The organism is Methylomonas sp. BG-2, assembly GCF_057766305.1.
Map to the genome: position 1 here is coordinate 1 of NZ_JBYMAP010000002.1, position 49,341 is coordinate 49,341.

Here is a 49,341-nt window from a genome sequence, read left to right on the forward strand (position 1 = left end):
TGGCCAGACGCAACGGCTTGTTCGAGCAGGTTGCGGCGCTAACCGATGCGGCAATGAACGGCGAATTGCCGTTGGAAGATGTGTACGCCAAGCGCTTGGAATTAATTCGGCCGGACCGGGCCGCGATTCGCTGGTTAGCGCAACTGTACATCGACGAAATCGTCGAAGGCGTCAAGGAAACCGTGGAAACTTTGCTGGCGAATGGCAAGGAAGTACACATTATCAGCGGTGGTTTGCGCCAAGCTATTTTGCCGTTGTCGGACTATTTGGGGATACCCGAGGCCAACGTCCACGCGGTCGACGTTGAATTCGACGCGGTCGGTCAATACCAGGGGTTCGCGGCTCACTCGCCGTTGGCGGTTAGCGGCGGGAAAGCCAGAATTTGTCGCAGATTACGCATGCGCCACGCCGCGTTGGCGATGGTCGGCGATGGAAAAACCGATCTGGAAGCAAAGCAGGCCGGCGCTTACATGCTGGGGTTCGGTGGGGTCGTGCGGCGCCCATTGGTCGAAGCCGAGGCGGACTGTTATGTCGCCGAACCCTCGTTGACGGCCGTTCTGCCCTATTTGCTGTAAGGCTAGGGTCGATAAGCGGGCGCTAGGGTGATAGAATTCGCAATTTTTTAGAGGTTTCAGAGGGATAGCATGGCCGGGCACAGTAAGTGGGCAAATATCAAGCATCGCAAAGGCGCTCAAGACGCCAAGCGCGGTAAGATTTTTACCAAACTCATCAGGGAAATCACCGTCGCGGCCAAGGGTTCCGGCGGTGGCGATCCGGCCAACAACCCAAGCTTGCGCACCGCGATCGACAAGGCTTTGGGTGCCAATATGAAGCGCGATACCATCGACAACACCATCAAAAAAGCCACCGGGGCCATGGATGGCGTGGTTTACGAAGAAGTGCGCTACGAAGGTTACGGTCCGGGCGGCACGGCCGTCATGGTCAACTGCCTGACCGACAACCGTAATCGCACCGTTGCCGACGTGCGGCACGCCTTCTCCAAGCATGGCGGCAATCTGGGTACCGATGGGTCCGTGGCGTATCTGTTCCGCAAGGTCGGCATCATCGGTTTTTCGAGCGAGGTGGATGAGGACGCGGTCATGGAAGCGGCGATGGAAGCCGGTGCCGAAGACGTGGTGACCAACGACGACGGTTCGATTGATGTCTTTACCGCGCCCGACGAATACTTGAACGTCAAGGAAGCGATGGTGGCGGCGGGCTTGATGCCGGAAAATTCGGAAGTGACGATGCACGCCGATGTCAAAACCGATCTGGACAGCGAGGCGGCCGAGAAAATGCTTAAGTTAATCGATCGCCTTGAGGATCTGGACGACGTGCAAGACGTCTATACCAATGCCGACATCAGCGACGATATCATGGCGGCGCTTGGCAATGAGTGAATTTCCCGTAATCCTTCCCCCGGCCTGCTATTGATCAGAATACTCGGCATAGACCCCGGCTCCCGTCTCACTGGTTACGGCGTGATCGAAACGACGCCGCGCGGGGTTCGCTACATTGCCAGCGGTTGCATCCGCGTGCTTCCCAACGACTTTCCAAGCCGGTTGAAACAGATTTTCGACGGCGTCAGCGAAATCGTCGCGCTTTATCAGCCCCAGCAAATGAGCATAGAGCAAGTCTTCATGCATAAGAACGCCGACTCCGCCTTGAAGCTTGGACAGGCGCGCGGCGCGGCGATCTGTGCCGCGATGAACCTGAATCTGCCGGTTCACGAATACGCCGCTCGCCAAGTCAAGCAAGCCTTGGTCGGCAAGGGCAACGCCGACAAAATCCAGGTTCAGCATATGGTTAAAATTCTGCTGGGAATCCAGGGCGAGATGCAAATCGACGCCAGCGACGCGCTCGCGATTGCGCTGTGTCACAGTCACTATCGGGAAACGGCATTGCGTTTGGCGAGGGCCGGCGCATGATTGGGTTTCTGCGCGGCAATTTAATCCACAAGGCACCGCCGCAATTGGTCCTGGACGTGCAAGGCGTCGGTTACGAGCTGGAAGCGCCGATGACCACGTTTTACGACTTGCCGGGCTTGGGCGAGGAAGTGCGCCTGCATACCCATCTGGTGGTGCGCGAAGACGCGCATATTCTGTTTGGTTTCGCGACCGAAAACGAGCGCTTGCTGTTTAGGGCCTTGATCAAGGTCAACGGTGTCGGCCCCAAGCTGGCGTTGACGATTTTGTCCGGCCAGAGCATTGAGGCGTTTTATCGTTGCGTCGAGGATAACGATGCCAAGAGTTTGGTGCGCTTGCCCGGCGTCGGCCAAAAAACGGCGGAGCGACTGATTATTGAAATGCGTGGCCGATTGCCCGAAATCGGTGGAAACGCGCCGCGGATGCCGGCGCAAGCGGCTGCGCGGCAGCCGGCGGGCGCCAAGCAAGAGGCTGTCAGCGCTTTATGCGCGCTCGGCTATAAGCCGGCGGAAGCCGAGAAAATGGTGCGCGCGGTGGCCGACGAGGGCAAAAGCTGCGAGGACATCATTCGGCAGGCCTTGCGCGGAGCCGTTAAATGATAGAAAGCGATCGGCTGATCAGCGCCAGTGGCAGTGGCGACGAAGAGCGCCAGGATCGCGCCATCCGTCCGCGCCGGTTGAAGGATTACGTTGGGCAAACCGAATTGCGGCAGCAAATGGAAATTTTTATCCAGGCGGCGGTCAGCCGCTCGGAAGCGCTGGACCATGTTCTGATATTCGGGCCGCCGGGCTTGGGCAAGACCACGTTGGCCAATATCGTCGCGGCCGAAATGAATGTCAGCATCCGCCAGACCTCCGGGCCGGTGCTCGACAAGGCCGGCGATCTGGCGGCCTTGCTGACCAACCTGCAAGCCCACGATGTATTGTTCATAGACGAGATCCATCGCTTGAGTCCTGCGGTCGAAGAGGTGCTGTATCCGGCTATGGAAGACTACCAAATTGATATTATAATAGGCGAAGGTCCGGCCGCCCGGTCGATTAAGCTGGACTTGCCGCCGTTCACGCTGATTGGCGCGACGACGCGGGCCGGATTGCTGACCTCACCGCTCAGAGACCGTTTCGGTATCGTGCAGCGCTTGGAGTTTTACAGTATTGAAGAACTGTCCAGCATCGTGACGCGTTCCGCCGGGATGCTCGGCATCGGCATGGACAGCGGCGGCGCCGACGAGATCGCTTGCCGCTCGCGCGGAACGCCCAGGATCGCCAATCGTCTGTTAAGGCGGGTGCGCGACTTTGCGGAGGTGATGGGAAACGGCGTTGTCAATCGGGATATTGCTCAGCGGGCCTTGGCGATGTTGAAAATCGACCAACACGGTTTCGATATGTTGGATCGTAAATTGCTGTTGGCGATGATCGAGCACTTTCAGGGCGGGCCGGTCGGATTGGATACCTTGGCGGCGGCCATCAGCGAGGAACGCGGCACCGTCGAAGATGTATTGGAACCTTATTTGTTACAGCAGGGATTTATCATGCGGACGCCCCGAGGGCGGGTCGTCACGCACAAAGCTTATAGCCACTTCGGTTTGCCGGCGCCCAATAAAGAACCGGGCAGCGACGACATCTTTAGTTTATGACCTTGTCAAATAGCGCATTCAGTTGGCCGGTCCGCGTTTACTACGAGGATACCGATGCCGGCGGTGTCGTGTTCTACGCCAATTACCTGAAGTTTTTCGAGCGAGCCCGCACCGAAATGTTGCGTGATCGTGGCTTCGAGCAGGATCAACTGTTACGCGAACAAAATCTGATTTTCGTGGTCCGTTCGGTCAGGGTCGATTATCTGAAGCCGGCCCGCTTTAACGATTTGCTGCGGGCCACCGCCTCGGTTGTCGAGCATCAAAAAACCAACCTGACATTCGCTCAAACCCTGATGCGCGGCCAAGATCAATTAGCCAGCGGCGAGATTCGCATTGCCTGTCTCGACGCGCAAACGATGAAACCTAAACCGATTCCCCTTGCCATTTTGGAAACCCTAAACTGATGAATACCGATTTATCCATCCTGACGCTGGTCAAAGAGGCCAGTTTTGTCGTTCAGTTCGTTATGTTCATCTTGCTGTCGGCGTCGGTTGCTTCTTGGACTTTTATCTTCTCCAAGCGCAAGGAATTGAAGCAGGCGATTGAGATTACCGACGATTTCGAGGACGAGTTTTGGTCCGGCGTCGGTCTGGCCGAACTCTATAAAAAAATGTCCAGCGATCGCTTCGAGCCGGAGGGCATCGAAAAAATCTTTTTAGCAGGCTATCGCGAATTTGCCAGGATGCGCCAAAAAGGCGATGTCGAGCCGTCTGTGCAAGTGGAAAGCGCGCAGCGAGCGATGCGCATCGAGCTTTCGCGCGAACTGGACCGGCTGGACGAGACCCTGCCTTTCCTCGCCACTGTCGGTTCCACCAGTCCCTACATCGGCCTGTTCGGTACGGTTTGGGGCATCATGAATTCGTTTCGCGCGCTGGGTGAAATCAAAAATGCCACGCTGTCCAATGTCGCTCCGGGTATTTCCGAGGCTTTGATTGCCACGGCGATCGGCTTATTCGCGGCAATTCCGGCGGTGATTGCCTACAACCGTTTTTCTACCCGGCTGGATCGCTTGGCCGGCCGTTATGAGCTGTTCGTTGACGAGTTCGTGGTCCTTTTGCAAAGACAGGCGCACAGCAAATGAATGTCGGCGGCAGCAATCGCAGATCGCGAAAAAAACGCGGCGTCATGGCCGAAATCAACGTCGTTCCCTACATCGACGTCACCTTCGTGCTGCTGATGATTTTCATGATTACCGCGCCGTTGGTCCAGACCGGCGTGGACGTCGAACTACCGCAAGCCGAAGCCGAGTCGGTCGATCTGCAGGATCAGGTGCCGGTCATCGTCTCGATCAAAAAGGATGGCAGTCTTTACGTCGATATCGGCAACGGTGACGAAGAGGCCGATACGCCGGTGGACGTCGATACGGTCAAGACTCGAGTCGCGGCGGTATTCAAAAACAATCCAAAAGCCCAGCTTTACGTGCGCGGCGACCACGAAGTGGATTACGGCAGTATCGTTAAAGTGATGGTGGAGTTGAAAAAGACCGGCGCCCCCAAAGTCGGTTTAATGACCTCGCCTCCGCCCGAGAGTAAATAACGATAACGCATGAGAAATTTCAAACCCTCGTTTGTCCTGGCGGTCGCGTTACACATATTGATCGTGTTGCTGTTCAGTATCAGCTTCCTGACCGACAGCGATACCGCTCAGACCGCGCCGCCGGCTGAAATTATTGATGCCACCATCCTCGACGGCGCCGAAATCGATGCCGAAGCCGAGCGCTTGAAACAAAACGAAGCCAATAAGCATCAGGCCGAGGTCGAGCATCAGCAGCAATTGGAAAATGCCCGGAAGGCCGAAGAACAGGCCTTGCAGCAAGCCAAAAAACAGCGGGTGCTGGAAGAGCAGAAAATCCAGGAAGCGGCGGAACGCCGCAAGCAAGAGGCTTTGGAGGAGCAAAAGCGGCAGGAACAGCTAGCCGCCAAGCGCAAGGAAGAGGAAAAAAAGCTAGAGGAGGCCAAGGAACGGCGAGCTCTGGAAGAGAAAAAAGCCAAGGAAGCCGCCGACAAACAGAAGCAGGCCGAGTTGGAGAAGCAAAGGGAAATCGCGGAAAAGCAAAAGCAAACGGAGTTGGAAAGGCAACGGGAAGCCGAAAAACTGAAACAGTTGGAAAGGCAAAAGCAGCAGGAAGCGGAGCGCGAAGCCAAGGTCCGGGAGCAAAAGCTCGCCGAGGAGGCTCGGATCAAGCAGCAGGAAGCCGAGATCAAAAAGGCGGAGCAAGAAAAGAAGCTGCAGGAGCAAAAAGCACTGGAGCAACAAAAACGCTTACAGGAACAAAAAGCCGAGGAAACGAAACGGCAGGAACAGTTAAAACAGGCGGAAGCCAAGGCCAGGGCCGAACGAGAGCAACAACTGGCGGCGGAAAAGGCCAGGGCTGAGAAAGAGCGGCAGGCCGCGCTGAACGCGGAAAAAGCCAAGCAAGCCGCCGACGCCGAAGCGCGGGCCAAGGCCGAGAAGGAAAAACAACTGGCCGCCGAGAAAGCCGAAAAAGACCGGCAAGCCAAACTCGCCGCCGAAAAAGCCGAGAAGGAGCGCTTGGCGGCGGAAGCCGAGGCGAAAGCCAAGGCCGAAAAGGAACGTCAGGCCAAGCTGGCGGCCGAAAAGGCGGAAAAGGCTGAGAAAGAACGCCTGGCCGCCGAGGCAGCCGCCAAGGCCAAGGCCGAACAAGAGCGGCAAGCGGCGATAGCGGCCGCCGAAAAAGCCGAGCAGGAGCGCAAGGCGGCGGAAGCCGCCGCGGCCGCCGCCGCGAAAGCCGAGTCGGATAAACAAGCCAGTTTGGCCGCCAAGGACGCGATCGCTCGCAAGGTCGAGGGCGCCTGGACCCGGCCGATCAGCGCGACGCAAGGCTTGAAATGTACAATTCAGGTAAAATTGCTGGCTAGCGGCGATGTCATGGATGCCGTGGTCGTCAGCAGTAGCGGCGATCCGATATTCGATCGCTCGGCCGAAAATGCGGTCAGAAAAGCGTCGCCGTTGCCGGTGCCGCAGGACAGGAATCTGTTCAATCAGGAATTTAGAGTATTTACCTTTGTGTTTAAGCCGGAATAAACCGTAACGGAAACCAAAAATGATGTTAATCCCCCGAATACTAGTCGCCGGCCTGCTGGCTTCGCTACTCTCGGCCGCCCAGGCAGCCGGTTTGACGATAGAAATCACCAAGGGCTCGCAAACCGCGGTACCGATTGCCATCGTGCCGTTCGGTCAGCAGGGTGCCGTTGGAAATGTGAAGTTGTCGGATGTGGTCAGTGCCGACCTGGGCGGCAGCGGTTTTTTCAAGGCCTTGTCCGAGGACGATATGCTGACCAAGCCGACCGAACCTGAGCGCGTCAATTTCAAGGATTGGCAAGTGCTGGGCCAGGATTACGTCGTCATCGGCCAAGTAGTTGGCAACGGCGGCAGCTTCAACATTCAGTTTCATCTGTTCAACGTCCATAACGGCCAGTTGTTGATGGGTTACCGGCTGACCGCCGGCGCCAACGAATTACGCCGCGCCGCCCACCATATCAGCGATTTGATTTACGAAAAATTGACCGGCCGCAAGGGTGCGTTCAATACCCGGATCGCTTACGTGACCAGCGTGGCGCGCGGTAACGGCAAGCAGTACATGCTGCAAGTGGCCGACGCCGACGGTTACAACCCGCGGACGATAGCCGAATCGCCGGAGCCTATCATGGCGCCGGCTTGGTCGCCGGATGGTAGCAAGATCGCTTACGTGTCTTTTCACACCAAGCGTTCGGAAATTTTCGTGCAAACCCTGGCCACCGGTCAGCGCGAGAGCGTGTCGGCCTATCCCGGCATCAACGGTGCCCCGGCCTTTTCGCCGGATGGCAGCCGCTTGGCGGTTACGTTGTCCAAGGACGGCAGTCCGGACATCTATGTACTGAATTTATCGGGCCGTGGTTTGACTCGGATGACGTCCGGTTTGTCGATCGATACCGAGCCGACCTGGTCGCCGGACGGCAGCTCGATCGTGTTTACCTCCGACCAGGGCGGTAAACCTCAGCTTTACATCATGCCGGCATCCGGCGGCAAGGCCAGTCGCCTGACTTTCCAGGGCGATTACAACGCTCGCGGCCGCTTTTCGGCCGATGGTCGTAGTCTGGCAATGGTGACAGGCAACGGCGGCGATTACCGGATCGCGGTGATGGACATGGCCTCGCGGACCGTCAACGTACTGACCGAAGGTCGGCTGGACGAGTCGCCGAGTTTCGCGCCCAACGGCAGCATGGTCTTGTTCGCGGCGACGCGCGGCGGTAAGTCGGCGTTGTCGGTGGTATCCACCGATGGCGCGATGCAGCAAAAATTGGCCTTTGAGAACGGCGGCGTTCGCGAGCCGGCCTGGGCACCTTGATCGCCCGAGCGATAGCCTGCAAACTATCGATTATCGACTTTGATTTTTTATTTGGAGAACAGCATGACACTTAGCAAAAAAACTCTGGCTTTGGCGATGATCGCCGTTTTAGCAAGCGGCTGTAGCTCGACCGACGAAAGCGAAAACGGTTTGGGCGACGCGACCCAAGGCACCGATGCCTCCACCAGCGGCTACAACGACGGCTCGATGTCCGGCAGCCAATTCGGTTCCGGGAACGGTTTCAACTCCGGTTCGAATCTGGGCCCGGAATTCAGCGATCCGAACAACCCGCTGTCCAAGCAAGTGATCTATTTCGAGCTGGATAGCGCGCAAGTCAAACAAGATTATGTGCCGGTCGTCGCCGCTCACGCCCGCTATCTGGCGTCGCATCCGAATCAACACGTGATTCTGGCCGGCCATGCCGACGAACGCGGTTCCAGCGAATACAACATCGCATTGGGCGAACAGCGCGCCAAATCGGTCGAACGGATGATGCGTAGCCAAGGCGTCGGTTCCGGCCAGTTGGAAGTCGTTAGCTACGGCGAGGAAAAACCGGCGGTTTCCGGCCATGACGAATCCGCATGGCAACAAAATCGCCGCGTTGAAGTAGGCTATCAATGAGTCGGCGAGCACTTCTGACGCTGGGCATCGGTTTGGGCTTAACCGCCCAGGTCCTTGCCGCTCCGGTGAATGGTAGCGATACTGTCGGGCAACAGGGCGGTTATGCCGCTCAGGCCCCGGCCGACAACGCTATCTTCGAGGTGTTGAGCCGACTGGAGCAATTGCAATCGGAAGTGCAACAGCTGCGCGGCATGGTCGAGGAGCAATCGCAAACGATCGCCGACTTGCAGCGCAAGCAAAGCAATATGTATTCGGATCTGGACGATAGAATGCAGGCGCTGCAAGCTGCCGGGCAACCGGGTGGCGCAGCGGCGGCTGTCGCGGCGCAAACCGGAGCGGCGAGCGCGGCGGCAGCGCCCGCGCCGCCACCGGTCGCGGCATCACCCGCGCCGACGCCGACCAGTCAGGCCGCTCCGGTGTCGGTTGCCGCGCCGGCTCCGCCCGCCGAGGTCAAGCCCGCGGTCAGCGCGGTCGCGAGCGTCAGTCCAACGTCCGCCACGGGCGGGAGCGAACAGGAACGCTACCAGCAAGCCTACGAAACCTTGAGAAACGGCCATAACAGCCAAGCCATCAAGATGTTTCAGGAATTGTTGGCGGCCAATCCGGCCGGCGAATTTTCCGACAACGCGCAGTATTGGCTGGCGGAAGCTTACAAGATCAACCGCGAATTCGATGCCGCCAAGGCGGCGTTCAACAAAGTGGTCAGCCAGTACCCGAATAGTTCCAAGGTGCCGGATGCCTTGCTGAAGCTCGGCTATATCGAGTTCGATCTGCAAAACGCCGCGAAAGCCAAGGACTATCTGACCCGGGTGACGACCAGCTACCCCGGTACCACCGCCGCGCATCTAGCCGCTAAAAAGCTGGCGCAAATGCCGCAATGACCGACGAGCTAGCGGAACCGTCGTTACGCATTACCGAAATCTTTTATTCGCTGCAGGGCGAGGCGGACAGCGTCGGTTGGCCGACCGTGTTCGTCCGCCTGACCGGTTGCCCGCTACGTTGCGGCTATTGCGACACCGCCTACGCGTTCAGCGGCGGCGAGAAAATGCCGATGTCGGCGATTTTAGAGACGGTTCGCCAATATTCAACGCGTTACGTCACGGTGACCGGCGGCGAGCCGCTGGCGCAACCCGGCTGCCTGAGTTTAATGAGCGCGTTGGCCGATTTGGGCTATCGGGTTTCGTTGGAAACCAGCGGAGCGTTGGATGTTTCCGGGGTCGATGGTCGAATCGTCAAGGTGATGGATCTGAAGACGCCGTCTTCCGGCGAAATGGCCCGCAACCGCTACGAAAACCTGAATTGCCTGACGCCGCGCGATCAAATCAAATTTGTCATCGCCGACGCGGACGATTACCAATGGTCCAAGCAACAAGTACACGAACATCGTCTGGCCGAACGTTGCCAAGTGCTGTTTTCGCCGGTGATGGGGCGGATGCGGCCAGCCGAACTGGCGGACCGGATATTGGCCGATCAATTGCCGGTACGCTTTCAAATTCAACTGCATAAATTTCTTTGGGATGACGCGAGAGGAAAATGATCCGGCGGGCAAAGCCGCCATTGTGTTGTTATCGGGCGGATTGGACTCGATGACGGTTTTAGCGTTGGCTAGCCGGCAGGGCTATGTCTGCCATGCGTTGAGTTTTGACTACGGTCAGCGCCACAATGCCGAATTAGCGGCCGCGCGGCGCATCGCCGAACGGTATAGAGTCGCCGACCATAAGATCTTCAATCTCGGTTTGAACGCGATGGGCGGATCCGCGCTGACCGACAGCGCGATCGCGGTGCCGACCTCGCCGCAAGCCGGCATACCGGTCACCTATGTGCCGGCTCGCAATACGATTTTCTTGGCGTATGCGCTGGGGTGGGCTGAAGTCTTGCACGCCAGTGATGTCTTCATCGGTGTCAACGCCGTCGATTACTCCGGCTATCCGGATTGCCGGCCGGAATTTATCCAAGCCTTTCAGACCATGGCGAATTTGGCCACCAAGGCCGGCGTCGAAGGTCAGCAAATTCGAGTGCATACGCCTTTGATTGCGATGAGCAAGGCCGACATTATTCGGCAAGGTTTGGCGTTGGGTGTCGATTACGCCGACACGGTATCCTGTTACGCCGCCGACGCCGAAGGCCGCGCTTGCGGCGTCTGCGACGCCTGCAGATTGCGGGCGGCCGGGTTCGCGACTGCCGGCGCGGCCGATCCAACCCGCTACCGCAGCGATTAGATGATGCTTCGGCGATCCTGGGCTATGCTATGCCCAGGTTGCATCTAGGACGTGGAGCGTCATCATGCCGAATTCAGCGAGTTCACAATTTGTTGCGGTTGCTTCGATTGCGGCGGAATTAAGCGCGGTCTTGCAAGTCGCCAAGGAGATTTCGTTGGCGGCGGCCAATGCCAAGGCGATTGCGTTTCGGGCCGGCGAAAAGGCCAAGGGTTTCAAGCCGATCACCGACTTCATCAACGAGTTGGCCAAGGATACGATGGCCGTGGTCAACCGAATCAACGCCGATACCTTGAACTTATACCGTTTGACGGTTGCCGAGCAGCGCATGCGGGAGGCCAGTCGACGCTTTGATATGGCGGTGACGGCGGCGGCTGGCGCCCGTCACGTGGATTCGTTGTTACGGGTGCGGGAAACCGCTCGGCGACAGGCTGAAATTTGTCACGGGGAATTTTCGATCCACGTTGACGATTTACTAAGCCAGTTAAGCGGCATCCTCTATCCCGCCAGAGCGGCCAGGGTGATCGCCGCCAACTCGCGCATCGAAGCCTCTCAAGCCGGTGAATACCTGCAGAGCCTGCAGGCCGTCGCCGAGAGTGTCGATCATGCCGCCCAAATCATCAATGAAAAAGTCAACAAGTGCCGAGGCGCGTTAGTCGCGATCAGTGCCGATTATGCTCAGAGCAATGAAGGTCAGCCATGAAGACCACGAAAATTTATGAAGGGGCTCACCAGTGGCTGATGTTCGGCCGCGATGCCGACAAGCCGAGCAATATCATTGATACCAATCAGTACATGGTGCGTACCGCGAATCGTTGCCTGTTGATGGATCCCGGCGGCATCGAGTTGTTCGCGCCCATGTTGGCGGCGGTGGTTCACCATGCGCCGGTCGAGGAAATCACCGATTTATTCGCATCGCATCAAGATCCCGACATCATTTCATCGCTGGGCTTGTGGGATCGGGCCTTGCCCCATGCGCGATTGCACGCGCCGCTACTTTGGGAAGGCTTTCTACGGCACTTTGGTTGCGAGGCGATTGAGTACGTCGCCATTCCCGATCAAGGCGGCATTATCGATCTGGGTGGCTTGCAATTACAGATGGTGCCGGCGCATTACTTGCATTCTTCGGCTAACTTTCATATTTACGATCCGGTCGCGAAGATTTTGATGTCCGGTGATGTCGGTGCCGCGCTGGAGGAAGGCGACACGCCGGTCTTCGTCGAGCATTTCGACAGCCATGTCGAAAAAATGCGTTATTTCCACCAACGATGGATGCCTTCCAATCAGGCAAAGCGGGACTGGATAGACCGAGTCCGCAAGCTGGACATCGAGATTTTGGCGCCCCAGCACGGGCGCATGTTCCAGGGCGACGACGTCAAGCGTTTTCTGGACTGGTTCGAGGCCTTGCCGGTGGGGATTGCCGTATAAAACAAGCATTTGCCGAAAATTGGGTTTATAATCCGCGCCAATCTAGCCCCTGTCGAGAGACGGGGGTTTTTTGTTAGTGAGAAAGGCTGGAGTATCTCATCAAGCATGGCGCAAAAACTTTATATACAGACTAACGGTTGCCAAATGAACGAGTACGATTCCGACAAGATGCGGGACGTACTGATGGCCTCGCACGGCATGGAATTGACCGATATTCCCGAGCAGGCCGACGTGTTGTTATTAAACACCTGTTCGATACGCGAAAAAGCCCAGGAAAAGGTGTTTTCGGCGGTCGGGCGCTGGAAAAAAATCAAGGACAAGCGGCCGGACGTGATTATCGGCGTTGGCGGCTGCGTGGCCAGTCAGGAAGGCGCCGCGCTGCAAAAGCGCGCGCCTTACGTCGATATCGTGTTCGGGCCGCAAACCCTGCACCGCCTGCCGGAATTGCTGAATAAGGCTCGCAACGGCGATAAGCACGTTGTCGATATTTCTTTTCCGGAAATCGAAAAATTCGACAATTTGCCCGAACCCAGAGCCGAAGGCCCGAAAGCCTTTGTATCGGTGATGGAGGGTTGCAGCAAATATTGCACCTATTGCGTGGTGCCCTATACCCGCGGCGAGGAAGTCAGCCGGCCGCTCAACGACGTGATTGCCGAAATTGAAACACTGGCCCGGCAGGGCGTGCGGGAAGTGAACCTGCTCGGCCAAAACGTCAACGCCTATCGCGGCGAGACCGAAGACGGCGACATTGCCGGCTTTGCGCTGTTGCTGCACTACGTTGCCGCGGTCGACGGCATTGAGCGGATTCGTTTTACCACCTCGCATCCGTTGGAATTTACCGACGACATCATCGAGGCCTACTCCGAGATTCCGCAACTGGTCAATCATTTGCACTTGCCGGTGCAGAGCGGCAGCAACCGAATACTGGCGGAAATGAAGCGCGGCCACCGCCGCGAGGACTATCTGGACATCATCCGCAAGATCAAGGCAGCGCGTCCGGGCATCAGTTTGTCGTCCGATTTCATCGTCGGGTTTCCCGGCGAAACCGATCAGGATTTTGAAGACACGATGGCCTTGATCGAAGAAGTCCGATTCGATTTTTCCTACAGCTTCATCTTTAGCGCCCGGCCCGGCACGCCAGCGGCCGGCTTTGCCGACGATGTCGGCATGGATGTCAAGGAAGCGCGTTTACAGCGGCTGAAGGAACGCTTGAACCAGATGTTTATGGCGATTTCCGAAAGCATGGTCGGGTCGGTGCAGAGTGTGTTGGTGGAAGGCATTTCCAAGAAAAATCCGCTGCATTTGACGGGGCGGACCGAAAACAACCGGGTGGTTAATTTCGCCGGCCACCCGCGCTTGACCGGGCAATTCGTCGATGTGCTGATTACCGAAGCCTTACCCAATTCGTTGCGCGGCCGGTTGGCGCCGTCCAGCGTCGAAAAAATCCAACAGACCGCCTCGTGTTGAACAGCTCTCATTATTCCGAAGAATTCACGCTGCAACCCGCCGACGCTCAGCGCCTATCGAACTTCTGCGGCCAACTGGACAGCCATATCCGTCAGATCGAACAGCGTTTGCAGGTCGAGATCGCCAACCGCGGCAACCACTTTCGGGTGACCGGGGTGGATGCGGCGGTGAAGGCGGCTTGCGCGGTGATGTTGAAATTGTTCGAACTGACCGAGCGCGAGGAAGTCACTCCCGAACAAGTCCATCTGAGCCTGCAAGACGCCAATATCGACCAGTTGTTGAAGGCCTTGCCGGCATCGCCGCTGGAGCCGGTGGCGATTCGCACCAAACGCGGCGTCATCAAGGGGCGCGGTCACAATCAGCAGGATTATCTGCGCAAGATTCTGAGCTTTGACATCAATTTCGGCGTCGGCCCGGCCGGCACCGGCAAGACCTATCTGGCGGTGGCTTGCGCGGTCGAGGCACTGCAAACCGAACGGGTAAGGCGCATCGTGCTGGTTAGGCCGGCGGTCGAAGCCGGCGAAAAATTGGGCTTTCTGCCCGGCGACATGGCGCAAAAGGTTGATCCCTACTTGCGGCCGCTCTACGATGCGCTCTACGACATGCTGGGTTTCGAGCGGGTCGAAAAGCTACTGGAAAAGAACGTCATTGAAGTCGCGCCGCTGGCTTTCATGCGCGGGCGGACCCTGAACGACTCGTTCATCATCCTGGACGAGGCGCAAAATACCACGGTCGAACAGATCAAGATGTTTCTGACCCGGGTTGGTTTCGGATCGACGGCGGTGGTGACCGGCGACGTGACCCAGATCGATTTGCCCAATGAAAAAATGTCCGGATTGAAACACGTCTTGAAAGTCTTGAAAGACGTCGAAGGCATCAGTTTTACCTTCTTTGGCGTGCGCGACGTGGTCCGCCATCCGCTGGTTCAACGCATCGTCGCGGCTTACGACCGTTACGAACAAGAACACGGGAAGGAGGGGCGATGAACCTGATCGAGTTGCAGGTCGCGACCGAAGCCCAACATCCCGAGCCTGCACGGTTTCAGCTTTGGGTCGACGCGGCATTGGCCGGACGCGACGCCGATAGCGAAATCGTGATCCGTTTGGTCGATGAAACCGAAAGCGCCGAACTCAACGACCAATACCGACACAAGGTTGGTCCGACCAACATCCTGAGTTTTCCATTCGAAGCGCCACCCGGCGTGGTGTTGGATTTGCTCGGCGATCTGGTGATTTGCGCGCCGCTGATTGCCCGCGAGGCCGGCGAGCAAGGCAAGCCGGTTGAGCATCACTGGGCGCACATCACTGTACACGGCGTATTGCATTTGTTAGGGTATGATCACGTCGACGAGTTGGAGGCCGAGCAAATGGAAGCCTTGGAGATCGAAATTTTGGAAAAATTGGATATTGCCAATCCCTATATGGAGGAACACGAACGATGAGCGATGGTAACCCCCCGAGTAGTCAGCCCCACCAGAAAAGCCTGATCGAGCGCATCGGCCATTTTCTGAGTGGGGAGCCGCAGGATCAGGAAGATCTGCTGGAAATTCTCCGCGAGTCGCAGGAAAAGCACCTGCTGGACTCCGATGCGCTGGCGATGATGGAAGGCGTGATGCATGTCGCCGAGATGCGGGTCCGAGACATCATGATTCCCCGCTCGCAAATGGTGGTGGTCCCGAGGGACGCGGAACTGGAAACCATTTTTCCGTTGGTCGTCGAATTTGCCCATTCCCGTTTTCCGGTCATCGAAGAAGATCGCAGCAAGGTGGTCGGCATTCTGCTTGCCAAGGATTTACTAGGGTGCGTATTGCGCGACAAGAATTTGAAAGTCGAGGACGTGATGCGGCCGGCCAACGTCGTGCCGGAAAGCAAGCGCTTGAATGTGTTGTTGAAGGAGTTTCGTACCGAGCGCAATCACATGGCCATCGTCGTTGACGAATACGGTAACGCCGCCGGCTTGGTCACCATTGAGGATGTGTTGGAGCAAATTGTCGGCAAGATCGAGGACGAACACGACGACGACGAGTCCGAGGAATATATTTCGCAGCGTAACGAGAAAGAATTCATACTCAACGCGTTGACGCCGATCGAAGAATTCAACGATTATTTTTCGGCGGATCTGGAAGACGACGAATGCGACACCATCGGCGGCTTGATTGTCCAGCGCCTGGAGCACTTTCCGAAGAAGGGGGAAAAAGTCGAAATCGACGACTTTTGTTTCGAAGTCTTGCGCGCGGATAACCGCCGCGTGCATTTGATTAAACTGAAGTTGAAATAAAATCGGCGGAGTCGGCCAAGCGGGCTTCGAACGCTTCGGCCGGCAATGCCGGCGAGAACAAAAAGCCCTGGCCGAAGTCGCAGCCGGAATCCAAGAGTATCCGGTATTGCTCTTCGCTCTCTATCCCTTCCGCGACAACCTTCATCCCCAATTTGTGGGCCATTGCGATTATCGCTTCGCAGAGCACGCGGTCGTTCGATTCCGGACCCAGGTTGCTGACGAAGGAGCGGTCGATTTTCAAATAATCGATGTCGAACTTTTTCAAATAGGCCAGCGACGAGTAGCCGGTGCCGAAATCGTCCAGCGCCACCTGGATACCGTGGTCACGAAAGCTCAACAATTGCTCCTTGACATCGTTACTGGCGTCCAGCAACAGACCTTCGGTGATTTCGACGATGATGCCGGCCCCGGGCAGACCCAGTTGCCTTAAGTGCTCCGGCCAGTCGCGCTGGGCGTGGTTGGTATCGTGGAATTGGACCGGGGATTTGTTGATGCTGATCTGGAAATCGGCGTGAAAACGTTGCCGCCATCGTTTGGCGTGTTCGGCGGCCTGCTTGAACACCCAATCGCCGATCTCGTTGATAATGCCGATGTCTTCGGCGATCGGTACGAACTCCGTGGGACTCACCCAGCCGCGTCGTGGATGCCGCCAGCGTAACAGGGCCTCGGCCTTGTATACGCCGCCGGTGGCGAGATCGATTATCGGTTGGTAATACAGCTGAAATTGGTTGTCGCCGAGCGCGCCGCGTAAATCGCTGGCGATTTCCATTCGGGCTTGCGCGGCTTCCTGCATCGAAGGCGTGAAATAACAATAGCGGTTGCGGCCTTGATGCTTGGCGGCGTACATGGCTTGGTCGGCGTTTTTGATCAATACATGGATTTTGTCGCCGTCCTTCGGGAACAGCGTGATGCCGATGCTGGCCGACAAATACGCTACCTTGGCCTTCAATTGAAACGGTTCGGCCAGTTTCTGCAGCAGATTGACGACGATGCGCTCGACATGTTCCGTATCGTCCAGTTCGCCCAGGATGATCGTGAATTCGTCGCCGCCCAGTCGCGCCACGGTATCGGATTCGCGCACGCAGCGCAGCAAGCGTTGCGCGGCATCCTTTAACAACAAGTCGCCCATATCGTGGCCGAGCGTGTCGTTGATTTCCTTGAAACGATCCAGATCCAGGAAAATCAGCGCCAACGCCCGGCCGGTACGATGCGCCTTCTTGAGCTCCTGATCCAGTCGGTCGTGAAACATCCGGCGGTTGGGTAGCCCGGTCAACGGGTCGAAATTGGCCTGAGTCCAGATCAGCTCTTCGGTTTGCTTTTTTTCGGTGATGTCGGAAAACAACGCCACGCGTCGGTGCGGACTGCCGTCTTCGTTAAAAATTGTGTTGACCGTCAGCCACTGTACGAAAACTTCGCCGTTCTTGCGGCGATTCCAGATTTCGCCCTTCCAGTGGCCGCTGGCGTTAATCGCATGCCACATGGTTTGATAAAAATGGTAGTCCTGGCGGTCGGAATTCAGAATGTTGTAATTCTGGCCGATGACTTCCGCCGGCGTATAGCCGGTGATCGCCGAAAAAGCCGGGTTGATGGCCAGGATAGAGCCGAGGGCATCGGTGACCGCCATCGCTTCGCTGCTGTTTTGGTAGACCAGCGAAGCCAGCCGCAATTCTTCGTTGGCACGGCAATGTTCTATCGCGATTCCGGTCAGATTGGCGGCCTGCTCGGTCATTTGCAAGTCGCGCGGCTTGGGTAAAGCCGGCTGGCGCTGATAAATCGTCAGCGTGCCGAGCAACTTGCCGCCGGCGTCTCGGACCGGTTCCGACCAGCAAGAAGCCAGGCCGGCCCTGGCCGCCAACTCCCGATACGGTACCCAGTAAGGATGGCTTTGAATGTCTTCGACAATGACCCGGTCGCCGGTTACCGCCGCGGTACCGCAGGAGCCGACGCCGAAGCCTATCCGCAGGCCGTGTAGCGCGCAATTGTAGAATTCCGGCAGATGCGGGGCCGCGCCGACCAGCAAATGGCTGCCTTCGGCATCCAGCAGCAAAATGGAGCACAACAGCGCCGGGTTTTGAGTTTCAATGCCCTCGACGACGGCTTCCAGAATGTCGGCTAGCGGCATGCTTTTGGCCAGGCGTTCCAACACTCGGTTGTGAGCCCGCTCGCGATCGGCGGCGTGCTTGCGGTCGCTGATGTCGGTCGCGATCCCGATTATGCCCAGCACTTCGCCCTTCAGGCCCAACAGTTTGGTGCGACTGATTTCCAGGCTGTGGCTTTCGCCGTCCACGAAAGTCAGTTGCTCCTGGCTCAAGTGGGGTGCCAGCCCGCCTTCAAGGCAGCGCTGGTCGGCCGTTTCGAAGCGGGCGGCGGTGTCGGTCCCCAGCAGTTCGCTCAGCGCGGGGGTTTGCAAAAACCGGCTTTCCGGGATGCCGAGCGCTTGGCAAAAGGTCTGGTTGACGAACGCGTAGCGGCCGCTGGTATCCACCAGCCAGATGCCGACCGGCGCGTTATCCAGGATCGCGTGTAGTTTGGCTTCGGAAGCGTGTATCGCGGCGATTTGGCCGTTCAGCTGTTCCGCCAGTGCCCGAAACAGTCGAGCTAAATGGCCGATCTCGTCGTTGCGATCGACGGGGATCTCGGCGAGCGGTAATCCCAGCTGAAATTGGCCGATGGCTTGGGTCATCGCCTGTAGCGGTTTGGCCAGCATTTTGGCGAGCAGCAGCGAAACCAAACTGACCAATAAACTCAAGGACAAGGCGATGCGGATGACTTGGAGGCTCAATGCCTTGCTGCCGACAGAGACCACGTCCAGCGGGGTGTACAAACCGAGCACCACGAAACGGCCTTCGCTGGCCGCGCCGAAATCCTGGCGGGCGAAGGCGGCCAGATAGGGGACGCCCAGCGCGCTATCGGCGGTGTCGCTGAGTATCGCAATCCGGCTGGATCCCTCCAGTAACGGCACGGTTCCGGGAATATCGTTTTGAATTCTGACCGGCCGGCCGCGCTCGAAACCGAAGGCCTTCGCCGGATCGGGGTGGATCAGGTAGTCGCCGAAGCGGTTGACCAGGAGCGGGTAACTGTCCGTGCCGTAGTCGGCGCGCAGGCGCTTGAAGAGATCGGCGAGATCGACATTGATGACCACCACCCCCAAAGTTGCGCCGGAGGCGGACTTAATCGGCGTGGCGACGCGGATGGTCGGCTGGCCATAGCCCAAGTGGGTTCCCAGCTCCTGGTTCAGATTTATATCCGAGATGTAAACCTGGCCGGCCGGCAAGGCCGCGGATTCAAACACGTAGGGAAAATGGTTTTTTTCCTGTAGTTGCGGCGCGCCGACGACTTTAACGCCGGATTGATCGCGGTCGGCCCGGACGGTTTCCAGGCCAAAATGCCGGCTATCGATCAGACGGATCTGGCTGTATTCGGGGTGGGTGACCAGCAGACCGCTAAATATTTCGGCGAGACGGGCTTTATCGGTAGCGGGGTCGGCGGGGGGCTCCAATATGGCCTGGTTTAGCGCTAAGCCGGCCAGAAAGCCGACATCGGCAACGGCCGCCTCGAGCGCGGCGTCGAAGCGTTGCGCCGAGTCCCGCGTCGAGGCCAGCAGTTTTTCCTCGGCTGAATCAATCAGTAGCGCGCGACTGCGTTGGTACACGTAGTAGCCGGTCAAGCCCGATGACAAGGTGCCGAATAGGCCCAGCCAAAACGCCAGTTTCAGACCTATGCTAAGACGCATCAAAAGGCCTCCGGCGGGTCGCCGGAAATAATCCGGTCCCACAGCGCTTTTTGGCGCTCGGGATTGCCGACCGGCTCCAGCCAGATCAATTTGGCGTCCGGCGATAGGTCGGCCGGTTGGCTGGTGGTATTGGCAAGACCGTGTCGTTGGGTCAAGTGCGCGCCGACTTGCGGTTCCAGCATGAAATCTATCCAGCGTTCGGCCAATGCGGTGTTGGCGGCGTTGCGGGTGACGGCCCAGCAATCCAGCCAAGCCAGCGCCCCTTCTTCCGGGATGACGTAGCCAATGTCGCCACCGCGCCGTCTTAACTCCTGGACTTGTTGATTACCGTAATTACCGAAAATCAGCGCGACATCGTGCTTCGCATACAGGTCGCCGGCTTCCTCAACCGCTGTGTAAAACGTCAGCACGTTGCGGCGCAGCTCGGCCAATCGGCGGGCGGCGGCGTTCATTTCGGCGTCGCCGAGATTGAAGGGGTGGGCCGCGCCGCTGAGTAGACCGACCAGCGTGAAATTATGGTTGCTGGTATTAAAAGCCAGAACCCGATGGCGGTAAGCCGGGTCCCATAGCGCCGACATCGAACGGGGTGGAGTGGATACTTTCCGGCGGTCGTAGATCAGCCCCATTTCGGCATAGGTGTAAGGTATCGCATAGGCGCGGCCGTTGTGTATCAGTCCGGGGACGGTGGTGAGGTCGCGAAAACGCGGCAGTTGCAGCGCGCGGTGGCCAATCTTGGCGGCGTCCAACGGCACGCTGATACCGGCGGCAATGTAGCGTTGCAATTCGGCGGTGTTGACGGCGAACACGTCGTGAGCTTCGTGATTAAGCTTGTACCACAGGTCGTCGTCCGATTCGACGTAGGTGATTTCCACATCGGCGTCGTGGCGCTTGGAGAATTCGGCGACGATTTCCGGGTCGGCATAGCCGGGCCAGGCTAAGACCTTTAACAAAGGTTTTGCGGTTACCAGCGAAACGGAGCACAGCCACAACGCCGCGATCGAAACCATCCTGGCGAAGCGTTGGCGGGAGCTTAGGAGTGAGACGATAGGCTTCATGGTGACTCATGATACCCAAAGGCGGTCGGAAAGAAAGGTAAATTGTTGGCGAATCGCTCGAAAAACTTGTATTAATCGGTTTTTGTGCTAGCGACCGAGGCTGGCGGAGATATGCCGGCGTTATTCGACAAGGTCGACACGGATCAGGATCCGTGTCGCTTGGGTTTCGGTCGTTTGATTGAATCCGGTCATGCCGCGGCCGACGGCTTGGGTTTGATCGGAATTGCCGGCAATTTCGATCCATTCGCCCAGTTTGGCGCGGAGGGTGGTTTGGGCGGCTTGGGTGGCGATTTCGCCGTTCTGAAACTGATTGGACCAGGGCGAAATTTCCAGCGTTACCTGGCCGTCGCCGGCCAAGCGCGGCACGACAGCGAAGCCGCTACTGGCTTCCAGCAACTGGGTACTGCTCAGCACCGCGCCGCCGTAATTGGAGCCGTATACCGTGACGTTACGGATCGGCTTGATTTCGCCGGTCTTGATATAGGCGGCTTGGCCTTCCGCGGTGCGCAGTTGCTGCTGTTGGCGTTGGCCGCGCAAGTCTTCGGTATTGCCGATCAATCCGCGCAGTTCGACGCGTTCAGGATGCAGCGCCGCCTCGGCTTCGGCGTTCAATTGCCCGGCGGTCTGGCTGGTGGTTTGCAAGACGCTGATCGTCAGATTGCGGACCGGGCCGTCCAATTGCTTGACCAGGGCGCGGATCTCGGCCAGTTTGGCCGGAGCTGTTTTGACGATCAATTTGGCGCCGTCGGCGACGACCCGGTCGTTGCCGTCCAGTAAGGGTTGCAGCAGGGTTTGAATTTCCGCCGCCGGCCGATTGCCCAGCTCGATGATTTCCATCACCGTTCCGTCGGCTAGAACGCCGGCGGCCCAAAGGCTGAGAGCCAGCGTCGGTCCGCTAAATTTCATCGTACAGCGCCAGATAACGTTGCGCGCTGCTTTGCCAGGAAAAGTCCCGGCTCATTGCATTGCGCTGCAACTGCCGCCAGTCTTTTTTATGCCGGAACATCACCAGACAACGTTTGACGGCTTCGGTCAGCGTCGCCGCCGACGTGTCGTTGAACACGAAGCCGGTCGCGGTGCCGTTGGCGATGCTCTCCGGTAGCGTGTCGACGACGGTGTCGGCCAAGCCGCCGGTTTTGCGGACGATGGGTATGGTGCCGTAGCGCTGGCTGTACATTTGGTTCAAGCCGCAGGGTTCAAACCGCGAAGGCATCAGGAAAATGTCGGCGCCGGCTTCAATTTGGTGGGCCAAGGGTTCGTTGTAGCCAATGGTGACCGCGACTTTTTCCGGGTAGAGGCGGGCGAATTCCATCAAGCGGTATTCGTTGCTCTTGTCGCCGCTGCCCAGGAAGATGAATTGGGCGGGTAGTTCCAATAATTCCGGCAGTCCGGCCAGGATGAGGTCTATGCCTTTTTGCTCGACCAAGCGGCCGATCAAGCCAAATACCGGAAGTTCGGCATCGACCGGCAGATTCATTTGTTGCTGCAACGCGATTTTGTTCGCGACTTTGTCGTTCAGGGTTTTCAGGCTGTAGGTCTGGGCGAGGTGGGGATCGATCGCCGGATTCCAGGCCTCGGTGTCGATGCCGTTCAAAATACCGCTCAGTTGCGATTGCTTGTGCGCCAACAGGCCTTCCAGGCCGTAGCCGAATTCGGGCGTTTGAATTTCCTGCGCATAGGTCGGGCTGACGGTGGTAATGCGCTCGGCATAGGCCAAGCCGCCCTTGATGAAGGATAGCATGCCGTGGTACTCGAGACCTTCCGGGTGCCAGAGTTGGCCCGGCAGGTTCAGCAACGTAAACGCGGTGGCCGGAAACAGGCCTTGATAGGCCATGTTGTGGATCGTGAACACGCTGGCGGGATGGTGGGTTTCCAGCGACAGCAGGGCCGGGACCAGACCGGTTTGCCAATCGTTGCAATGAACGATGTCGGGCTGCCAGTCCAGGTAGGCTCGGTTCATCGCTACTTCGGCGACGATCCGGCAGAACAGCGCGAAGCGGTCGCCGATATTCGGCCAAGGCATGCCGTTTTCATCGACGTAGGGATTGCCGGGGACTTTAAAAAACGGTGGGTAATCGACCAGCCAGACCGGTATCTCGCTGCCCGGCAGCCAGGTTTCCAGCAGGTTGACATCGCAATTGTTGACCCGAACCGTGCACAGGTAACGACCGGGTTCGCAATTGCGGATGGCTTGGTAGTTGGGCATGATGATGCGCACATCCTGCTCCAACTCGCCCAGGGCTAGCGGCAGACTGCCGGCGACATCGGCCAGGCCGCCGGTTTTGATCAGTGGGTGGGTTTCGCTGCTGGCGAACAGTATTTTCTTCATCGCTTAAACAAAATCACATTTTCAAAATGATGCCGGCCAGCGGCGGGAGCGTGACGGAGATCGAGTGCTCCATACCCATCCAGGGTTGCGGCTCGGACAATACGCTGCCGTTGCCGGTGTTGCTGCCGTCGTAATATTTAGAATCCGAGTTGAAGATTTCGACGTAGGTGCCGGGCTGCGGCACGCCGATTCGGTAACGTTCGCGCGGCACCGGCGTGAAGTTCAGGATCACGATCAGCTCTTCGTGGGCTGATTTACGTCGATAGCTGATGATGGACTGCTGGTAATCGTGGCAGTCTATCCACTCGAAGCCGGCGTGTTCGAAATCGAAGCGATATAGGGCCGGATGACTGGTGTAGAGTCGATTCAGATCCTTGACCAGGGTCTGTAGGCCGGCATGGTGGGCGTAATCGAGCACATACCAGTCCAACGTGCGGTTGAAACTCCATTCGGTGCCCTGACCGAACTCGCTGCCCATGAACAACAGCTTTTTGCCGGGATAGGTGAACATCATCGTGTAAAGCAGGCGCAGATTGGCGAACCGCTGCCATTCGTCGCCGGGCATCTTGTTCAACATCGACTGTTTGCCGTGCACCACTTCGTCGTGCGAAAACGGCAGGATGAAGTTTTCGGTGAACGCGTACAGCAGGCCGAAGGTCAGTTGATCGTGGTGGTAGGAGCGATGGATCGGTTGTTGCTGCATGTAGCAGAGGATGTCGTGCATCCAGCCCATGTTCCATTTCATCGAGAAGCCCAAGCCGCCGGTCCAGGTCGGCCGGGTGACTTGCGGCCACGATGTGGATTCCTCGGCCATCACCACGGTGCCGGGGTGTTGCTCGTGGGTGACGGTATTCATGTGACGCAGGAAGTCGATGGCTTCCAGATTCTCGTTGCCGCCGTACATATTCGGAATCCAGTCGTTGGCTTCGCGCGAATAGTCCAGATACAGCATCGAGGCCACCGCATCGACGCGCAGGCCGTCCAGATGGAATTCCTCCAGCCAGAAGAACGCGCTGGACAGCAGGAAGTTTTTCACTTCGTTGCGGCTGTAGTTGTAAATCAGCGTGCCCCAGTCGCGGTGCTCGCCCTTGCGCGGGTCTTCGTGCTCGTACAGGGCCGTGCCGTCGAATCGGGCGAGCGCGAAGGCATCCTTCGGAAAGTGGGCCGGCACCCAATCCAGGATCACGCCGATGCCGTTTTGGTGACAATGGTCGATGAAATAACGGAAGTCGTCCGGCGTGCCGTGGCGGCTGGTGGGCGCGAAATAGCCGGTGGTCTGATACCCCCAGGATGCATCGAGTGGATGTTCCGTGATCGGCAGCAATTCGATATGGGTAAAGCCGAGCGCTTTGACGTAATCGACCAATTGCTCGGCCAAGTCGCGATAATTCAGGAAGTTGCCGCGCTGGTCGCGCCGCCAGGAGCCCAGATGCACCTCATAGATCGACATCGGTTGGTGCAGCCAGTCGTGTTGGGCGCGCTGGTCCAGCCACTCGCCGTCGTGCCAGACGTAATGATCTTCGTCGACCACGATCGCGGCGGTCTGCGGGCGGAATTCGAATTGTTGGCCGTAGGGATCGGTTTTGACCAACAATTCCCCGGAATTACGGTTAATGATTTCGAATTTGTACAGGCAGCCGACCGTTAAGCCGGGGATAAAGATTTCCCAGATTCCGCTGCCGCCCAGGCTGCGCATCGGATGGCAGCGGCCGTCCCAGCGGTTGAAGTCGCCGACGACGCTGACGCGTTGGGCGTTGGGTGCCCAGACCGAGAAAGAGACGCCATCTATCCCCGCGACGCTTTGGCGGTGGCCGCCGAGCTTTTGGTAGATATGCCAATGGCGGCCTTCCGCGAACAGATGTTGATCGAATTCGGGCAATACCGGACCGAAGCAGTAGGGATCGTATTGCAGATGTTCGTTGCAGTCCTTGTCGGTCCAGGCCAGTTGATAATGGGGCGGAACGTCGTTGGTGCCGGGGCGGTATTCGAAAATGTCGGTGTTGGGTATGCGAGCGAAGTCGCCGCCGCGGGCTAACCGAACGCTTTCCGCATGAGGCAGAAACACCCGGATGACGGTGTCTCGGCCTTCACCGTGGCGGCCGAGTATCGAGAACGGGTCGTGATGTCTGGCCTCGATGATTTTGACGATTTCCGGATCGAGCGGCAGGGGGGATGGGCTTGGCTTGTTCATGATGCAACGCCTCGGTTATAGTTTTGATTAGGTGGTTGGCAGGGACAGCCTTGCCGGGCAGGATAGCCTACTCGGTAACAAATCGCTTGGCTTTTACTTTTTCGCGAAGAGTAACGATAATGCTCGGACGCGGCAAGTGCCATGCCGACAAATCCGCCGATATGCCCATTCCGGGCGGCCATCGGCGTCGCTTATTTTTTCTTAGAGGATTCTCATGTCAGTCGTCGATACAAATCTACAGGAAAGACGGGTCAACGATTTGACCCGTAACACCATAGCCTTGATTTTGGCGGGTGGCCGGGGATCGCGACTTAAGGACATGACCGATTGGCGCGCGAAGCCGGCGGTGCCGTTCGGCGGCAAGTTCCGGATTATCGATTTTCCGCTGTCCAACTGCATCAATTCGGACATCCGCAAGATTGGCATTCTGACCCAATACAAAGCCGACTCGCTGATTCGCCACATCCAACAAGGCTGGGGGTTTTTGCGCGGCGAATTCGGCGAGTACGTCGATTTAATGCCGGCTCAGCAACGCCACGACGAGCATTCCTGGTATCAGGGAACCGCCGACGCGATCTATCAAAACATCGATATTTTGCGGGCGCGCAATCCCGAATTCGTGTTGGTGCTGGCCGGCGACCACATTTATAAAATGGATTATTCGGTGATGCTGGCCGATCACGTCGCCAACAAAGCCGATCTGACGATAGGCTGCATCGAGGTTTCGTTGGAAGATGCCAAGGCTTTCGGCGTGATGCATGTCGACGACGAGCGCCGGGTGAAATCCTTCGTCGAGAAACCGGATAATCCGCCGGCAATGCCGGGTCGCGACAATACCGCGTTGGCGTCGATGGGTATTTATATTTTCAACGCCCGTTTTCTGTTCGAACAATTGATCAAGGATGCCGACACCAAAGCATCCAGCCGCGATTTCGGTAAGGACATCATTCCGGCCGTCATCGACAAATATCGGGTGTACGCCTATCCCTTCCTGGATTTGCAAAGCGGCCAGCAAAGTTATTGGCGAGATGTCGGAACCATCGACGCCTATTGGGCCGCCAACATGGAGTTGATCGGCGTCAAGCCGGACTTGAACCTGTACGACAACACTTGGCCGATCTGGACCTATCAGGCGCAAACGCCGCCGGCCAAATTCGTGTTCGACGACGACGATAGGCGGGGCGCGGCCATCGATTCGATGGTGTCCGGCGGTTGCGTGATTTCCGGCGCGACGGTACGGCATTCACTGTTGTTTTCACAGGTGCGCGTTAACTCGTATACCACGGTCAAGGATTCGGTGGTGCTACCGGAGGTCAATATCGGCCGGCATTGCCGAATCGAAAAAGCCATTATCGAGAAGGGCTGTCAGGTGCCGGAAGGCACCGTGATCGGCGAGAACCGCGCCGACGACGAAAAACGTTTTTACGTCAGCGAGGGCGGCGTGGTCTTGGTGACGCCGGAGATGTTGGGTCAAAGACGGCATTATGTCCGGTAAAAAACTCAAGCTGGTGCTGTGTTGGCACATGCACCAGCCGGAGTACCGCGACACGCAGAGCGGCGAATTCAAATTGCCGTGGACTTATCTGCATGTGATTAAAGATTACGTCGATATGGTCGCCCATCTGGAGATGGCTCCGGCGGCCAAGGTCGTCGTCAATTTCGCGCCGATTCTGCTAGAGCAAATCGAGGATTATTCGAATCAGGTGACCGGTTATCTACACGACCGGATCGCAATGAAGGATCCGATGCTGGCGGCCTTGGTCGAGCCGACGGCGTCGGCCGATCCGGACCGACGCCTGAAGTTGCTGCGCGATTGTAAAAAAGCCAACCGCGAGCGCCAAATCGACCGTTATCCGGCCTTCCGCAAGTTGATCGACATGGCGGATTGGATTCTCGGGCATCAGGACGCCATCAAATACGTCAACGCCCAATTCGTCTCCGATATTCTGGTGTGGTACCACTTGATCTGGATGGGTGAAACCGTCAAATTGACGGACAACCGGATCAAACGTTTGATTGAAAAAGGGGCGGCGTTTACGTTGCATGACCGGATAGAAATCGTCGAGGTGATCGGCGACTTACTGTCCAAAGTGATTTACCGTTACAAGGCATTGGCCCGCAAGGGCCGTATCGAATTGTCGGTGACGCCTTACGCGCATCCCATCATGCCGTTGATGCTGGATATTGCTAGCGCGAGAGAGGCTATGCCGGACGTGGCCTTGCCTAAATTGTCGAGCTACCCCGGCGGCGAAGAGCGGGTGCGTTGGCACTTGCGGAAGGGGATCAATACCTTTAGACACTTTTTCGGTTTCGAACCGCGCGGCTGTTGGCCGTCGGAAGGTAGCGTCAGCGAACGTACGCTGGCGATACTTGGCGAGTTCGGCTTTCAATGGGCCGCCAGTGGCGGCAATGTCTTGCACAATAGTTTGCGGGCCTCGGAACTGGCCGGTAAAGCCAGCGTACACCAAGCGTTCCGCTTGGCGTCGGCCAGCACGGTTTGCTTTTTTCGGGACGACGGTTTGTCCGATCTGATTGGCTTCGAATATTCCAAATGGCATGCGGACGATGCCGTGGCCGACCTGATTCAGCATCTGGAGAATATTGCGGACTACGAGGCGCGGCCGCCGTTGGTTTCGATTATCATGGATGGCGAGAATGCCTGGGAGTATTTTCCGGATAACGGCTATCATTTCTTGAGCGCCTTGTATCGCCGGCTTGGCGAACATCCACGTATTGAATTGACGACGTTTTCGGAATATTTGCAAGGGGCCGACGCCCAACTCCAGCTGTTGCCGCGCCTGGTGGCCGGTAGTTGGGTTTACGGTACGTTTTCGACTTGGATCGGCGACGCCGACAAAAACTGCGGCTGGGATATGTTGGGCGACGTCAAGCGGGCGTTCGACAAAGCGCTGCTGGAAGGTCGCTTGTCCGATCAGCAGTTGGAAAAGGCGCAAGTACAGTTGGCGGTTTGCGAAGGGTCCGATTGGTTTTGGTGGTTCGGCGACTATAATCCCGGCGAAGCGGTCAGCGATTTCGAAAAACAATACCGATTGAATTTAACCAATTTGTATCGGCTTTTAGGCGAGGAACCGCCCGGCTATTTGGCCTTGTCTTTCACCCAAGGCAGCGGTAGCCCGGCTATGGGTGGCGCGATGCGGCGCGGCAATGAATTTTGAACGATTTCGGAAAACGATTTTTGGGGGTTGGCTTGGATAGACGTCGCGCGGGTGTTCTGCTGCATATCACATCGTTACCGGGGCATGGGGAGTGCGGCGACCTGGGGGCCGAGGCATTCAACTTTGTCAACTTTTTGCACGATGTTGGCGCTACTGTCTGGCAAACCCTACCGTTAGGCATGCCGCACGGCGATGGTTCACCCTATCAATGTTTATCCGCTCATGCCGGAAATCCGGCATTGATCAGTATCGACTGGTTGGTGGCCAGGGGTTGGCTGCAAATGGCGGACCGCTGCAACGATTGCTCGGGTCACGGCGAATTGAGTAAAAGCTGTTTGGTGACCAAGGCGTTTTATGGCTTTCAAGTGTTGGCGGACGTATCGGCTCAGCAGGATTTCAAGCAGTTTTGTCAAGACAAATCGAGCTGGCTGGATGACTTTGCGCTGTTCATCGCGCTACGCAACGTCTTCGGCCACAAAAGTTGGAGCGAATGGCCGGATGCCCTCAAGCAACGTAAGCCGGAAGCCTTGAGCGAATCCCGACAGCTATTGAAAGCGGTCATCGAGGGCATCAAGTTTGAGCAGTATGTGTTCTTCAAGCAATGGGATGAATTAAAAGCCTATGCCGCCGGCAAAGGTGTGCTGATGTTTGGCGACATTCCGATTTTCGTGTCCTACGACAGCGCCGATGTCTGGGCCAACCGTGACGCTTTCAAGCTGAACTCGCTGGGCGAAATGGATGTTGTGGCCGGTGTGCCGCCGGATTATTTCTCCGAGTTTGGCCAACGTTGGGGTAATCCGCATTACAACTGGGTTTATCTGAAAAAGACCGGCTTCAAATGGTGGTTGGAACGGATAGAAGCCCAGTATGAAATGTTCGATATTTTGCGAATCGATCATTTTCGGGGTTTGGAAGCGGCTTGGGAAATTCCGGCCAGCGAAGATACCGCGGTCAATGGTCGTTGGGTGACGGCGCCGGGTGGCGAACTGTTGGCGGCGATTCAACAGCGATTCCCGGCCTTGACCCTGGTTGCCGAAGACTTGGGCATCATCACCCCGGAAGTTGAAGCCTTGCGGGATGACTTTAATTTACCCGGCATGAAGATCTTGCAGTTCGCCTTCGGCGACGACGCGCGTAACCCCTATCTGCCGTGTAACTACCGGCGCAATAGCGTGGTCTATACCGGTACTCACGATAATGACACCACTCAAGGCTGGTTCGACGGCCTAAACGACAGCGACAAGCAGCGTATTTACGACTATTTGGGCTGGTCCAGTTTGCCGATGCCCAGTGCGCTGATTCACGCCGCGTTGGGATCGGTCGCCAACCTCGCCATCATTCCGATGCAAGATATATTGAAGCTCGGCTCCGCCGACCGGATGAATACGCCAGGTACTACCGAGGGTAATTGGCGCTGGCGTTTCGATTGGTCGCAGCTGACCGGCGACAAGGCCGGCCACTTCGAACATTTGATTCGCTTGTTCGGCCGCTGACAGCGCTAATCGTCGTCTTTTTTGGCCGGGGCCGCTGGTATCGGTAATAGCGGAATCCGGTAGTCGGCAATGATTTGCTGAATCTGATCGAAATTCTTGGTAATCAGGTCGTTCAGTAGTTGCTTGCGGCTGTTGTCGCCTTGCCGCACGCCCATCGCGATCGAAAAATCAAAACGCATGTCCGGCGTGGATTGCATCGGTATCGCGATATACGGGTTCTTCGGGTTTTTCGATTGCACGTAGCCGGCCATCGGGCCCCATAAAATCACCATATCGATCTTGCCCGCGCTCAGATCGGCTTCAATTTGCATCGCGGTATTGTGTGCGCCGTCGCCGGTCATGCTTTGATAGGGAATGCCGTAGTCGAGCAAACCGTTGCGTTGCAGCCATTCGGTGCCGGGACCCCGGTCGAACATCGCAATTTTCAGTTTTTCCTGTTTTTCCAGCGGCAGCTGCGTGAGTTGCGATGGTTCGCGGATATCGTCCCAGCCACGGCCCTTGGCGATCAGCAGCACATAGGTCGAATGAAAATACGGTTTGGTGGTATCGGTTAAATCGAAGCCGGCCGGCACGCCCATGATCACGTCGCATTTAAAACCCTGGCCATTTTCGTTTTCCGCTTTTAAGGTGTTGCGGACAAAACCCATCCGTTCCGGAAACCAAGTGAATGCCAATTCCTGGCCCAGTTGTTTGGCAAACAGCGCCGCGATTTTGTTTTCGTAGCCGTCGAGCTCCTTGGTCGAATAGGGCGGATTCAGCGGGTCCGCGCAAACCCGAAATTGATTCTCGTCGGCGTTGCCGGTTATAGCTGAGCAAGCCAGTATTAGTGCCGTTAAGCATCGATTGTAAGTCATAGTTGTCTTCCTTCGTTTTCATGAAGCCACAAAAAAGCCTTGGCCGATTGCTCGGCCAAGGCTTGCTTAACGCGGATCTAACGTTAGATCTTAGTTAGGCAGGGCGAACACGGTCAGTGTACCACCCAATTTGGTGTAGGAGCCTAGGCTTCTGTACGCACCCACCGCACCCAAACCTTCCGAGTTGGTTGATGATGAGCCGTCGTCCAGACCGGCCGCGATACCGATACCTGCCCAGCCACCAATGCCCGACAGAACGCCGACGTATTGTTTGCCTTCGAATTCCCAGGTGTTGACGTTACCAATGATGCCGGATGGGGTTTTGAATTTGTACAATTCCTTACCGGTTTTCGCGTCAACCGCTTTCAGGTAGCCTTCCAGCGTGCCGTAGAATACGACGCCGCCGGCGGTCGCCACGGAGCCCGACCAAACAGAGAATTGCTCTTTGTTAGACCAAGCAATTTTGCCGGTTTTCGCATCCCAAGCAGTAAATTGGCCCAGGTTGGTGGTGCCGTCTTTTTTACCGGTCAGAACATCGGCGCCAGCAGGCATCATGTTCAGAGTTGCACCAACGTAAGGTTGGCCGGCGGTGTAGCTAACTTCAAACGGTTCGTACTCCATGCACAAGTGATTGCCCGAAATGTAGAACAGGCCGGTTTGTGGAGAGTAAGACACCGGTTGTTGGTTTTTCGCGCCCAGCGCCGCAGGGCAGGTACCCACGGTGTTGACGTCTTCGCCGTTGTGTTCGGTAGAGAATTCAGGCACGACTTGTGGACGGCCGGATTTCATGTCGACGTGGGTCAGCCAGTTGACGGATTTGTCGAAAGTTTCAGCAACCAACAGTTCGCCGGTTTCGCGGTCCAGCGTGTAGCCCACGCCGTTACGGTCGAAGTGGACGATGGTTTTGTGCATTTTGCCTTTGACTTCTTGGTCGACCAGAACGGTTTCGTTGATACCGTCATAGTCCCATTCGTCGTGTGGCGTCATTTGGTATACCCATTTGACTTCACCGGTGTCGGCGTCACGCGCCCACAAAGACATGGACCATTTGTTGTCGCCTGGACGTTGTACCGGGTTCCAGGTGGATGGGTTGCCTGAGCCGTAATAGACCAGGTTCAGTTTAGGATCGTAGGAGTACCAGCCCCAGGTGGTGCCGCCGCCGATTTTCCATTGGTCGCCTTTCCAGGTCGCCAAGCTAGACTCGGGACCCAGCGGAGTGACTTTGCCGTCTTGCCAAGTGGTGGATTTACCCGGTTTGATCAGGGTGTCCTTGTCCGGACCCATGCTGTAACCTTTCCACGCCAATTGGCCGGTTTTGATGTCGTAAGCAGCCAGGAAGCCGCGAACACCGAATTCGCCACCGGAGATACCGGTCAGAACTTTGTCTTTAACAACGATAGGGGCGTTGGTGTTGGTCATGCCCAGTTTCGGGTCGCCGTTTTGCACGCTCCAAATCCGTTTACCGGTTTTGGCATCCAGCGCGGTCAGCACGGTGTCGGATTGCTGCAGGAAGATTTTGCCGTCGCCGTAAGCCAAGCCACGGTTAACGGTGTCGCAGCACATCACGGGGATGGTGACGTCGGCATCCATGGTGGGGGTAAATTCCCAGATGACGGCTTTGGTTTTTTGGTCGATCGCGTAAACGGTGTTAGGGAACGGAGTGTGAATGTACAGAACGCCGTTAACAACCAGAGGACCGCCTTCGTGACCGCGCAGAACGCCGGTGGAGAAAGACCAAGCCGGTTGCAGGTTTTTAACGTTTTGAGCGTTGATTTGCGACAGTTTGCTATAACGAGTGCCGGCGTAGTCGCCGCCCCAAGAAGCCCAGTTGGCAGGGTTTTGGGTTAATTTTTCTAAGTCGTCGTTAGCGGTAGAGACAGTTGGTGCAGCAAGAATAGTAGCTACAGTCGAAGCAAGCAGCCAGTTTGTTACAGGCTTCTTCATATGTTTCCTCCTGGTAATCTGCGGATGTACACAGAGTACGATTTTGTGTTGTTAAGACTAATATTAGTTTTAAAGCTCTGTTTGGATGACTGCCCGAAAACGCCCGCTATCGGCCGCTCACAGCCTAGGCTAAGCCACGCCAAGCGCGTAAATTGAAGGATTTTTTCCTAAAAGTCAACCGGAAAAACTCTGGGAATCCCGGTGGGCGGGAATAATCTCAAGCCTGATAATGCCTTAGCTTTTTTGGCCCGCTACCGGTTCCGCAAAGGAAATTCCGCAGCCGCCCAAACCGCAATAACCGTCCGGGTTTTTGGCCAAGTACTGCTGGTGCTCTTCCTCGGCATAGTAGAAGATCGGTGCCGCGGCGATTTCCGTCGTGATAGCGCCGAAACCGGCCGCGCTTAGGCGTTGTTGATATTGTCGTTGACTGGCGAGTGCTTCGGCGAGTTGCTGTTCGGTGTAACAGTAAATGGTCGAACGATATTGGGTGCCGACGTCATTGCCCTGGCGCATGCCTTGCGTGGGGTCGTGCGACTCCCAGAAGACCTCGAGCAAGCGCTGAAAACCGAGCAGGGCCGGATCGAATACCACCAAGACGACTTCGGCGTGACCGGTCAGGCCGGTGCAGAGCTCTTGGTAAGAGGGGTTGGGCGTAAATCCGCCGGCATAGCCGACGGCGGTGGCGTAAACGCCGGCTTGTTGCCAGAACTTTCGCTCGGCGCCCCAAAAGCAGCCCAGGCCGAAGACGGCTTGTTGCATCGCTGGCGGAAACGGGGGATGGAACAGGTTGCCGTTAACGTAATGCCGACTGCCGCTGGCAATCGGATTGGGGCGGCCCGGTAACGCTTGTTCCGGGCTGGGCATCGCGGATTTTTTAAACAGAATAGACATGGTGGGCATCCCGTGGTCGAATCAAAGCATGGCGGGGATTATAATCCCGTCTCGATTTGGATAGGTTTCGGAACGATATGACACAACAAGATTGTTTAAGGCGGTTTCTATTTGAAGAAGCCGGTGCGCGTGGAGTATGGGTCAGGTTGCAACACAGCTTGCAACAGGCCAAGCAGCATCAGTCTCTGCCAAACGACGCGGTTGACGCTCAATTTGGACAGGCGCTGGCGGCGGCGGTGCTGTTGTCGGCGACTATCAAGTTTAAGGGCGCGTTGATTCTGCAAGTTCAGGGCGGCGGCGATCTGCGCGCGCTGGTCGCGCAAGCCAACAACGAGCGGAAGATTCGAGGGCTGGTGCGCGCCCAATCCACGGTAAACGGCGCGACTTTACGGGAAATGGCCGGCGACGGCGGTCGGCTGGTATTGACTGTGGAGTCCGACGCTGGGGAACCTTACCAAGGTATCGTCGCGGTCGCTGAAGACAGTTTGGCCGAGGTGCTGACGACCTATTTTCGACAATCGGAGCAACTGGATACCCGCCTGTGGTTGTTCGCGAATCGCACGCACGCCGCCGGCTTGCTAGTGCAAGCCTTACCCGGAGAAACCGCCGATAAGGCTGATTGGGAGCGGTTGGAAATCCTGGCCGCTACCGTCACCGCCGAAGAACTGTTGAGTCTGGAATGCGAGGAGATTTTGCATCGCTTATTCCACGAGGAACAGGTCAGGCTTTACGAACCTGAACCGGTGGCATTCCAATGCAGTTGCTCGCGGCAAAAAATTGCCGGCACTTTATTTGCGTTGGGACGGTCCGAGTTGGAGGCTATTTTGCGCGAGCGCGACGACATCGAAGTCGATTGCCAATTTTGCGGAGCTCAATACCGCTACGACAGAGTCGATGTCGAGCATTTACTGAACCATTCGGCGGCCGACAGTGGCCTCCCGTCGCCGACCCGGCACTGAGGACGCTATGAATAAAGTGACCCGTATTTTCCGATTATTTCTGGCCTTTGGCTTGCTGTCCACGTTGACCGGCTGTTTGCACTGGCTGCATGCCTATCAAACCTATTTGCAGATGGACGAATTCGACCGCTATTTCGCGGTCACGTCCAAGGACGATTTCACCGTGCATTTCAAGGAGCCGAAGTTGCTGAGCCAGGATTTCGTGTCGCTAGCCAAGCTACATGCCAGCAGCGAGGAGAAACTTGGCGACGGCAAAAAATGGCGCTATTGGTTTCGCAAGATCGACAAGGACAGCAAGCCGATCAATCCTGAAATCAGTTTTTATCTGGATCTGGCATTCAACAAAGACGACAAAATTACCGACTGGACCTTTTCCAATTTGTTTCTACAGATTGCGCCGCCGGAGTTTTTGGAAGCGTCGTTCCGGTCGTTGGGTGGCGCCGAAATCAACGAGGAAAAGCAGCAATTGAAAGCCAAGGCCGACCAGATGGAAAAAATCGCCGCCAAATTGCCGAAAAAAGCCACCGTGGTTAAACAACTGGGTGAACCGCTGGACGTCGAGAACGAAGACCAGCAGGAAATCTACAAATACCACTTCCGGCTGGATGCCCGCGACATTGAGGAAGGTTATGAAGATCGCGCGTTGAGCGAGGTGCGTCTGACCTTCGACAAGGCCACGTCCGAACTGGTCAAGATGTCCGGGCGGTTCGCCGGCTTGAAAATTTCGATTAACTATCGCAACTTTCAGGACGAAGACGAAAAAAAGGTAGCCGGGCTGTAAGCGGCTAGCCCGGCGCGAGCGTAGGAACCCGCCGCGCCGGGCCGCAATCCAACTAGACGCGGGTTTTCAAAATCGCCACGGCCGGCAACTCCTTGCCTTCTAGGAATTCCAGAAACGCGCCGCCGCCGGTGGAGGTGTAGGACACCTTATCGGCAATCGCGTATTTGTCGATGGCCGCCAGGGTATCGCCGCCGCCGGCAATCGAAAACGCCGGGCTTTCGGCAATCGCCAACGACAGCGATTTGGTGCCTTCGCCGAATTGGTCGATTTCGAATACACCGACCGGGCCGTTCCAGACGATGGTGCCCGCGGTTTTCAAAATCTCGGCATATTGCTTGGCGGTTTCGGGTCCGATGTCCAATATCAGGTCGTCGTCGGCCACGTCGCTAACAGCTTTCACTGTCGCCGCGGCGGATTCCGAAAATTCCTTGGCGCAGACCACGTCAACCGGCACCGGAATATCGGCGCCACGTTGCTTGGCGGCCGCGATCAGTTTTTGAGCTTCACCGATCAAATCGGCTTCGTACAACGATTTGCCGACGTTGTAACCGGCCGCCGCGATGAAAGTATTGGCGATGCCGCCGCCGACGATCAGTTGGTCGACCTTGGTGGACAAGGATTCCAGCACGGTCAGCTTGGTCGAAACCTTGGAGCCGCCGACGATGGCGACCAACGGATGAGCCGGCGTTTCCAGCGCCTTGCCCAGCGCGTCCAATTCGGCGGCCAGCAGCGGACCGGCGCAAGCGATCGGCGCGAATTCGGCGACCGCGTGAGTGGACGCTTCGGCGCGATGCGCGGTGCCGAACGCGTCCATCACGAAAATATCGCACAGCGCCGCCATTTTCTTGCCCAGATCCGGATTGTTTTTCTTCTCGCCTTTATTGAAGCGGACGTTTTCGCACAGCACCACTTCGCCGGCCGCGACATCCACGCCATCCAGCCAATCTTTCACCAACCGCACCGGTTTGTCGAGCAATTGCGAAAAACGTTCGGCGACCGGTTTCAGGCTGGAAGCTTCGTCGTATTCGCCTTCGGTGGGACGGCCCAGATGCGACATCAAAATCACCGCCGCGCCACCTGCCAAGGCCTTTTCCACGGTCGGCACGCTGGCTTGGATGCGCAAATCGCTGGTGACTTTGCCGTCTTTCACCGGCACGTTTAAATCCTGGCGGATCAACACGCGCTTGCCTGCCAGATCCAGATCGACCATTCGTTTGATAGACATAAGCTCTCCTTTGTGTGTAATAGTGCCGCTATTATAAAGTGTAACCGGCGCCGGCCGAATAAAAGTCGTCGTCCCGACGGAGGCTTGGACTATATTTGCAATCCATTGCCCTCTTACGCGGATAGATTCATGGCCAAAGCGTTAATTTTTGCGGTGATCGGCTGGCTGGGCGTCTGGAGCGCAAGCTCGCTGGCGCAAGCGCCGGCGACCGACGAGATTCAGGTGCTGATCGACGTGTCCGGCAGTATGAAGCAAAACGACCCGCATAATTTGCGAGTCGAAGCCACCCGTTTGCTGGTCAACTTATTGCCGGACAATACCAAGGCCGGTTTACGTTTATTCGCCGAAAAAACCGAAGTGCTTTCGGTCAGCGATGCGGTTTCGCCCGGCTGGAAGCAGCAAGCCGGTAAGGCTACCGCGAATATTCACTCGCGCGGACTCTACACCAATATCGAGGACGCGATAAAAGCCGTCCTGGACGGCGGGTTTGCGGGAACGGGAAATAAACATTTGATTTTACTGACCGACGGTTTCGTCGATATTTCCAAGGACATCATGGAAAGCGCCGATTCACGGGAGCGCATCCTCAGTGAATGGATACCGCGCTTGCAGCAAATGCGGATCAAGGTGGAGACGATCGCGTTGTCCGGCCAGGCCGACAAGGAATTGCTGCAACGCCTGGCGGGCGAGACCGGCGGTTGGGCCGAAGTCGCCGAATCGGCCGAACAGCTACAGCGGGTCTTCGTCAAGATGGCGCAAAAGGCCGCGCCCAAGGACAGTCTGCCGTTGGCCGGCAATCGCTTCGCGGTCGATGCCAGTATCAAGGAGTTTTCGGTGCTGGTGTTCAAGAAGTCCGGCGCGGCGCCGACCTTGTTGTGGTCTCCGGGCGGCGCCAAACTCGGCAAACAGAGCGCGTCCGGCGACGTGTCGTGGCTAGAGAGCGCCAATTACGATCTGATTACGGTGAGAGAACCTCAGGCCGGCGAATGGCGCCTGGACGCCGAGGTGGACCCGGATAACCGGGTCATGATCGTCACCGATTTGAAGTTGCAACTGGGCGAGTTACCGAATTTCTTAACCGAAAAACAGGGCTTGACCGTCAAAGCGCATTTTACCGATGGCGACCAATTAATCGACAGGGCGGATTTTTTAGCGATGCTGACCTTGCAGGCTACCTTGGACCAGCTGGCGCCGGCCAATATGGCGGAGACCGGTGAGCCCGGTCACTTCGGTTGGAACGCGCTGAATCCGGGGCTTGGTAAGCATCTGCTACGGGTGGTGGCCGACGGCAAGACTTTCCGGCGGGAAATCGTCCATGAGTTTGAAGTGGTGGCGGCGCCAATCACCGTCGAAAAGCAGATCGATATTGCCGCGCGCCGGGTCACGCTGAGCTTGGTGCCCGACGCCGCGGTGCTGGACACGGCCGGAATGTCGGTCAATGTCAGCATCGGCCGCGCCGGTCAAGCGGGCGAATCCAGGGCATTGACCGGCCACGACGGGCGCTGGGATTTGGTTTTGGCCGACCTGCCGGCCGGCGGGAGCACTCAAATCAGCTTCAGCGTCGCCGCCCGTGGCAAGGACGGTAAGGCGTTGGAACCGCTGGTCCCGCCGGTGACGATCGACGACAGCTGGTTTGTCGCCGAGCCGCCGGTTGCCACGGCACTCCCGAATGAGTCGGGCCCGACGGATGGCGCGGAGCATGGCGAACACCAAGCCGAGACCAACGGCGAGAGCGATGGCGAGGACGTTCACGGCGAGCCGACGAGCGAAACCAATTGGTGGCTGGTCGGCGGCGTCGTACTGGCTCTGAACCTGCTGATCGCCGGGATCGGGTACTTCGGTTTTCGGGCCTTCAAACAAGCGCAGCGTCGCAAACAACAAGCTTTATTGGAGAGGTTGGCATGATTCAGCTCGACTCGGTCGTCGTGGTGCTGATGGCGGAAGCCTTGGTGGTATTAACGTTGCTCCTGGCGGTGTTGTTTTTCCTGTCTCGGAGCCGGCGGGGGCGGGAAATGGCGGAGGTCGATCGTTTCATCGATCAAATGGACGAGCAGAGTTTGGTCAAGCAGCATAGGATGGAGCAATTTCTTGCTGAAGATTGTGGCTTGCCGGTCGAAACGGTCGAGTCGGTGTTGGCGGCGGTACTCAAGGCCGAGCGCGCCTTGTTCCAGCAAATATTTCGTTTGTTTTTGCAGAGGGATCTGGCGACGCTAGCCGACATCGAGCGAAAAATCGACGAATTGGCCGAACCTTACCAGAATTTGTTGGCCGATCGCGTCGAGTCGGTAACCGGCGCCGCTGGCCAAGTCGATAAATTGGCGGGCCTGGAAAGGGTTAACCAACAGTTGGTGCGGCAACTGGATACCGCGATGAAAACCATCGACGAAATTTCCGCGGAATATACCCGCGTGTTCAGCGGCAATCAGACCGCGCTGGAATTGGAAAACAGCAGTAAGAAAATGTTGCAAGTGTTCGCGGAAGCCGAACATAGCATCCGAGTCAACGTCTCCGGAGAGCGCGAGAAATAACATGGACGAGTCGTTACTGGTCGTGGTGTTGGTCAATCTGCTACTGGTGCTGTTGATCATTCTGATCGCGCTGATGCTTGCGGCTTGGCGCAAGCGTAAACAGAGTCAGGTCGAACTGGAGCATTTGTTGGACGACATCAAGGACAGGCAAGGCCAGCGTAGCGATCAAATGGCCGCGATGCTGGTCGGCAAATATCGGCTGGATCGGCAAAAGGCGCGGGAGTTGTCCGAAAACCTGATTTTGGCTGAAAAACAGTTTTTGCACGGTTTTTTTGAACAGCAAATGCAACAGCAAGCGGTCAGCGGTTTTTATGACGGTTTGTGCCGCTTGCTGAACAGTTATCTCAGTTCGATGCCGGGTTCCGAGGCGGCCGAATCGCTCGGGGATGAGGCGCCGGACGACGAAAGCGAGCCAGCGCAAGAACCTGCCGACGATAAAGACAAGCCCGCCGCCGCGAATCCGCCGCCGGACTGGGGCGACGTGTTCGATTGAGCTTTTTGAGAGCCACGTGATGACGAATATTTATATCATTGCCGAAGCCGGCGTGAATCATAACGGTGACTTGGACACGGCGATCGCGCTGATCGACGCTGCGGTGGCGGCCGGCGCCGATGCGGTGAAATTTCAAACCTTTAAAGCCGACAAACTGGTGACTAGTGCCGCCGGCAAGGCGGCCTATCAGCGGGAAACCACCGATGCCGGTGAGAGCCAACTGGCGATGTTGCGCAAACTGGAGCTCAAATACGAATTTCACGTCGGCTTGCGCGATTACTGCATCGAACGCGGCATTGAGTTTTTATCGACCGCGTTCGATTTCGACAGTTTGGCATTCTTGGCCGGCGAAATCGGGGTCAGTCAATTGAAAGTACCTTCCGGCGAAATCACCAATGGTCCATTTTTGCTGGCTCACGCCCGGACCGGCAAAGCGGTGGTGCTATCCACCGGCATGGCGACCTTGGGCGAGGTGGAAACGGCGCTCGGCGTGCTGGCTTTCGGCTTCTTGGGTTGGGAGCGGCCGAGTTTGGCGCGGTTTCAGCAAGCTTATGGCTGTGACGCCGGCCAGGCGGTGCTAAGAGAACATGTCACGTTGTTGCACTGCACCAGCGAGTATCCGACGCCGCCGGAACACGTTCAACTGCGGGCGATGGATACTTTGGGACAAGCGTTCGGCTTGCGGGTGGGCTATTCCGACCATACCGAGGGATTGGCGGTGCCGATTGCGGCGGCGGCGCGCGGCGCGGTGTTGATCGAAAAGCATTTTACGTTGGATAGGGGCTTGCTGGGGCCGGATCATCGGGTATCACTGGAACCGGCCGAACTAAAACAAATGGTGGCGGCCATTCGCGCCGTCGAGTTGGCTTTGGGAAGCGCCGGAAAAATTCCGCAACCGGTCGAGCTGCAAAATCGCGATGTAGTCCGAAAAAGCCTGGTGGCGGCGGCGGATATTGCGGTTGGCGAGTCATTCAGCGTCGAAAATTTGGCGGCCAAGCGGCCGGGTACCGGCCTTAGTCCGATGGAATATTGGCGGATGTTGGGGCAAGCCAGCCCGCGCGCCTATCAAGTAGACGACTTGATTTCATGAAGTTGCCGGTGGTTTTACTCGGTAGCGGCGGGCACGCCAAGGTTTTGCTGGACATTTTGCGGCGTCTGGATTCGGACATTCTAGGCGTTACCGATCCAGTCAGGCGGCAAGGCGACCGATGGTGCGACCTTCGCGTCATCGGTGGCGACGAGGCGGTTGCCGCCCATGGCGTTGAAGAGATTTGCTTGGTCAATGGCGTCGGTTCACTGCCGCGCGACGCTGGCACGCGGTCTCGACTTTTCGAGGTATTCGCCGAGCGGGGTTACCGCTTCGCTAAGGTCATCGACCCGACGTCTTTTTTGGCGGGGAGCGTGGAACTGGCGGATGGCGTGCAAGTCATGGCGTGCGCCATTATTCAGGCGGGCACGCATATTGCTGAGAACTCCATCGTAAACAGCGGTGCCATCGTCGAGCACGACTGCGTGATCGGCCGGCACGTGCATATCGCGCCGGGCGCGGTTCTAAGCGGAGGCGTCGAAATTGGCGACGGTACCCATGTCGGCGCCGGCGCGGTCGTGATTCAAGGAATTCGCGTGGGCGCGGGTAGCGTGTTGGGCGCCGGCAGCGTCGTGACGCGCGATGTCGCGGTCCGGCAAATTGTCTATCCGGCCCGATCGCAGCTCAAGGATATGGAACCATGAAACAGCATTGGCAGCAGGTAGTGATAGGTCCGGAGGCGACGCTACGGACCACGATAGAGGTGATCGACCGGGGCGCGCTGCAAATCGCGTTGGTGGTGGATGATGGCGGGCGCCTGGTCGGCGTGGTCACCGATGGCGACATTCGCCGAGCCTTGATTCGGGGTCTGTCGCTGGAGCATGCGGTCGGCGAAGTGATGAACAAACGGCCCAAGGTGGCCAGCGAGACGGACAGCAAAACCCAATTGATTGCGGTGATGGAGGGGCATCATCTGTATCAGTTGCCGGTGGTCGACGAGCGAGGCCGAGTGGTGCGCTTGGAATCGTTGCAGGCGTTGTACAAGCAGCCGGCTTTTCCGAATCCGGTGTTTTTGATGGCGGGGGGATTCGGCAAACGGCTGCGGCCTTATACCGACGATAGGCCGAAACCCTTATTGGAAATCGGCGGTAAGCCGATTTTGGAAACCATCATCGAAAATTTCGTGAAATCGGGTTTTCGGCAATTCTATATCGCGGTGCATTACCGGGCCGATCAGATCAAGGAATACTTCGGCGAAGGCGAGCGCTGGGGGATTGCCATTCGTTATATCGACGAGGTCGAGCCGATGGGGACGGCCGGTGCGATCGGGTTGCTGCCGGATGATTTGCCGGACGTGCCGTTGATCGTCATGAATGGCGACATATTGACCCAGATCGATTTTTCGCGGTTGTTGGCTTACCACAACGAACAGCAAGCAATTGCGACGATGTGCGTCCGCCAGTACGAGTATCAAATTCCTTACGGTGTGGTGATGCTGGATCAGCAACGGATTATCGGCATTGAGGAAAAGCCTCTGCAGAGCTGTTTGGCCAACGCCGGAATTTACGTACTCGATCACAGTTTGATTACGAGTATCGCCGGGCAAAAAACGTTGGATATGCCGACGCTGTTTAACCAGCAAATCGCGCTAGGCGAGACGGTGTCTATGTTTCCGGTCAACGACTATTGGCTGGATATTGGTCGGGAAGCCGATTTCTTGCGAGCGCAGGGCGAATTCGCCAAATATTTTTGATGACGAAGGTTAAAGGATTTCAAATCGGGGCCGATACATCCAGCGAGTTTGAAAACAAACCTTTTTTTCGTAAATCAACCAAAACAAACAATTCCGGCGGCGGCACAGTTTTCGGATTTTGGAGGGTAACATCATGGCAATGGTAATCAACACAAACGTAGCTTCGTTGACCAGTCAAAGATTCTTGAGTAATACCAACATGTCTTTGCAAACCTCAATGGAGCGCTTATCTTCCGGTTTGCGGGTGAATTCCGCGAAAGACGACGCCGCCGGTTTGGCGATCAGCGATAAGATGACTTCGCAAATCCGCGGTATGACCGTGGCGGTGCGTAACGCGAACGATGGTATTTCAATGGCGCAAACCGCCGAGTCCGGCATGGGCGCGATCACCGACACCCTGCAACGGATGCGCGATTTGGCGGTTCAAGCAGCCAACAGGGCGGCGGTCGGTTCATCCGACAGAGAGAAACTGCAAACCGAATTCAAGCAGTTGGGTTTGGAGATGAAGCGTATCATCCAGAATACCGAATTCAACGGAAAGAAAATTCTGAACGGGTCGTTGAAAAACGCCAATTTCCAAGTCGGCGCGAATACCGCCACCGACAACCAGGTTTCGGTCAACGTATCGGATTTAGCCACGGTTAACAGTTTGAGCGCATTGTTCGGCACGAAATTGTCAATCGGATCAATGGCAAATTCGGGTAACGTCAGATCGGCAATCACGGCGATTGATACCGCGATCAAAAAGATAGATACTTTTAGGTCTACATTGGGTGCGATTCAAAACCGGTTCACAACGACGATTGCCAACTTGAACTCGTCGATCGAGAATCAAAGCGCGGCAAGGTCCCGGATCCTGGATGCCGATTTCGCGACAGAGACATCGAACTTGAGCAGACAGCAAATTCTGCAACAGGCGGGTACCGCGATGTTGGCGCAAGCGAATCAGTCCACGCAAAATGTATTGAGTTTGCTCCGGTAGTTTGGATAGGAAGATTGCGCCCCATGGCGCAATCTTTCCTTTAACACTGACAACATAGGGTGAGCATCATGAATAGTGAAATTTCAAATGTGCTGAAGCTAGCCCCCTTGACTGGTGTGAAAACCGATAAGCAAACGGATGATAGGTCGTTTTCCAGCGCTAGAACCGAGACGAATCAAGCCGGTTCGGCGGTTTCCGCGTTGCAAAGTGATTCAACGGCGTCTTCTTTGAATTCGAAACAGGACGAGGACAAGCAGACCGATACTAAAGTGACATTGGATACGGTAAAGCAGGCCGCCGATCAAGGCAATTCGCTGTTGCAAGCCGTAACCCGCAATCTGCAATTTAAAGTGGACGACTCGACTCAAGAGTTGGTCGTCAAGATTGTCGATAGCGAAACCGGCGATGTGGTAAGGCAAATTCCGTCGGAGGAAATGTTGGCGTTTATCAGGCGATTGCAAGAGTTGGAAGGGCATCAAGGTTCGGTCATTCAGGACCGGGCATAGCGTGGGATAGTGGCGGTTCTTTGAGGAGGGTGTCATGAGTATAGTTTCCACGACAGGTATTGGTAGCGGTATCGACATTACTTCGTTGGTTTCTCAGCTGGTAACCGCTGAAGGCCAGCCGGCCTTTAACGCCATCCAGCGCCAGGAAGACGCCGCCAATACCCGATTGAGCGGCTTGGGTACGTTAAAAAGCGGCTTGTCGGACTTCCAGACGGCGCTGGCTTCGTTAAAAGACGGCAGTGTCTTCAAGACACATACCGCCACCTCCTCGGACGAATCTATTTTGAAGGTAACCGCCGGCTCCTCGGCGGTTACCGGTTCTTACGCGCTGGAAGTCACCCAGCTTGCCAAGGCTCAGAAGTCGATTGCCAAAGCCGAGTTTGCCGATATTACGACCACGACGGTCGGTACCGGCACTATGTCGTTTACCGCGACCTCGGGGGCGACATTCAACCTTACGGTCGACAGTAGCAACAACACCCTGGAGAAAATGCGCGATGCGATCAACAGTGCATCGGGCAATAGTTTTGTCAGCGCCAGCATTGTCAATGTTGATAATGCCGCCGGGACTGGCACGGTTTCCAAGTTGGTGTTGACCGCCAAAAACAGCGGAACCGCGAATGGCTTTACCGTCGGCGGTAGCGATAGCGATGGCAACGACGCGGATGCTTCCGGGCTGTCGCAGTTATTCTCGACGAATTTCGACAATCCTTCGGTGGCCCAGGACGCGATTATTAAGGTGGACGGACAGACCGCGACGCGGAGCAGTAACACCGTCACCGACGTTTTGCCGGGCGTGACGCTCAATCTACAGTCGCAGAAGCCCGGAACTTCGGTCAATGTAGACATCGGTGTGGATAAGGCCGCGATTACCAAGTCGATCAACAGTTTCGTTACCGCTTACAACAAACTGCACACCACCACCAAAGATCTTGGCAAATACGGTGGCAGTACCGACGGTAGCGGCGACGGCAATGGCGCGTTGATTGGCGACGCGACATTACGTTATGTCACAAGAGAAGTGCGGCAAAATACGACCTCGGTGGTTTCGTCGGCGACAGGTAATTACAACTCTTTAGCGTTGATTGGCGTCAAGATTGACAAAGACGGCGTGATGTCGTTGGACAGTACCCAGTTGGACACCGCGCTGGCGGCCGATTTCGATTCGGTCAGCGATGTATTTTCTTCCAGCGACGGCGTTGCGACCCGCTTGGACTCGACGTTGACCGAGTTGTTGCAGTCGGGAGGAAGTTTGGATACTCAACAAAGTTCGCTGAAAAAACAGTTAACTACGTTGGAAGACAGACGGTCGGACGTGCAAGTTAGACTGGATAACTACGAGAAATCCTTGCAAAAGCAATTTACCGCGATGGATGTGCTCGTCGGGCAATTTAACTCAACAGGTTCATTTTTAACTAGTTGGATCAATAACTTATAAACCGGAAGGGGGATTCCCATGTATGTAGATGCCCATAAGAAAGGTGCTAGGCAATATGCCGATGTGCACACTTCCAGCGGTCTGGGAGAGGACTCGCCGCATCGATTGATTCAAATGTTGATGGAAGGTTTCCTGGCCAGAGTCAACTCCGCGAAAGGCGCGATCGCCCATCATGACATGGAGGCGAAAAGTATCTATATCTCAAAGGCGATCGGCATCGTTGGTGGCTTGAACGAAGCGGTGGATTTGGAGCGCGGCGGCGAAATCGCCGCCAATTTGCGTCAACTATATGACTATATGAATATCCGGCTACTGGAAGCCAGCCGGGAAAACAGCGAAGACAAGCTAAACGAAGTGGCGACATTGATGCGCGACATCAAAGAAGCTTGGGATGCGATTGCTTAATGTCAACTAGCCCGCGCGTCGATTTCCTGGCGTGGCAGGGGCGTCTGGAGCAGTTTAACGCCGCTATTAGAGACCACATAGCCCAGGCGGAATGGGAAAGCCTGTCGGTTTTATTGAACGAGCGGCAGGCGTGGTTAGAAAAGCTGGCAACGATGCCGTTGGCCGAATCGGAAAAACCTCGGGTCAAACAGTTTGCGCGGACCGTGGCTGAACAGGACGGCGAGTTTCTAGCGCAGATCGAACAACTTCAATCTCAAGCCAAGACGAATCAATTGGCTTTCGAAAAAGGCAAGCGGGCGCTACGCGCTTATCGCGCTGGTTAAGCCTGCCAGCTTATTATAAAACTAGCAAATCCGACTTCCACGAGAGTTTGGAAAAAACCTTGGCTTGGAGTTGAATTGCTTGCGCTCCAGTCCCGCCTATCGCCACTGCTCGTGGATAAGCGCATTCTTTGTCCTATCGAAACGCTAAATCAGCTTCCCTTGTGACCCAGACCTTCACCATCCGTCGCGTGGCTAAATTAACTATTCATGCATAGCCTGTCGTGTATACGGCAAGGTTACACATACCCAGCGGGTGGCGTGGGTGTTCAACGGTTTTTTGGGGTTTTGATCTTTTTACGTCGCTCTCTGGCTGGTGGCGCTTTGGCGTGTCGTCAAAAAAATGTCGCCGTCCGGCGATGGCGGCAAGCAAAGCGGCAAAAATTCGTTGCCGGTTCGGTTCGATGTTGGGTGTTTTATGAAGTGATGTTTGTTATATTATTGAAAATAATGTAACTTTTTTTGTTGGCATGGAAAGTGATTGAAACTGGGTGGCGGCAAACATGCCTACTTCATTCAGGATAAACCGGGAGAACGATCATGCCATCATCTATGGTCATTAATACGAACATCGCTTCGTTAAACAGCCAAAAGTTTTTAAGCAGGACTAACGACAGTTTGCAAACATCGATGGAGCGTCTGTCCTCCGGTCTGCGAGTCAACAGCGCCAAGGACGATGCAGCCGGCTTGGCGATTGCCGATAGAATGACATCGCAGATTCGCGGCATGACGGTCGCGATGCGCAATGCCAACGACGGCATTTCGATGGCGCAAACCGCGGAGGCGGGGATGGGTACCATCACCGAGACCTTACAGCGCATGCGCGATCTGGCCGTGCAAGCGGCCAACCGGGCGGCGGTGAGTACCGAAGACCGGCAAAAATTGCAGACGGAATTCAAGCAATTAGGCGCCGAGGTCAAGCGTATCATTCAAAATACCGAATTCAACGGCAAGAAAATTTTGAACGGTTCGTTGAAAAACGCCAATTTTCAAATTGGCGCCAATACCGCGGCGGACAACCAAATTTCGGTGACGGTCTCGGACTTGGCAACCGTCAACAGCCTGAGCGCCTTGTTCGGCACTAAATTGTCGATCGGTTCCGACGCGACCTCAAACAACGTTCGGTCCGCGATTAACGCCATCGATACCGCAATTCGAAAAGTTGACGTATTCCGCTCCAATCTGGGTGCGATCCAGAACCGGTTTATGACGACGATCTCCAACTTGCAATCGTCGATCGAAAACCAAAGCTCCGCGCGTTCGCGGATTATGGATGCTGATTTTGCTTCCGAAACCTCGAATTTGAGTCGGGGCCAAATCTTGCAACAGGCGGGAACCGCGATGCTGGCGCAGGCCAACAAAGTCACGCAAGGGGTGTTGCAGTTGTTGCAATAATGCCGGCTTGAGTTTAGCCGTGCATTCGGGATAATGGCCGGCGTGCCTAATAACCGGGGTTCCAAACATGAAACAGGCCGAACAAGGATCGGAAGAGCAACGCTTGGGACCGTTATGCGTTAACGATTTCGGGGAACGATATTATTACAACCTGAATCGGCACGGCTTTGATAAAGTCAGCGCCGAGGCGTTATTCGATACAAAGTTCGGTAAGACTCTGTTCGAGGAAGATGCGTTAAACGTGATAATCGGTACCGATTCCGGCTTACTGCTGCGCTATCTGCAAACCAAGCCGCTACCTAACGGAACCCGCTATCTGTTTATCGAACCGGAGTCGGTGTTAACGGCGCTCGAGGCCGACGGCCTGTTGGACGATTTGGACGAACGGTTGGCTTGTATCGCGATGCGCGATTGGGCGGAAGCGATCGGCCGCTTTAAAATCACCGACTATTTCTATATCGATGCGGTTAGGTCGTACAACGCAATTTGCGCACAGGACGACTATATCGAGGAATACGCCGAACTGAGTTGGCATGTTACCGAGCTGTTGTCGCAATTGCATTGGCAGACCAGCGTCGAACTAGGCGCCGAGGCATTCATCGCCCGGCAGATCCATAATATCGCCGACAACAAATTGCCCGCCAAATTGTTGGCGGGGGCTTTCGCCGGCAAAACCGTGGTCTTGCTGGCCGGCGGCCCGTCCTTGGATGGCGCGCTGTCGTGGGTCAAGGCTCATCGCGACCGTTTGGTCGTTTTTGCCGTTTCCAGGATCGCCCGGCAGTTGTTACAAGCCGATCTATATCCCGACTTCATCTTCTCGGTAGATCCCACCGAACTCAGCTTCGACATCAGCAAGGAAATGCTGGAGTTCGATGAGCGCACCGTTTTCGTCTGTTCCCATCATACGGTGCCGACGCTGTTAAACCAATGGCGCGGCTTGGCCCTGTACTTGGGTGACCGCTTGCCTTGGACCAGCGATCTCAATTGCCCCAATCTGGAAAGCGTTGGACCCACCGTGACGAATACCGCGCTGCAAGTGGCCTACCGGTTCGGCTTCCGACGGATCGTGCTGGTTGGCGTCGATTTGTGTTTCACCCGCGACGGTTTTACCCACGCCAAGGGCAGCAACGAAGCCTTGGCCGGGCCGCGCTTCAATTTGACGTCGCTGCAAGTTCAGACCAACGCCGGTGGCATGGCGCCGACCAGCTGCGACTTCGCTCAAGCGATACACTCGCTGGCGTTGCAAGCCCGCCATCTAACCGCGGCCGGTTGCGAAATTATCAACGTGTCCGAGCATGCCGCCAAAGTCGACGGTATCGGCTATTTAGCGCTTGAAGAACTCGATTGGGTGCAAACAGCGGCCGATGTGGCCGGCATTGTTCAAAGTCGCCTGACGGGTGCCGGCGAGGAAGCCGCGTATTACGCCAAGGCCTTGGCGGATTTGCGTAGAGCGCGGTTTCAGATTCGATCCATCGCCAAACTGGTGGAAGATGCTCGGCGTATTAACGACGCGATGTATAACGAGCACGGCGTGATTGGTGAATACAAGGACAAGCAGAAGCTCGATAAAATCGAGAAAAAGCTCAAGCGCGAGCACCGCCACTACAGCCGCTTGGTGAAGAAATTTGGCATACGTCGCTTCATCAAACTGGCCAAACCGTTTACGGATCAGGATTGGACGGCGCAAGAGGCCAAGCAACTTGGCAATGTGTTTTACGATGCCTATCGTGACGGCGCGGCCAAATTATTGCAGTTGATCGAAGCCTCGATGGATAGAGTGTTGGCGAGGCAACAGGAGTTGTCCCCCCATCCGGATTTTAGCGTTTTGATTGCTCAAACTCTTAAAGACCGCAGTTTTGGACGCGTCCGAATATGGCGCCAGCGTTTTGGCGCCGAGCAAATCCCGGCGACGCTGCAAAATGAGTTGGCCGAACTGGACAGGAGCTAT

Annotated in this window: 47 protein-coding genes; 38 read left to right on the plus strand and 9 right to left on the minus strand. The window is 56.5% G+C overall.

Features of this window, described 5'->3' with window-relative positions; all coding sequences use genetic code 11:
* The 20 genes from AC3B8H_RS00375 to AC3B8H_RS00470 all read left to right on the plus strand — a co-directional run.
* Positions 1-575, plus strand: a 575-nt coding sequence (locus tag AC3B8H_RS00375; protein WP_488439646.1) for a haloacid dehalogenase-like hydrolase, incomplete at its 5' end; no start/stop codon positions are given.
* 69 nt (positions 576-644) lie between these two features.
* A complete protein-coding gene (locus tag AC3B8H_RS00380; RefSeq protein ID WP_488439647.1) occupies positions 645-1,400 on the plus strand; it encodes a YebC/PmpR family DNA-binding transcriptional regulator in 756 nt (251 codons plus the stop codon).
* Positions 1,401-1,430: 30 nt separating this feature from the next.
* A complete protein-coding gene (ruvC, locus tag AC3B8H_RS00385; protein WP_488439648.1) occupies positions 1,431-1,928 on the plus strand; it encodes a crossover junction endodeoxyribonuclease RuvC in 498 nt (165 codons plus the stop codon).
* Positions 1,925-2,524 (plus strand): Holliday junction branch migration protein RuvA, encoded by a 600-nt coding sequence (gene ruvA, locus AC3B8H_RS00390; RefSeq protein ID WP_488439649.1) that lies wholly within the window; start codon positions 1,925-1,927, stop codon positions 2,522-2,524. The genes ruvC and ruvA overlap by 4 nt, the downstream gene beginning before the upstream one ends.
* On the plus strand, positions 2,521-3,558 hold the full coding sequence (ruvB, locus tag AC3B8H_RS00395) for a Holliday junction branch migration DNA helicase RuvB (protein WP_488439650.1): 1,038 nt from the start codon (positions 2,521-2,523) through the stop codon (positions 3,556-3,558). Before ruvA ends, ruvB begins: the two co-directional genes overlap by 4 nt.
* Positions 3,559-3,560: 2 nt before the next feature.
* Positions 3,561-3,962 (plus strand): tol-pal system-associated acyl-CoA thioesterase, encoded by a 402-nt coding sequence (ybgC, locus tag AC3B8H_RS00400; RefSeq protein WP_488439651.1) that lies wholly within the window; start codon positions 3,561-3,563, stop codon positions 3,960-3,962.
* Positions 3,962-4,639 carry a protein TolQ gene (gene tolQ, locus AC3B8H_RS00405; protein ID WP_064030723.1) on the plus strand — a complete coding sequence of 226 codons (678 nt, stop codon included), beginning with the start codon at positions 3,962-3,964 and terminating at the stop codon, positions 4,637-4,639. Before ybgC ends, tolQ begins: the two co-directional genes overlap by 1 nt.
* Before the next feature lie 44 nt (positions 4,640-4,683).
* On the plus strand, positions 4,684-5,094 hold the full coding sequence (gene tolR, locus AC3B8H_RS00410) for a protein TolR (RefSeq protein ID WP_231883721.1): 411 nt from the start codon (positions 4,684-4,686) through the stop codon (positions 5,092-5,094).
* 9 nt (positions 5,095-5,103) lie between these two features.
* Positions 5,104-6,603 (plus strand): cell envelope integrity protein TolA, encoded by a 1,500-nt coding sequence (gene tolA, locus AC3B8H_RS00415; RefSeq protein ID WP_488439652.1) that lies wholly within the window; start codon positions 5,104-5,106, stop codon positions 6,601-6,603.
* Positions 6,604-6,622: 19 nt separating this feature from the next.
* Positions 6,623-7,906: a Tol-Pal system beta propeller repeat protein TolB gene (tolB, locus tag AC3B8H_RS00420; RefSeq protein ID WP_488439653.1), complete on the plus strand. Its 1,284-nt coding sequence runs from the start codon at positions 6,623-6,625 to the stop codon at positions 7,904-7,906.
* A 63-nt stretch (positions 7,907-7,969) separates the two neighbouring features.
* Positions 7,970-8,527 (plus strand): peptidoglycan-associated lipoprotein Pal, encoded by a 558-nt coding sequence (pal, locus tag AC3B8H_RS00425; RefSeq protein WP_488439654.1) that lies wholly within the window; start codon positions 7,970-7,972, stop codon positions 8,525-8,527.
* On the plus strand, positions 8,524-9,408 hold the full coding sequence (ybgF, locus tag AC3B8H_RS00430; protein WP_488439655.1) for a tol-pal system protein YbgF: 885 nt from the start codon (positions 8,524-8,526) through the stop codon (positions 9,406-9,408). Before pal ends, ybgF begins: the two co-directional genes overlap by 4 nt.
* Entirely contained in the window at positions 9,405-10,064 is a 660-nt protein-coding gene (gene queE / locus AC3B8H_RS00435; RefSeq protein ID WP_488439656.1) for a 7-carboxy-7-deazaguanine synthase QueE, read from the plus strand. The genes ybgF and queE overlap by 4 nt, the downstream gene beginning before the upstream one ends.
* Positions 10,045-10,746, plus strand: a complete 702-nt coding sequence (gene queC, locus AC3B8H_RS00440; RefSeq protein WP_488439657.1) for a 7-cyano-7-deazaguanine synthase QueC — start codon at positions 10,045-10,047, stop codon at positions 10,744-10,746. Before queE ends, queC begins: the two co-directional genes overlap by 20 nt.
* Before the next feature lie 64 nt (positions 10,747-10,810).
* The gene (locus AC3B8H_RS00445; RefSeq protein WP_488439658.1) at positions 10,811-11,446 is read left to right on the plus strand and encodes a chemotaxis protein; all 636 of its coding nucleotides are present in this window, start codon (positions 10,811-10,813) and stop codon (positions 11,444-11,446) included.
* Complete coding sequence (locus tag AC3B8H_RS00450; RefSeq protein ID WP_488439659.1) at positions 11,443-12,171, plus strand: oxygen-binding di-iron domain-containing protein; 729 nt, start codon at positions 11,443-11,445, stop codon at positions 12,169-12,171. Before AC3B8H_RS00445 ends, AC3B8H_RS00450 begins: the two co-directional genes overlap by 4 nt.
* Before the next feature lie 105 nt (positions 12,172-12,276).
* The gene (gene miaB / locus AC3B8H_RS00455) at positions 12,277-13,638 is read left to right on the plus strand and encodes a tRNA (N6-isopentenyl adenosine(37)-C2)-methylthiotransferase MiaB (RefSeq protein ID WP_488439660.1); all 1,362 of its coding nucleotides are present in this window, start codon (positions 12,277-12,279) and stop codon (positions 13,636-13,638) included.
* The gene (locus tag AC3B8H_RS00460) at positions 13,632-14,624 is read left to right on the plus strand and encodes a PhoH family protein (RefSeq protein WP_488439661.1); all 993 of its coding nucleotides are present in this window, start codon (positions 13,632-13,634) and stop codon (positions 14,622-14,624) included. Before miaB ends, AC3B8H_RS00460 begins: the two co-directional genes overlap by 7 nt.
* Complete coding sequence (gene ybeY / locus AC3B8H_RS00465; RefSeq protein WP_488439662.1) at positions 14,621-15,079, plus strand: rRNA maturation RNase YbeY; 459 nt, start codon at positions 14,621-14,623, stop codon at positions 15,077-15,079. Before AC3B8H_RS00460 ends, ybeY begins: the two co-directional genes overlap by 4 nt.
* Positions 15,076-15,915, plus strand: a complete 840-nt coding sequence (locus tag AC3B8H_RS00470; protein ID WP_488439663.1) for a CorC family transporter — start codon at positions 15,076-15,078, stop codon at positions 15,913-15,915. The genes ybeY and AC3B8H_RS00470 overlap by 4 nt, the downstream gene beginning before the upstream one ends.
* On the opposite strand, the gene AC3B8H_RS00475 is transcribed toward AC3B8H_RS00470, so the two are convergent.
* From AC3B8H_RS00475 to glgB, 5 genes are all read right to left on the minus strand, one after another.
* The gene (locus tag AC3B8H_RS00475) at positions 15,896-19,648 is read right to left on the minus strand and encodes a bifunctional diguanylate cyclase/phosphodiesterase (RefSeq protein WP_488439664.1); all 3,753 of its coding nucleotides are present in this window, start codon (positions 19,646-19,648) and stop codon (positions 15,896-15,898) included. The two genes, AC3B8H_RS00470 and AC3B8H_RS00475, sit on opposite strands and share 20 nt — an antisense overlap.
* Positions 19,648-20,703 carry an extracellular solute-binding protein gene (locus tag AC3B8H_RS00480; protein WP_488439665.1) on the minus strand — a complete coding sequence of 352 codons (1,056 nt, stop codon included), beginning with the start codon at positions 20,701-20,703 and terminating at the stop codon, positions 19,648-19,650. The genes AC3B8H_RS00475 and AC3B8H_RS00480 overlap by 1 nt, the downstream gene beginning before the upstream one ends.
* A 120-nt stretch (positions 20,704-20,823) precedes the next feature.
* Positions 20,824-21,609, minus strand: coding sequence for a secretin N-terminal domain-containing protein (locus AC3B8H_RS00485; protein ID WP_488439666.1), 786 nt, complete (start codon positions 21,607-21,609; stop codon positions 20,824-20,826).
* Positions 21,599-23,032 (minus strand): glycogen synthase GlgA, encoded by a 1,434-nt coding sequence (gene glgA / locus AC3B8H_RS00490; RefSeq protein ID WP_488439667.1) that lies wholly within the window; start codon positions 23,030-23,032, stop codon positions 21,599-21,601. Before glgA ends, AC3B8H_RS00485 begins: the two co-directional genes overlap by 11 nt.
* Positions 23,033-23,045: 13 nt before the next feature.
* Positions 23,046-25,223, minus strand: coding sequence for a 1,4-alpha-glucan branching protein GlgB (gene glgB / locus AC3B8H_RS00495; protein ID WP_488439668.1), 2,178 nt, complete (start codon positions 25,221-25,223; stop codon positions 23,046-23,048).
* 214 nt (positions 25,224-25,437) lie between these two features.
* Here glgB and glgC point away from each other — a divergent pair, with 214 nt between their 5' ends.
* The 3 genes from glgC to malQ are packed head-to-tail and all read left to right on the plus strand — an operon-like array spanning position 25,438 to position 29,892.
* The gene (gene glgC, locus AC3B8H_RS00500; protein WP_488439669.1) at positions 25,438-26,718 is read left to right on the plus strand and encodes a glucose-1-phosphate adenylyltransferase; all 1,281 of its coding nucleotides are present in this window, start codon (positions 25,438-25,440) and stop codon (positions 26,716-26,718) included.
* Complete coding sequence (locus AC3B8H_RS00505) at positions 26,708-28,399, plus strand: glycoside hydrolase family 57 protein (protein ID WP_488439670.1); 1,692 nt, start codon at positions 26,708-26,710, stop codon at positions 28,397-28,399. The genes glgC and AC3B8H_RS00505 overlap by 11 nt, the downstream gene beginning before the upstream one ends.
* A gap of 32 nt (positions 28,400-28,431) precedes the next feature.
* Positions 28,432-29,892, plus strand: a complete 1,461-nt coding sequence (gene malQ, locus AC3B8H_RS00510; protein WP_488439671.1) for a 4-alpha-glucanotransferase — start codon at positions 28,432-28,434, stop codon at positions 29,890-29,892.
* Positions 29,893-29,897: 5 nt separating this feature from the next.
* Here malQ and AC3B8H_RS00515 read toward each other — a convergent pair whose 3' ends face one another.
* The 3 genes from AC3B8H_RS00515 to msrA form a co-directional block, all read right to left on the minus strand.
* The gene (locus AC3B8H_RS00515) at positions 29,898-30,746 is read right to left on the minus strand and encodes a quinoprotein dehydrogenase-associated putative ABC transporter substrate-binding protein (RefSeq protein ID WP_488439672.1); all 849 of its coding nucleotides are present in this window, start codon (positions 30,744-30,746) and stop codon (positions 29,898-29,900) included.
* A gap of 90 nt (positions 30,747-30,836) precedes the next feature.
* Positions 30,837-32,690: a methanol/ethanol family PQQ-dependent dehydrogenase gene (locus AC3B8H_RS00520; RefSeq protein WP_064030701.1), complete on the minus strand. Its 1,854-nt coding sequence runs from the start codon at positions 32,688-32,690 to the stop codon at positions 30,837-30,839.
* Between the two features lie 234 nt (positions 32,691-32,924).
* A complete protein-coding gene (msrA, locus tag AC3B8H_RS00525) occupies positions 32,925-33,581 on the minus strand; it encodes a peptide-methionine (S)-S-oxide reductase MsrA (RefSeq protein WP_488439673.1) in 657 nt (218 codons plus the stop codon).
* A gap of 77 nt (positions 33,582-33,658) precedes the next feature.
* On the opposite strand from msrA, the gene hslO reads away from it, so the two are divergent.
* Positions 33,659-34,540 (plus strand): Hsp33 family molecular chaperone HslO, encoded by an 882-nt coding sequence (gene hslO, locus AC3B8H_RS00530; RefSeq protein ID WP_488439674.1) that lies wholly within the window; start codon positions 33,659-33,661, stop codon positions 34,538-34,540.
* Positions 34,541-34,547: 7 nt separating this feature from the next.
* The gene (locus AC3B8H_RS00535) at positions 34,548-35,321 is read left to right on the plus strand and encodes a hypothetical protein (RefSeq protein WP_488439675.1); all 774 of its coding nucleotides are present in this window, start codon (positions 34,548-34,550) and stop codon (positions 35,319-35,321) included.
* Positions 35,322-35,373: 52 nt separating this feature from the next.
* Here the strand turns inward: AC3B8H_RS00535 and AC3B8H_RS00540 are convergent, their stop codons facing one another.
* A complete protein-coding gene (locus AC3B8H_RS00540; RefSeq protein WP_488439676.1) occupies positions 35,374-36,546 on the minus strand; it encodes a phosphoglycerate kinase in 1,173 nt (390 codons plus the stop codon).
* Between the two features lie 129 nt (positions 36,547-36,675).
* On the opposite strand from AC3B8H_RS00540, the gene AC3B8H_RS00545 reads away from it, so the two are divergent.
* The 13 genes from AC3B8H_RS00545 to AC3B8H_RS00605 form a co-directional block, all read left to right on the plus strand.
* Positions 36,676-38,451: a VWA domain-containing protein gene (locus AC3B8H_RS00545; RefSeq protein ID WP_488439677.1), complete on the plus strand. Its 1,776-nt coding sequence runs from the start codon at positions 36,676-36,678 to the stop codon at positions 38,449-38,451.
* Positions 38,448-39,074 carry a hypothetical protein gene (locus AC3B8H_RS00550; protein WP_488439678.1) on the plus strand — a complete coding sequence of 209 codons (627 nt, stop codon included), beginning with the start codon at positions 38,448-38,450 and terminating at the stop codon, positions 39,072-39,074. Before AC3B8H_RS00545 ends, AC3B8H_RS00550 begins: the two co-directional genes overlap by 4 nt.
* Before the next feature lies 1 nt (position 39,075).
* Entirely contained in the window at positions 39,076-39,567 is a 492-nt protein-coding gene (locus tag AC3B8H_RS00555) for a hypothetical protein (RefSeq protein ID WP_488439679.1), read from the plus strand.
* A gap of 19 nt (positions 39,568-39,586) precedes the next feature.
* Entirely contained in the window at positions 39,587-40,657 is a 1,071-nt protein-coding gene (neuB, locus tag AC3B8H_RS00560) for an N-acetylneuraminate synthase (RefSeq protein ID WP_488439680.1), read from the plus strand.
* Positions 40,654-41,298 carry an acetyltransferase gene (locus AC3B8H_RS00565; protein ID WP_488439681.1) on the plus strand — a complete coding sequence of 215 codons (645 nt, stop codon included), beginning with the start codon at positions 40,654-40,656 and terminating at the stop codon, positions 41,296-41,298. Before neuB ends, AC3B8H_RS00565 begins: the two co-directional genes overlap by 4 nt.
* Entirely contained in the window at positions 41,295-42,347 is a 1,053-nt protein-coding gene (locus AC3B8H_RS00570; protein ID WP_488439682.1) for a nucleotidyltransferase family protein, read from the plus strand. The genes AC3B8H_RS00565 and AC3B8H_RS00570 overlap by 4 nt, the downstream gene beginning before the upstream one ends.
* Before the next feature lie 139 nt (positions 42,348-42,486).
* On the plus strand, positions 42,487-43,329 hold the full coding sequence (locus tag AC3B8H_RS00575; RefSeq protein WP_488439689.1) for a flagellin N-terminal helical domain-containing protein: 843 nt from the start codon (positions 42,487-42,489) through the stop codon (positions 43,327-43,329).
* Positions 43,330-43,397: 68 nt separating this feature from the next.
* The gene (locus tag AC3B8H_RS00580; protein WP_488439683.1) at positions 43,398-43,835 is read left to right on the plus strand and encodes a flagellar protein FlaG; all 438 of its coding nucleotides are present in this window, start codon (positions 43,398-43,400) and stop codon (positions 43,833-43,835) included.
* 34 nt (positions 43,836-43,869) lie between these two features.
* Positions 43,870-45,273, plus strand: coding sequence for a flagellar filament capping protein FliD (fliD, locus tag AC3B8H_RS00585; protein ID WP_488439684.1), 1,404 nt, complete (start codon positions 43,870-43,872; stop codon positions 45,271-45,273).
* 18 nt (positions 45,274-45,291) lie between these two features.
* Complete coding sequence (gene fliS / locus AC3B8H_RS00590) at positions 45,292-45,678, plus strand: flagellar export chaperone FliS (protein ID WP_488439685.1); 387 nt, start codon at positions 45,292-45,294, stop codon at positions 45,676-45,678.
* Positions 45,678-46,001: a flagellar protein FliT gene (gene fliT / locus AC3B8H_RS00595; RefSeq protein WP_488439686.1), complete on the plus strand. Its 324-nt coding sequence runs from the start codon at positions 45,678-45,680 to the stop codon at positions 45,999-46,001. Before fliS ends, fliT begins: the two co-directional genes overlap by 1 nt.
* Positions 46,002-46,538: 537 nt before the next feature.
* The gene (locus AC3B8H_RS00600) at positions 46,539-47,393 is read left to right on the plus strand and encodes a flagellin N-terminal helical domain-containing protein (protein WP_488439687.1); all 855 of its coding nucleotides are present in this window, start codon (positions 46,539-46,541) and stop codon (positions 47,391-47,393) included.
* Between the two features lie 67 nt (positions 47,394-47,460).
* On the plus strand, positions 47,461-49,341 hold a 1,881-nt coding region (locus tag AC3B8H_RS00605; RefSeq protein WP_488439688.1), incomplete at its 3' end, for a motility associated factor glycosyltransferase family protein.

Bases quoted from the DNA above. Each gene is read 5' to 3' on its own strand.
- AC3B8H_RS00380 (WP_488439647.1), top strand. From the start codon at position 645: ATGGCCGGGCACAGTAAGTGGGCAAATATCAAGCATCGCAAAGGCGCT.
- ruvA (WP_488439649.1), top strand. From the start codon at position 1,925: ATGATTGGGTTTCTGCGCGGCAATTTAATCCACAAGGCACCGCCGCAA.
- ruvB (WP_488439650.1), top strand. From the start codon at position 2,521: ATGATAGAAAGCGATCGGCTGATCAGCGCCAGTGGCAGTGGCGACGAA.
- tolQ (WP_064030723.1), top strand. From the start codon at position 3,962: ATGAATACCGATTTATCCATCCTGACGCTGGTCAAAGAGGCCAGTTTT.
- tolR (WP_231883721.1), top strand. From the start codon at position 4,684: ATGGCCGAAATCAACGTCGTTCCCTACATCGACGTCACCTTCGTGCTG.
- tolA (WP_488439652.1), top strand. From the start codon at position 5,104: ATGAGAAATTTCAAACCCTCGTTTGTCCTGGCGGTCGCGTTACACATA.
- tolB (WP_488439653.1), top strand. From the start codon at position 6,623: ATGATGTTAATCCCCCGAATACTAGTCGCCGGCCTGCTGGCTTCGCTA.
- pal (WP_488439654.1), top strand. From the start codon at position 7,970: ATGACACTTAGCAAAAAAACTCTGGCTTTGGCGATGATCGCCGTTTTA.
- ybgF (WP_488439655.1), top strand. From the start codon at position 8,524: ATGAGTCGGCGAGCACTTCTGACGCTGGGCATCGGTTTGGGCTTAACC.
- queE (WP_488439656.1), top strand. From the start codon at position 9,405: ATGACCGACGAGCTAGCGGAACCGTCGTTACGCATTACCGAAATCTTT.
- queC (WP_488439657.1), top strand. From the start codon at position 10,045: ATGACGCGAGAGGAAAATGATCCGGCGGGCAAAGCCGCCATTGTGTTG.
- AC3B8H_RS00445 (WP_488439658.1), top strand. From the start codon at position 10,811: ATGCCGAATTCAGCGAGTTCACAATTTGTTGCGGTTGCTTCGATTGCG.
- AC3B8H_RS00450 (WP_488439659.1), top strand. From the start codon at position 11,443: ATGAAGACCACGAAAATTTATGAAGGGGCTCACCAGTGGCTGATGTTC.
- miaB (WP_488439660.1), top strand. From the start codon at position 12,277: ATGGCGCAAAAACTTTATATACAGACTAACGGTTGCCAAATGAACGAG.
- ybeY (WP_488439662.1), top strand. From the start codon at position 14,621: ATGAACCTGATCGAGTTGCAGGTCGCGACCGAAGCCCAACATCCCGAG.
- AC3B8H_RS00470 (WP_488439663.1), top strand. From the start codon at position 15,076: ATGAGCGATGGTAACCCCCCGAGTAGTCAGCCCCACCAGAAAAGCCTG.
- AC3B8H_RS00475 (WP_488439664.1), bottom strand. From the start codon at position 19,648: ATGCGTCTTAGCATAGGTCTGAAACTGGCGTTTTGGCTGGGCCTATTC.
- AC3B8H_RS00480 (WP_488439665.1), bottom strand. From the start codon at position 20,703: ATGAAGCCTATCGTCTCACTCCTAAGCTCCCGCCAACGCTTCGCCAGG.
- AC3B8H_RS00485 (WP_488439666.1), bottom strand. From the start codon at position 21,609: ATGAAATTTAGCGGACCGACGCTGGCTCTCAGCCTTTGGGCCGCCGGC.
- glgA (WP_488439667.1), bottom strand. From the start codon at position 23,032: ATGAAGAAAATACTGTTCGCCAGCAGCGAAACCCACCCACTGATCAAA.
- glgB (WP_488439668.1), bottom strand. From the start codon at position 25,223: ATGAACAAGCCAAGCCCATCCCCCCTGCCGCTCGATCCGGAAATCGTC.
- glgC (WP_488439669.1), top strand. From the start codon at position 25,438: ATGTCAGTCGTCGATACAAATCTACAGGAAAGACGGGTCAACGATTTG.
- AC3B8H_RS00505 (WP_488439670.1), top strand. From the start codon at position 26,708: ATGTCCGGTAAAAAACTCAAGCTGGTGCTGTGTTGGCACATGCACCAG.
- AC3B8H_RS00515 (WP_488439672.1), bottom strand. From the start codon at position 30,746: ATGACTTACAATCGATGCTTAACGGCACTAATACTGGCTTGCTCAGCT.
- AC3B8H_RS00520 (WP_064030701.1), bottom strand. From the start codon at position 32,690: ATGAAGAAGCCTGTAACAAACTGGCTGCTTGCTTCGACTGTAGCTACT.
- msrA (WP_488439673.1), bottom strand. From the start codon at position 33,581: ATGTCTATTCTGTTTAAAAAATCCGCGATGCCCAGCCCGGAACAAGCG.
- hslO (WP_488439674.1), top strand. From the start codon at position 33,659: ATGACACAACAAGATTGTTTAAGGCGGTTTCTATTTGAAGAAGCCGGT.
- AC3B8H_RS00535 (WP_488439675.1), top strand. From the start codon at position 34,548: ATGAATAAAGTGACCCGTATTTTCCGATTATTTCTGGCCTTTGGCTTG.
- AC3B8H_RS00540 (WP_488439676.1), bottom strand. From the start codon at position 36,546: ATGTCTATCAAACGAATGGTCGATCTGGATCTGGCAGGCAAGCGCGTG.
- AC3B8H_RS00545 (WP_488439677.1), top strand. From the start codon at position 36,676: ATGGCCAAAGCGTTAATTTTTGCGGTGATCGGCTGGCTGGGCGTCTGG.
- AC3B8H_RS00550 (WP_488439678.1), top strand. From the start codon at position 38,448: ATGATTCAGCTCGACTCGGTCGTCGTGGTGCTGATGGCGGAAGCCTTG.
- AC3B8H_RS00555 (WP_488439679.1), top strand. From the start codon at position 39,076: ATGGACGAGTCGTTACTGGTCGTGGTGTTGGTCAATCTGCTACTGGTG.
- neuB (WP_488439680.1), top strand. From the start codon at position 39,587: ATGACGAATATTTATATCATTGCCGAAGCCGGCGTGAATCATAACGGT.
- AC3B8H_RS00565 (WP_488439681.1), top strand. From the start codon at position 40,654: ATGAAGTTGCCGGTGGTTTTACTCGGTAGCGGCGGGCACGCCAAGGTT.
- AC3B8H_RS00570 (WP_488439682.1), top strand. From the start codon at position 41,295: ATGAAACAGCATTGGCAGCAGGTAGTGATAGGTCCGGAGGCGACGCTA.
- AC3B8H_RS00575 (WP_488439689.1), top strand. From the start codon at position 42,487: ATGGTAATCAACACAAACGTAGCTTCGTTGACCAGTCAAAGATTCTTG.
- AC3B8H_RS00580 (WP_488439683.1), top strand. From the start codon at position 43,398: ATGAATAGTGAAATTTCAAATGTGCTGAAGCTAGCCCCCTTGACTGGT.
- fliD (WP_488439684.1), top strand. From the start codon at position 43,870: ATGAGTATAGTTTCCACGACAGGTATTGGTAGCGGTATCGACATTACT.
- fliS (WP_488439685.1), top strand. From the start codon at position 45,292: ATGTATGTAGATGCCCATAAGAAAGGTGCTAGGCAATATGCCGATGTG.
- fliT (WP_488439686.1), top strand. From the start codon at position 45,678: ATGTCAACTAGCCCGCGCGTCGATTTCCTGGCGTGGCAGGGGCGTCTG.
- AC3B8H_RS00600 (WP_488439687.1), top strand. From the start codon at position 46,539: ATGCCATCATCTATGGTCATTAATACGAACATCGCTTCGTTAAACAGC.